Source organism: Micromonospora humi (assembly GCF_900090105.1).
In the GTDB taxonomy this organism is placed as follows: domain Bacteria; phylum Actinomycetota; class Actinomycetes; order Mycobacteriales; family Micromonosporaceae; genus Micromonospora; species Micromonospora humi.
This window is the reverse complement of the sequence record NZ_FMDM01000005.1, coordinates 1-55,891: the sequence shown is the minus strand read 5'-3', so window position 1 is coordinate 55,891 and position 55,891 is coordinate 1. Positions and strand designations below refer to the sequence as shown.

The following is a 55,891-nucleotide window of genomic DNA, read 5'->3' as shown; positions in this document are numbered from 1 at the left end:
CAGCTCGACGAGTTCGCGCTGGCCAGCCACGAGAAGGCGGCCGCCGCGCAGGACGCCGGGGCGTTCGACCCGGAGCTGGCCCCGGTGGCGCTCGCCGACGGCGGCAAGTTCGCCGCCGACGAGGGCATCCGCCGGGACACGTCGCTGGCCAAGCTGGGCGAGCTGGCCACCCCGTTCCGCGCCGACGGCGTGGTCACCGCCGGGTCCGCGTCGCAGATCTCCGACGGTGCCGCCGCGCTGGCGGTGACCACCGCCGAGTGGGCGAGCCGGCACGGCCTGCGCCCGCTGGCGCGGGTGCACACCGCCGTGGTCGCCGCCGACGACCCGGTGGCCATGCTCACCGCACCCATCCCGGCCACCGCGAAGGCGCTGCGCCGCGCGGGGCTGGGCATCGAGGAGATCGGGGTGTACGAGGTGAACGAGGCGTTCGCCCCGGTGCCGCTGGCCTGGCTGGCCGAGACGGAGGCGGACCCGGAGCGGCTCAATCCGCGGGGCGGGGCGATCGCGCTCGGTCACCCGCTGGGCGGTTCCGGCGCCCGGATCATGACGACGATGCTCCAGCACATGCGGGACAACGGCATCCGCTACGGGCTGCAGACCATGTGCGAGGGCGGCGGGATGGCCAACGCGACGATCGTCGAGCTGCTCTGAGCGCAGCCGGACGTCGCACCCCGGGTGCGATTTGCACGGATGGAAGTTCCAGAAATCGGGCGTGACCCATATCACTCCAGGTCAGACGCTCGTTGCACCGGGCATGGACGTGTTCTCGCGAACGTTCCTCCCGGCCGCCGCCGAGACCGGCCTGGCTACCCAGACCGCCACCCGGCACATGCCCGTCTTCCGTCGGTGCGTCGGCTCCGGAGACGCCACCATCCTGGTCACCCGGTGCAGCCGACCGGACCACCCGGTCGGCGGCGAATACCTGATGCTCCTCACCCACCGCCGGCTGGTGGTGACCCGGCAGACCCGGGTGCTGCACCGGCTGCGCCTGCACCTCAACACCGAGCTGCGCGAGCTGAGCAACGTCACCTGGAGCCCGGATCCGCGAACGCACAGCCTGGAGCTGGCGGCCACCGCCATCGACGGGGCCCGTGAGCGCTTCCTCATCCGGACCCACCACCCCAAGCAGGTGTGGCAGCTCGACGCGTTGCTCAACCACGCCTTCCGGACCCGGCTGCGGACGCCGGCGGAACGGCTGGTCGCCACCATCGGTGACCCGCCGGCCGTGACCCGTCCCGCCGTGTTCCGCCCGGCCGCGGCGCACTGACGTCCTCCTTACCGAACCCGAACATCGCCCGGACCGTCCCCGGCGCCGCCGGTCGGTCATCATGGGCCGGTGACCGCCGACGCCGCGCAGCGCGGGCTCGTCCTCGTCGTCGAGGACGAACCGGCCATCGCCGACCTGGTCCGGCTCTACCTGACCCGGGACGGCTTCGGCGTACACCTGGAACGGGACGGCACGGCCGGCCTGGCCGCCGCGCGGCGCCTGCGCCCGGTGGCCTGCGTGCTCGACATCGCGCTGCCCGGCCTGGCCGGCACCGAGATCTGCCGGCGGCTGCGCGCGGCGGACGACTGGACGCCCGTCATCTTCCTCACCGCGCGCGACGACGAGGTGGACCGCGTGGTCGGCCTGGAGTTGGGCGCGGACGACTACGTCACCAAGCCGTTCAGCCCGCGTGAGCTGGTCGCCCGGGTGCGGGCGGTGCTGCGCCGCAGCGCCGGCACGCCGGTCGAGCAGCCACGGGTGCTGGGCGCGGTGACGCTGGACCCGGTCCGGCGCGCGGTGACCGCCGGCGGAGCGCCGGTGCAGCTCACCTCCACCGAGTTCGACCTGCTCGCCCACCTGATGGCGCGGCCCGGCCGGGTGTTCACCCGGGAGGAGTTGCTGGCCGCGGTCTGGGGCTACGCGGCACACGGCGGCACCCGGACCGTCGACGTGCACGTGGCGCAGGTCCGGGCCAAGCTCGGCCCGGCCGGCGTGATCCGCACCCACCGGGGCGTCGGGTACGCGGCCGATGCCTGAGCCGCCCACCATGGCGCTGCCGGTCGTCGGCCCCGGCGCGCCGCCCGCCGGCCGCCGGCCCGGCCACACCCTGACCGCCCGCGCGGTGCTCGTCACCTGCGCGGTGGCGCTGGTGTCGGTGCTGGTCACCGCGCTGGTCGCGGTGCCGCTCGCGGTGCGCGGCGCGGAACGGCGGGACCAGGACGCGCTGGCCGCCCAGGCCCGGCTCGCCGCCGACGTGCTGCGGATCCGGCCGGCGCGCCAGCGCGACAACGCCGGGGACCGGCTCATCCGGCAGCTCCGCCAGCAGCGGATCGACGTGTACGTGGTCCGGGGCGGTCAGGTCGACAGGCGCGGATTGCCCGCGCCGCTCGTCGCCCGGGTCGCCGCCGGCGGGAACGTGTCCGGCCGGCGGCTCGTCGACGGGGAACGCCGGCTGGTCGAGGCGCGGGCGCTGCCCGGCGGCGACGGGGTGGTGCTCACCCGGGCGGTCACCACCGGCCCGTGGCGGCAGGTGCTGCGCGGGCTGTGGCTGCCGCTGCTGGCCGGCCTCGCCGCCGGGGCCGCCGCCGGGCTGTTCCTCGCCCGCCGGCTGGCCCGGCCGATCCGCACCGCGGCCGACGCCGCCGCCCGACTCCGCGCCGGTGACCGGGCGGTCCGGGTGCCGGTCGAGCCGCCCGACGAGGTCGCCGACCTGGCGTACGCGCTGAACGGGCTGGCCGCCGCGCTGGCCACCAGTGAGGGCCGGCAACGGGAGTTCCTGCTCTCGGTCTCGCACGAGCTGCGTACCCCGCTCACCGCCATCCGCGGCTACGCCGAGGCGCTCGCCGACGGCGTCCTCGACGCGGATGCGGTCCCGGCGACCGGCCGTACCGTGCTCGCCGAGGCGGAACACCTGGACCGGCTGGTCAGTGACCTGCTGGCGCTGGCCCGTCTGGAGGCCGCCGACTTCCCGCTGGAGCCGGGGCCGGTGGACCTGACCCGACTCGCCGCCGACGCCGAGCGCACCTGGTCGGACCGGTGCGCGGCGGTGGGGGTGCCGTTCCGGGTCGAGACGCCGGGCGTGCCGGTGCCGGCGTACACCGATCCGGGGCGGATCCGGCAGGTGGTGGACGGGCTGCTGGAGAACGCGCTGCGGGTCGTACCCCCGGGCGCGCCGGTGGTGCTCGCGGTGCGGCCGGCCGGCGCGGGCCCGGCCGCCGGCGGTGTCCTGGAGGTCCGGGACGGCGGGCCCGGCTTCACCGACGACGACCTGGCGGTGGCGTTCGAGCGGGGTGCGCTGCACCAGCGGTACCGGGGGGTGCGCAAGGTGGGCAGCGGGCTCGGGCTGGCGCTCGCCGCCGGCCTGGTCCGCCGGCTGGGCGGGGACATCGCCGCCGGGCACGCCCCGGAGGGCGGCGCGGCGTTCGCCGTCCGGCTGCCCGGAGACCCTTACCTGACTCGAACCTCGGCCTGACGGTCCGCTCGTGCCGGTGCGGAACGCTGACGTCACCACCGGACGAGAGGAACCCACGTGACACGTCAGCGGATCGTCACCGGCGCCACCGCACTGCTCGCCGCCGCGGCGCTCGGCCTCGCCGGGTGCGGGGCGGCACAGGTCGGCACGGACCAGGCCCGGGAGAGCGCGGTCGAGGTGGCCGCCGCGATGGGCGTGGACGGGCAGGCCCTCGCCGCGCTCGGCGTCGACGCCGAAGACCTCGACGTCGACCCGGTCGCCGCGCCCGCCCCGTCTGTCTCCGGCACGCCGGGCCCGCAGGCCGGCGAACGCAAGGGCGACCGGGCCCGGCACCGGGCCCGGGTGCTGCTGCGCCGGAACACGCTGCACGGCGAGGTGGTGGTGCAGACCAAGGAGAACGGGACGAGGACGGTCGCGGTCCAACGCGGGCAGGTCACCGCGGTCGACGCGAAGTCGATGACCGTCAAGTCCACCGACGGGTTCACCATGACCTGGACGTTCGACGAGAAGCTGCGGGTGGTCGAGCGGCGCGCCACGCTCCGGGCGACCGACGTGAAGGTCGGCACCACGGTCGGCGTGGCGGGCGCCAAGGACGGCGACCAGGGGATCGCCCGGCTCGTCGTGGTGCCCCGCAAGCAGCAGTAAGGTGGACGGGCCGTCATGACCTGCCGGATCTGCCAGGCTACGCTATGCCCCGACCTGCCATCGCCTCCGTGGAGAACCCGTGAAGCTCTCGATCCTCATGCCGGTCTACAACGAGGAAGATCGTGTCGCGGACGCGCTCAAGCAGGCACTGGCGGTCGACTACCCGTGCGAGATCGAGCTGGTCGTGGTGGACGACGGCAGCCGCGACGGCACCGGTGAGGTGCTCGGCCGGGTCGACGACGCCCGCCTTCGGGTGATCACCCACCAGCGCAACGCCGGCAAGGGCGCGGCCATCAAGACCGCCGTCGACAACGCCGAGGGTGAATACATGGTCATCCTCGACGCCGACCTCGAATACGACCCGCAGGACATTCCGCGCCTGCTGGAGCCGGTGCTCGACGGCCGGGCCACGGTGGTCTACGGCAATCGCACCTTCGGCAGCCACAGCTCCTACAGCTTCTGGTACGTGGTGGGCAACAAGGGCGTCACGCTGGCGGCCAACGTGCTCTACAACTCCTACATCGGCGACCTGGAGACCTGCTTCAAGCTGATGCCGCTGGAGCTCTACCGCTCGCTCCAGGTGCGGTCGCGGGGCTTCGGCATGGAGGCCGAGGTCACCGGCAAGCTGCTGCGCCAGCGCATCCGCCCCTACGAGGTGCCGATCAGCTACCGGGCCCGGGGCCGCGAGGAGGGCAAGAAGATCACCTGGAAGGACGGCGTCGAGGCGATCTGGATCCTGGCCCGCGAGCGCACCCGGCGCCGCCCGGTCGGTGCCGCCGCGCGCTGACCCTGCACGACCCGAGGACCCCGCACCCGGCACCGGCCGGGTCGCGGGGTCCCGTCGCCTCCGGTCAGGCCGGGTCGAGGAAAGCGTCGACCGAGCGGCGCAGCCCGGCCGCGTCCAACCCGTGCCAGCGGTCATGGTCCTCGGGGCCGCCGTAGCGGCGCAGTTCCGCCCGGCCCACGCCGAGCGCGAGCAGCCGGTGCGGCCGGTCGGCCAGCGCCTCGGCCACCACCCGGGTCGAGGTGCCGGCCAGGTACGGCTCGACCAGGATCACCTCGGTCCCGGCCAGCGCCCGCAGCCCGGCGGTGTCGAACGGCCGCGGCCGGTGGGTGAACGCCACCGTCACCGGCCGGTCGGCCACCGCGGCCAGCGCCGCGTCCAGCACCGGCCCGACCGCCACCAGCAGCGGTGCGCCCGGCCCGGCGTCGCGCACCACCCGCAGGTCACCGGCCTCCGGGTACGCCTCCGCGTTGCTCCGGGTGGACAGCCGCAGGTAGGCCGAGCCGGTGCCGCACACCACGTCGCGCAGCAGCGGTCGCACCTCGTCGGGGTGACCCGGCACGTGCACGGTCCACCCGTCGAGCGTGTCGAGCAGGGCCACGTCGGCGGGGGCCAGGTGGGTGCGACCGGCCGACGCCCGGTCGTACGAGGCGCCGATGCCGACCAGCACCGCGCCGACGCCCTGGTGGCCGAGGTCCAGCTTGATCTGCTCGTACGCCCGTTCGACGAGGAACGGGGCGTAGCTGTGCACGATCGGCCGCTGCCCGGTCAACGCCAGCCCGCCGGCCACACCGATCATGAGTTGCTCCCGGATCCCGACGTTGACCACCCGGTCCGGGTGGCGGGCGGCGGCCGGGGCGAACGCGTCCGCGGAGATGTCCGCCAGCACGATCACGCTCCGGGGATCCGCCAGCACCTCGCCGGCGCTGGTCACGAACCTGTCCCGCATGGTCATGGCGTCACTCCCCGTCGGCGACGGCCGCGACGACGACGTGCGGCCGGTGGTGGTCGTGCCCGGTGAGGGCGGTGTGCAGGGCGTCGTGGTCGCGGCCGTCGACGGTGTCGGCGGTCCACCCGTTGACGGTGAACCGGCTCGCCGCGCCGCCCGGCCAGCCGTGCGTGGCGGAACCGTTGTCCACCACGATCGCGGTCAGGTTGCCCAGCCCGGTCGCGCCCGCGTACGCGATCGCCTCGTGGTTGGATCCCTCGTCCAGTTCCGCGTCGCCGAGGAGCACGTACACCCGGGGGTCGGCGCGGCCCTGGGCCCGCAGGCCGAGTGCGGTGCCCACGCCCAGCCCGAGGCCGTGGCCGAGCGACCCGGAGCCGATCTCGACGCCCGGCACGAGCAGCCGGTCCGGGTGGTCGCCGAGCCGGCTCCCCGGACCGCCCTGGTCGTCCAGCCAGTCGACCGGGATGAAGCCACGGGCGGCGAGCAGCGCGTAGTAGCCGGCGACCGCGTGGCCCTTGGAGAGCAGGAACCGGTCCCGGTCCGGATCGTCCACGGTCGCCGGGGTGACCCGCAGCACCCGGTCGTAGAGGACCTGGAGCACGTCGAGCGTCGAGTACACGTTCGCGCCGAAGTCGCGGCCGGCGCGCACCCGGTCCAGCAGCGCGGCCAGTTCGGTGGCGGTGGTCGTCGTCATGCCGATAGCCTCGAACCTCAAGCGAACTTCACCTCAAGGTCGTGTGATGCACGAGGCAACCCTCACCATCGGCCAGCTCGCCGACCGCAGCGGCGTGGCCCCCTCCGCGCTGCGCTACTACGAGCGGCTCGGACTGATCTCCGCCGCCCGCACCGGCGGCAACCAGCGCCGCTACGCCCGCACCGAGCTGCGCCGGGTCGCCTTCGTCCGGATCTCCCAGCAGGTCGGCGTGTCCTTGGACGAGATCCGGGAGGCGCTCGACTCACTGCCCGCCGGGCGCACGCCGACCCCGGAGGACTGGGCCGCGCTCTCCCGGGCCTGGCGGGACCGGCTGGACGAGCGGATCCGACTGCTCGGCAAGCTCCGCGACGACCTGGACGGCTGCATCGGCTGCGGCTGCCTGTCCTTGCAGCGCTGCACGCTCTACAACCCCGGCGACTCGCTGGCCGCCGAGGGCCCCGGCGCGCGCCTGGTGCTCCCCCGCGACTGAGGCGTCACCGCACCAGCAGCACCTTGCCCAGATGGTCGTTGGTCTCCACCAGCCGGTGCGCGTCGGCGGCGTCCGCCATGTCCACCCGCGCGTGCACCACCGGCCGGACCCTGCCGGCCGCCACCAGCGGCCACACCTGCTCGCGCACCCCCCGGGTGATCGCCGCCTTCTCGTCGACCGGGCGGGACCGCAGCGCCGTCGCGTGCACCGAGGCGCGCTTCGCCAGCAGCGTCCCGAGGTCGAGTTCGCCCTTGCGGCCACCCTGCATGCCGATCACCACGAGCCGGCCGCCGGTGGCCAGCGCCGCCACGTTCCGGGGCAGGTAGGACGCGCCCATGATGTCGAGGATCACGTCCGCGCCGCGCCCGTCGGTCACCCGGCGCACCTCCTCGACGAAGTCCTGCTCCCGGTAGTCGATCGCGTGCGCGGCGCCCAGCTCGCGCAGCCGCTCGTGCTTGGCCCCGCGCGCGGTGACCACCACGGTCGCGCCCAGCGCCACCCCGAGCTGGATCGCGAACGTGCCGATGCCGCTGCCGCCGCCGTGCACCAGCAGCGTGTCCCCCTCGGCCAGCCGGGCCAGGTCCACCACGTTGGACCAGACCGTGCACGCCACCTCCGGCAGTGCGGCGGCGTCCACCAGGTCCACCCCGGCCGGCACCGGCAGCAACTGCCCGGCCGGCACGGCGACCTGCTCGGCGTAGCCGCCGCCGGCCAGCAGCGCGCAGACCTCCTGGCCCACCGACCAGCCGGTCACGCCCGCGCCGAGCGCGCGGACCGTCCCCGAGCACTCCAACCCGGGGTACGCGGGCGCGCCCGGCGGTGGCGGATAGTGGCCCTGCCGTTGCAGCAGGTCGGCCCGGTTGACCGCGCTGGCGGCCACCTCGACGACCACCTCGCCGGGGCCGGGCTCGGGGTCGGGGACCTCCGCCCAGACGAGTGCCTCGGGTCCGCCGGGTTCCGTGATCGTGATCGCGCGCATGGCTCAGTCTTACCCGATCGCGTGTTCGTGGCAGACTATGCGCGGTCGGGTTCCCCGTCGGGGAGCGCGTCGGGAGGGTTCGCCTAGTGGCCGATGGCGCTGGTCTTGAAAACCGGTAAGGCAGCGATGTCTTCGTGGGTTCGAATCCCACACCCTCCGCCCGCAACGCCGGGGAGGCCCAGGTGACGGACGCGTCGGTGGCCGAGCTGACGGCCGAGCTGGCCGCGCTCGACGACCCGAGGACCCGCGCGGTCAACGAGCGGCACGGCGACGACCACGGGGTCAACCTGGGCGGCCTGCGCGCGATCGCGAAGCGGCTGAAGACGCAGCATGAGCTGGCCCGGGAGCTGTGGGCGACCGGCGACAGCGCGGCGCGGCTGCTGGCGCTGCTGGTCTGCCGGCCCAAGGCGTACGCGGCGGACGAGCTGGACGCGATGCTGCGCGAGGCCCGCACGCCCAAGGTGCACGACTGGCTGGTCAGCTACGTGGTGAAGAAGAGCCCGCACGCCGAACCGCTGCGGGTGGCCTGGCTCGCCGACCCGGACCCGGTGGTCGCGAGCGCCGGCTGGGCGCTGACCACGGAACGGGTGGCCCGCACGCCGGACGGGCTCGACCTGCCCGGCCTGCTCGACGTGATCGAGGCGGAGATGCGGGACGCGCCGGACCGCCTCCAGTGGGCGATGAACCACTGCCTGGCCCAGATCGGGATCGCGCACGCCGGGCTGCGTGACCGGGCGATCGCCGTCGGCGAGCGCCTGGCGGTGCTGAAGGATTATCCGACGCCGCCGGGCTGCACGTCGCCGTACGCGCCGGTCTGGATCACCGAGATGGTGCGCCGGCAGCACGACAGCGGGGTATGAAGGGGCGCAGAACATTCGCGCACCCGGAAGGACCCGTTTCGATGACCCTGGAACGACCGATCGCCCCGGACCCGTACGAGCTGCTGCCCACCGTGCCGTCGTTCGACCTGACCAGCGACGACGTGCACAACGGCGAGCCGATGGATGCCAGGTACGCGCACGGCAGCGCCGGCGGCGAGAACGTGTCGCCACACCTGTCGTGGTCGGGCTTCCCGGCGGAGACGAAGAGCTTCGTGGTGACCTGCTTCGACCCGGACGCGCCGACCGGCAGCGGATTCTGGCACTGGGTCCTGGTGGACGTGCCCGCGTCGGTCACCGAGCTGCCCACCTCGGCGCGGGAGGCCGACCTCGGCGGTGCGTTCAGCATCCGTAACGACTACGGCGACACCGGCTACGGCGGCGCCGCGCCGCCACCGGGGGACCGCCCCCACCGGTACGTCTTCGCGGTGCACGCGGTCGACGTGGAGCGCCTGGACGTGGGCAAGGAGGCCAGCCCGGCCTTCGTCGGCTTCAACCTCGCGTTCCACACCCTGGCCCGGGCGGTGATCCGCCCCACCTACCAGCTCAAGGACTGACCCCGGTGTAAGGCGGGGGCCCTGCTTAACAGGTGGGTGTTAAGAAGGGCCCCCGCCTTACCGGAAGCGTTAAGCGGGGCCCCCGCCTTACACCCGGGCGACGGCGAAGACGGACTGCCCGAACGGGGGGCGGATGCGCTGCTCGGCGGCCTTGGTGGCGGGCAGCACCAGCGTGTCGTAGACCTTCACCATCGGGCCCTCCTTCGGCATCAGCCGGAAGACCTTGGTGGCCATGAAGTAGCCGATCAGGCCCAGCGCGTTCGCATAGTGGATCTTCTCGACGGTGAGCCCGGCCTCGGTCATCGCCGCGGCCAGCGTCTTCTTGGTGTAGCGCCGGACGTGGCCGGTCGCGATGTCCGCCGGGCCCATCGCGAACTGGAACGCCGGCACGATGATGATCACCGCACCGCCGGGCCGGACCAGGTCGCGCATGCTGCGCAGCGCGCCCACGTGGTCGTCGATGTGCTCCAGCACGTTGTAGGACACGGCGGCGCTGTAGTCACCGCGCTCGGTGTGCGGCAGCAGCATCTGCCGGACCTCGACGCCGGGGTGCTGGCTGAGCCGTTCCTTGAGCTTGACCAGCCGGTCGGGGTCGGCCTCGGTGGCGGTGATCCGGGGGATGTGCTCGGCCCACTCGAGGGCGTAGTCACCCAGGCCGCTGCCGATCTCGATGGGGTTGTCACCGAGGTAGGGCACGGCCAGCTCGACGAACCACCGCCGGTGGTTGACCGCCGTGGCCAGGCCTTCGAGCACCTCCGCCTGGACGCGCTGATCCCCAGTGATTTCTGCCATGCGTCGATTCCTCACGATATTACTGACCCGCGCCTGGACCGTCAGAGTCAACCATCTGGATGGCTGGCGGGAAAATCGGGGCACCGGAGTGGCCGAATTGCGGTCGGGTGGGGCACGTGATCGGCGGTCGGCGAACTCGGCACATAGTACGTGAGCCCTCGAAAAATGTCACGGGGCCGTCATACTCCGACTACGCTCTGAAATGTCATGACTACTCCGCAATTGGACGCGGACCCGCGGCGAGGCCGGCGGATCGACGCCCTCGCCGTGCTCAGCTTCGTGCTGCTGGCGTTCTGGGTGACCGCCCGACTGTGGGCAAATCCGGCGAACGGCGTACGGGACAATCGCACCGATCAGGCGCAGTTCGAATGGATGATGGCGCACGGTGCGCGCGTCGTGACGGATTTCGCCTATCCGTTCACCTCGGACCGGATGAATGTGCCGGATGCTGTCAATTTGATGGCTAATACCTCCGTATTATCCATTTCGGTGCCGCTCGCGCCGGTCACGGTGTGCTTCGGGCCGCGCTGGTCATTCCTCATTTTCCTCACGCTCGGGCTGGCCGCCACCGGAGCGGCCTGGTATTTCCTGCTCTCCCGGGTGGTCGTCGGCGCCCGGGGGCCGGCCTGGCTGGGCGCCGGCTTCTGCGCGTTCGCGCCGGCCATGGTGTCGCATGCCAACGCCCACCCCAACATCGTCAGCCAGTTCGTGGTGCCGCTGATCGTCTGGCGGACACTGCGGCTGGCGCAGCCCGGCCGCTGGGCGCGCAACGGGCTGCTGCTCGGTCTGGTGATCGTCTGGCAGGCGTTCCTCAACCTGGAGATCCTGCTGATGACCGCCATCGGCCTGGGCGTGGTGGTGCTGGCGCTCGCGCTCGGCCGGCCGGCGCTGCGCTCGGCGGCCCGGCCCTTCGCCGCCGGGCTCGCCGTCGCCACCGTGGTGGCCGGGGCGCTGCTCGCGTACCCGCTGTACGTGCAGTTCGCCGGTCCCGGCGCGTACTCCGGGCTCTCCACGCTGATCCGGGGCTACTCCACCGACCTCGCCGCCTACCTGGCGTGGTCCCGGGAGTCGGTGGCCGGCGACGCCCGGGGCAGCGCGCCGCTGGTCAAGAACGCCACCGAGGAGAACGCGTTCTTCGGCTGGCCGCTCGTGGTGCTGGTGGTCGCGTTGGTCTGGTGGCTGCGCCGCAACGTGGTGGTGCTCGGGCTGGCCGCGGTCGGTGTGGTGTTCGGCCTCTTCTCCCTCGGCCGGGAGATCCGGTTCGACGGGCGCGACACCGGCGTGCCCGGCCCCTGGGCCGCACTGGAGAACCTGCCGATCCTGCACTCGGTGGTGCCGACCCGCTGGTCGCTGGCGCTCACCCCGATCATCGGCGTGCTGCTGGCGCTCGGCGCCGACCGGGCGCGACGGCTGGCGCGGCGGCACCCGGCGGCCCGGGGGCAGATCCGGTTCGCCGCCGGCACCGTGCTCGCCATGGCCTTGCTCCCGATCCTGCCCACCCCGCTGCCGGCCACCCGCCTGGACCCGACCCCGGCGTTCGTCACCTCCGGGGCGTGGCGGCCGTACGTGGCGGGCGGGCGGAGCATCGTCACGCTCCCGCTGCCCGACACCACCTACGCGGTGCCGCTGCGCTGGTCCGCCGAGACGCGGCTGGACATGCCGCTGGCCCGGGGCTACTTCCTCTATCCGGACACCCGGCCGGGCGCCGGCCGGATCGCGCTCTTCACCGCGCCGCCGCGCCCCACCAGCACGTTCTTCGAGACGGTGCGCCAGGCCGACGCGGTTCCGCCGATCACCCCGCAGGACCGGGTGGCCGCCGTCGACGACCTGCGTCACTGGCGGGCCGGCGCGGTGATCCTCGACCCCCGGCTGCGGCCGGCCGAGTCGCTGCGCCGGGCGATGACCGAGCTGACCGGGATCACGCCGACCCGCGTCGGCGGGGTGTGGCTCTGGGACGTGCGCCCGCTGGTCGCTTGACCTGGTGGTCAGCGGACGCAGCAGCCCTGGCAGACCTTCGGTCGGGGCAGCGTGAAGGCGAGGCAGCAGGTGCGCCGCTGCACGGTCGGCTCACCGGCCGGGCCGGGCACCAGCTCGACCAGGTCGGCCAGGTCGAGCGCGTCGAGCAGCGTGCCGACGGTCGCGGTGGTCGGGCCGGGCAGCGCGTCCGCCGCGCGCAGGATGCCGTGGGCGATGCCGGAGGCCACCGAGCCGAGCAGGGTACGGGTGCCGATCCGGACCTCGCCCTGGATGGCGGCGATCAGCGGGGCGAAGTGGGCGTCGAGCAGCGTCGCGCGGAGCGCGCCGAGCAGGGCGGCCGCGTCGGCGACCACCCGCACGCCGGGCGCGCCGGCCAGCGCCAGCGGGTCGCCGGGCAGCACCGCCACGCCGGTGGAGGCGCGCAGGCCCAGGGTGAGCAGTTGGTGGTGGTCCTCGAAGTGCACCAGCACGTCGGTGGGGTCGAGCAGCGGCACCCGCCGCGCCGACGCCCAGCCGAGCACGGCCGGCAGCGCCGTCCAGTAGCTGTAGGACTTCCAGGCGAGCGCGGCGCAGGCGTGCGGGGTGCCGCCCCAGCGTCGCCCGGCGGCGGTCAGGAACCGCGGGAGCAGCGTGCCGTCGATCAGGCGGGTGGCCGGGGCCCAGCGGTCCAACTCGTCGCGGACCAGCAGGCCGGGCGCGAGCCCGGGCAGGTCGTCGGTGCCGAACATGGCGCGCAGGGTCGCGGTCACCGGGGCGAACGGGGTGGCGGCGTCGCGCCCCGGCATCACCGCAGTCACCTGGCCGTCCCCTGTCTGGTCGCCCGTCGGCCGGCGCGTGCCGTCGACCGAAGCTAAGGCTAGCCTAACCACACTCCCCGGCGGAGGGGAAGTGGTGCCACGGGTTCGAGGGGGAGGTCCCGGTCACTCCGTCGCCGTCGCGTACTACCCGGCGGGGTGGGCGGAAAACGCCGCCGGGAACGCCGGCGGACGGCGCAAGCATCGACGTACGCCGCTGAATTGTCAAGGCGAGTGTCGAATACGAGGCAGTTTCCGTACACGGTCGGACACGAAACGTGAAGATGGTCTTCCCGCGTACGAGGATGCTGATGACCTCACCGATCGAGCGTGCCGCCGACTCGTTCGCGGCCGAACTCGCCCGGCACCGGACCGGCCGAGGGCTGTCCAAGAAGCAGTTGGCGACGCTGATGGGCTTCGACCCGTCCTATGTCAGCCACGTCGAAGGGCGCCGGCACCGGCCCACCGAGGACTTCGCCCGCCGGGCCGAGGCCGTGCTGGAGGCCAGCGGCGCGATCTGGCAGCGCTTCCGGGAGTACGACGAACTGCGGCACAGCCGGGCCACCGGAGCGCACCGGGAGCCGCCCGTCCCCGGCCAGTGGCTGCCCCCCGGCACCGGCCTGGTGGTGGAACGCGAGGTCGCCACGCTCACCCACACCGGCGACGGCTACCACTGCGCGATCCGCCGCGAGCTCTACAACGCCGGCACCGAGCCGGTCACCCGCTACCTGGTCCGGGTCGCCGTCGACCGCTACCCGAACGACCCGGGCCGCTCCAACCGGCACCACCGGGAACACCCGCTCACCTTCGCCGAGCTGCAACTCACCGCCTACCGGGACGACGGCGGCGGGCGCGAGCCGATGCACTGGCGGGCCAAGCACGACCGGGACGCGTTCAAGGAGATCTGGCTGCTCTTCGAGAACGACGAGGGCCGCTTCCCGCTCTACCCGGGCGACCGGGTCACCATCGAGTACGCGTACCGCGTCGGCCGGGACAAGTGGGGTCCCTGGTTCCAGCGGGCCGTACGCCTGCCCACCCGGCACCTGGCGGTGCGGCTCGACCTGCCCGCGGACCTCGACCCGAAGGTGTGGGGCGCGGAGACCTCGCTGTCGGCGGAGGAGGGCCCGCTGCGCACCCCGATCCAGCGCGCCGAGGCGGGCGACCGGGTGATCTACGACTGGGGGACCGACGACCCGCCGCTGAACGCCCGCTACCGGATGCAGTGGCGGTTCCGCAGCCAGGCGTCGGACGCCGAACCCGACACCCCGCCCGCCGGTGACGCCCGGGTGCGCGCCAGCGACCGGATGCGCGCGGTGGGCATCGTGCAGCGCGGCGACGACGTGCTCCGGCAACCCGCCCGCCAGTTCGACCTGCCGGCCGAGGAGCCGCACGCCCGGCAGGTGGTGGACCGGCTCGCCGGGATGCTGACCCGCCTCGACGAGCTGCACCCGTTCAGCAAGGGCGTCGGCCTCGCCGCGCCGCAGCTCGGCCTGGGCTGGGCCGCCGCGCTGGTTCGCCCCGCCGACCGGGCCGCCGAGCCGGTCGTGCTGCTCAACCCCCGGGTGGTCGACGCCGCCGCGGAGACCGACGAGCAGTACGAGGGCTGCCTCTCCTTCTTCGACCACCGCGGCCTGGTGCCCCGGCCGCTGCGGATCGACGTGGAACACGCCCAGTGGGACGGCAGCCGGGTCATCACGTCCTTCGAGTACGCGATGGCGCGGCTGGTCGCGCACGAGATCGACCACCTGGAGGGGCGGCTCTACGTCGACCGGATGGCGCCCAACGTGCCGCTGGTGCCGGTGGAGGAATACCGCGAGACCGGCACCCCCTGGCGCTACTGACGCGAACGGGGGGCCGGGTCGCGTGCCCCAGGGGGCGGGGGCACGCGACCCGGCTCGGGGGGAGTAAGGCTCTAGAGGGCGCCGAACGTGTCGAAGCGGATGTGGTCCGGCGGGACGTCGTCGGCGGCGAGCGCCCGCAGGGTCGCCCGGACCATGGCGGCGGAGCCGGAGACGTAGCAGTCGTGCGCGGTCCACGGCCCGTACCGGGTGACCACCTCGGAGACGTCACCGGCCTCGCCGGCGAAGTCCGGGTCGTCGCTGCACGCCGGCGTCACCGACAGCCAGGGGTGGGTCGCCACCAGCTCCTCCAGCCCGGGCAGCCCGTACAGCTCGTCCGGGTGGCGGGCGCCGTAGAAGACGTGCACCCAGCGGGTCCGGTTGACCCGGGTCAGCTCCTCCACCAGCGCCTTGATCGGGGCCAGCCCGACCCCGCCCGCCACGCAGAGGATGTCCCGGGTGGAGTCCGGGTCCAGCGTCATCGACCCCATCGGCGCGGCCAGCCGCAGCAGGTCACCCGGCCTGGTCCGGCGCACCAGCGCGCCGGACACCCAACCGGCGCCCCCGTCCGGCGTACGGACGTGGAACTCCAGCACGTTCTCCTCGTTCGGCGCGTTCGCCACCGAGTACGTCCGCCAGGTGCGCGGCAGGTACCGGGGCGCCTCGACGCTGACGTACTGGCCGGCCTGCCAGGGCAGCGGGTGCTGCAACGCCCGCACGGTCAGCACCGCCGTGTCCGGGCCGTGCCGCTCGTGGGTCAGCACCTCGGCGTGCCAGAACGGGGGGTTCCCGTCGGCCTCCGCGCCGGCCTGCATCCGCTCGCTGATCCCGGCGTACGCGTCCCGCCACGCCTGGTCGTACTCCAGGTTCCAGCCGTCCCCGGCGACGCTGCGCAGCCCGTCCAGCAGGGCGACGCCGAGCGTCTCGTAGTGCTCCGGCGTCACGTGGTACTTGCGGTGGTCCCGGCCCAGCCCGCGCAGGTAGTCGTCGAACGTCTCCGGGTCGTCCATCGTCTGGGCGGCCGTGACGATCGCCTCCAGCAGGCGGTCGCGCTGCCCGCTCATCTGCACCGGGAAGAGCTTGCGCAGCTCCGGGTCGAGCAGGAACAGCCGGGCGTAGAAGTGGCCGCAGAGGCGCTCCCCGTGCTCCTCGACCAGGGCCCAGCTCTCCTTCAGCAGCCGCGCGACGTTCTCCACAGGGCACGCTCCTTCTCCGGGACGGGCGGATCGGCCCTCATAGAATGTCCACGGAGCGTGTCCACCGGTCGCACACAATGTGCGACCGGCTCATCCGCCGTCGGAAGTGGTTTCATGGTCCGGTGACGGTCGACGAGCTGGCCCGCCCGGTCTCCCGCCGGGTGCTGGGCACCGAGACGCTGCTGGTGCTCGGTCTCTCCCTCGGCCAGTCGGCCGTGTACGCGCTGGTCTCGCTGATCGCCAAGCTGACCGCGTCGGGCGGGTTGTCCAAGCAGACGGCCGCGCTGAACACGTCCACCTCGGCCCGGCCGTACCTCGACCTCACCTACCAGCTGCTCGGGATCGTCTTCGCGCTGCTGCCGGTGCTGCTCGCCGTACACCTGCTGGCGCGCGACCCCGGCGACCCGACGCGGACGCTCGGCGTCGACCTCACCCGGCCCGGCTCGGACCTGGCCCGCGGCGCCGGCCTGGCCGCGCTCATCGGCCTGCCGGGGCTGGCGCTGTTCTGGGTGGCCGCCCAGCTCGGCGTGAACGCCACGCTGGTCCCGGCCGCCCTGCCGGACCTCTGGTGGGCGGTGCCGGTGCTGATCCTCGCCGCCGTGCAGAACGCGGTGCTGGAGGAGGTGATCGTGGTCGGCTACCTGGTCACCCGGCTGCGGCAGCTCAACTGGCGACTCGGCGCGGTGCTCGCGACCAGCGCCGTGCTGCGCGGCTCCTACCACCTCTACCAGGGCTTCGGCGCGTTCGTCGGCAACGCCGTGATGAGCGTGATCTTCGGGCTGGTCTACCTGCGCACCCGCCGGGTGGCCCCGCTGATCGTCGCGCACACGCTGCTCGACGTGGTCGCCTTCGTCGGCTACGCGCTGCTGCCGAGGTCCTGGTTCGGCTGGCTCTGACCCGCGCGCCGATACCGGCCCACCGCCCGGGCGGCGACCCGCCCGGCGGCAGCCGTCCCGCCGGTCACTGCGGCCAGCACCGCCGCACCCGGCAGTAGCCGTGCCGCCAGCCGCAACCCGAGCCAGCCGCCCGCCTGCGCGGCCACCGGTGTGGCCAGCCGCCAGGCCGCCTCGGCCGCCCGACCCCACGGTACGTCCGCCGGCTCGCCGGCCGCCCCGGCCGCCGCCAACGCCGCCCGCGCGGCACCCTCGTCCGGATGCACCGAGGTCAGCACCAGCAACTCCGCCGCCCGCTCCGGATCCGCCGGGTCGTGGCCGTAGGCGGCGGCCACGTGCAGCACCAGGTTCGCCTGCGTCCAGAGCACCGCCGCCAGCTCGGCCGCCGGCGCGAACAGCCCGGCCCCCGCCGCGAGCGCGCCGCCCGTGCCGGCCATCCGGACGAACCGCCGGGTCGCCAACCGCGCCACCCCGTCGGCGTCCGCCTGCGGGTAGGCGTCGCGGACCTGCTCCACCCAGTGCCGGGCCCGTGGCCCGAGCGCGTCCACCGCGGCCAGGGCCAGCAGCTCCGGCGCGAAGCCCGGGTGGTCGCGCAGGCGCGGCCCCACCGCCCGCCAGCCCGCCACCGGGGTACGCGCCACCGCCGCTCCCGTCAGCTCGACGCCGGCCTGCTCGTGCCCGGCCTGCTCGTGTCCGGCCTGCTCGTGTCCGGCCTGCTCGTGTCCGGCCTGCTCGTGTCCGGCCTGCTCGTGTCCGGCCTGCTTGTGCCCGGTCTGCTCCTGGTCGGGCTGCGTCCGTGCCGGCTGCTCGTGCTCGGGGGTGGTGGTGGCGCGGCTCGTCGCGGCGGGTCGGATCGTCGGCTGGTCGCCGACCGTCTCGACCGACGTGGGTTCGACGGGAGCCCGCCTGGGCGTGCGCTTCGCCGGGCTGGTCTTCGCCGCCGGGGCGGCCTTGGTGCTCCGGCGGGCCCGCGGCGCCCGGGGGGCTGCGCCCGCCTCCTCCGCTGCGCCACCCGGCGCGTCCGTCGGGGCCGGGTCCGCCCCGGCCGGTGCGGTGAACTCGGGCGCGACGGCAGTCTCCCGGGGCGCGGCGGGCGCCTTCCGCGCGGCCTTCCTGACCGCCTTCTTCTCGGCGGGGGCGCGGTGCGTCCGCCCCCCGGCGGCCGAGGTATCCGCGGCCGGCGTCGGGGAGGCGGCCACCGTCTCCGCGGCGGGCTTCCGGGGGACCGGTGCGCCCGTGGGCGCGTTCCCGACGGGTGCTCCGCCGGGAGACGTGATCGGCACGGACGCCGGCGTCGAGTCGCCGGGGCTCGGGCGCGGCGCGGTGGTGCCCGCCGCGTCAGCCTGCTCGGCCACCGGCGGCGGCGTGGTGACCGGTCGACCGGGGCCGGTCGGCGACGGCGCGACGACAGGCGTACCGGGATCGTTCGGGGAGGCCTCGGCGGTCGGCGTACCCGGAAGGGGCGCGGCGGCCGGGCGTGGGCGCGGAGCCGACGGGGCGTCGGCGGCCGGCTCGGGCGGCGGCTGGAACAGGACGGTCGGCGCGGCCCGGCGCGCCCGCCTGCGCGGCGGCGTGTCGTCGGTCGCGTCCGTCGGCGGCGGCTCGGGGGCCGGCGGCGGGCTGAAGGTCGGTCGGGGGGAGCGGCTCCGCCGGGCCTTGGCGGCGGGCTCGCGACGGGGGGGATCGCTCGGCGGCTGCTCCTGCATATCGATGGAGCGTAGTCGGGGACGTGACCTGGCACACGGCGACGACACGGCGACCCGGCGGGTGCCAGGTAGTCGCTTTGCCCCCGGCGGGTGTGGACCTGTATCCTCGGGCGCGGTGGCCTCACGGGTCACCGGGGAGACTTCGCCTAGTCTGGTCTATGGCGCCGCACTGCTAATGCGGTTGGGGTTTTAAAGCCCCTCCCGGGTTCGAATCCCGGAGTCTCCGCGCGAAAGCCGGTTGTGTAGACTGGCCGAGCAGCAAGCGCCCGTAGCTCAATGGATAGAGCATCTGACTACGGATCAGAAGGTTAGGGGTTCGAGTCCCTTCGGGCGCACCACGGCACAGAGGGCCTGATCCGCAGGAATGCGGGCCGGGCCCTTTCTGCTGTCCGGCTCCTGTGGACGGTGGGTGGCGCGCCGCCGCGCGACACCCCGCCGACTCGCCCGTCACGAAACAGACTAGTTCCCTATATTCTCACTTAGAGCACGTAAGCGGCGAGAGGGCCTAAAATGAGAGAAAATCGGAGAAGTGCCGCGCCGGTCGAGGACGAATACCAGCCGCCGAGGCTCCGGCAGCTCGGCACCCTGCCCGAGTTGACCAGGCGCGCCGCCGGCACCCAGCCGGAGCCCAGCGGGCTGCCCGGCAAATCCTCCGGCTGACCGGTCACCGGCCGATGACCGTCGAGGTGCGGGCGGCCACCCACGGGTTCGACGGCCGTACCGCCTTCGCCGATCCCGCCGGGGACGGCCCCGGCCGAGCAGCTCTGGCTCACCGCCCACCCGTTGTCGACCCCGCCGGCACCGCCCGGCCGGTCGCGTCCCGCAGCAGCCGGAGGACCGCCGGCATCGCCCGCCAGTCACGCGGGCGGACCACCTCCCACGCCGGCAGGGTCGCCAAGCTGAACAGCACCGCCGGATCCGAGGGCAGCTCCGGCCACGCGCGGCGCGCGGCGAGCCGGCCGAGCAGGTCGGTCGCCGGCACCGGGCGCAGCGCCGGTTCGTCCCCCCAGCGCAGGAAACACCAGCCGCCGACCGGCAGCCGGTCGGGGACCGGGGGCAGCGCGACCCGCAGCCGGGTGCCGTAGCGGACCGGAACGGTGGCGAGGTCGCTGCCGGGCACCGGCTCGCGCAGGTCCAGGCAACGCGGCCCGGCGTAGCCGTACCGGCCGTCGGTGACGAGCACGTCGTCGGAGAGCACCGGGATGCCGTCGGCCGCCAGCGCCGCGAGCAGGCTGCTCTTGCCGGCGGTACGCACCCCGAGCACCGCCCACACCCGACCGTCGGCGGCGAACGAGCCCGCGTGGAAGCTCTCCCGCCCCGCCCACCGGTTGACGACGGTGGCCGCCGCCGTCAGGTAGGGGTGCGGCAGCAGGTCGGGCGTCGGCGGCGACCCGTGCAGGGTGGCGGCGCCCGCCCGCCGGTCCAGGCTCAGCACCCGGCCGTCGGCGAGCGACCGGACACACCGCCACTCGTCCGGCCCGCCGGTCGGTGCCGGCGGGTGCGTGCTGTCGTCGTACCGGAAGCGCACGAGCGGATGGTCGGCGGCCGGATCGGCCAAGGGCAGCTCGGCCACCGGGCCGAGGCTGCGGATCCGCAGCCCGTAGCCGTACCGGTCGGTGTCCCGCATCTCGTGACTCCGGGCGAGGATCGGTGGAATGGTCAGCGGCGGCGCAGCGTGCCGCCGTCCCCGTTCAACGAGCGGATCCGCGACGCGGATGCGTGCTTCCCGCCGTCCGTGCCCGGAGCCGTGGCGGCCGAGCGGCCGGTCGCCGGCGTGACCGGGGGAATGATCACCCCGAGCCCGACAATCACCCAGGCCAACCCTGGACCGAAGATCCCGTCCCGCTAGTCCCCGATGTAGTGGTAGTTCGCGTTCAGGCTGCCCGGTGCGGCCGGCGGCGGTGACAGCGCGTCCGACGGGTCGACGGTGAGATAGCGCACCAGTTCGGGCGGGTCGGTGGCGGTGATGGTGGGCACGTCGATCGCGTCGGGCGTCTCGCCCCGCTCCACCCAGGCCATCAGCGGCGTCAGGAACTCGGGTACGCCGATCTCGCTCGGCCGGTCCACCTCCGGCCCGAACAGGCAGTGGTAGCCGCCGGGGATCAGGTAGAGCCGGGAGAACCGCTGGCTCGCCGCGAACCCGCCCGCGTGCCGCTCGACCGCGGCGTACCAGTCCAGGGTGGAGAACGGCGAGATCTGCGCGTCGGCCCAGCCGTGGAAGACGATCAGCTTGCCGCCGTGCGCGCGGAACGCGGACAGGTCGGGTGACGTCGCGTTGTAGATGGCGTCGCCGAGGATCTGGAGCCGGTCGAAGGTGGCCTCGGTGAAGGTGACGTCGTCCAGGGTGAAGTCGGCCGGCGGGTTCCTCGGGTAGGCCAGGTTCGTGAAGTACGCCAGCCCGATCCTCGCCGCGAACGGGTCCGGCCCGACGAACCAGCCGTTCCAGCTCAGTTCCGACCCGTACGCGAAGCCGCCGTTGTAGAGGTTGCGGCCCCGCGCGTCGGACGGCCCGCGATAGGCCGCCACCGCGACCGCGACCTGGGCCCTGGTCAGGCAGTCGGGCCGGTCGACGCCCGCGCACTGGATGGACGAGGGCTGGAAGCCGCAGGTCCGGGGGTCCTCGATCAGCTCGCCGCAGGCCCGCTGGACGGCGGCGTGCAGCACCGGCAGCTTCGCCGGCGGAAGGATGTCACCCTTGTTCTTCTGCGCCAGCCAGGCGTTGGACAGGGCGAGTGGCGCCAGATTGTGCGCGGGCGCGCCGGCCAGGATGCCGTCGAAGTCGGCCGGGAAGCGTTCGGCGAGGTTCAGCCCCTGCCGGCCGCCGGTGGAGCAACCGTCGAAGTACCGGTAGGTCGGTCCGCGACCGTAGAACGCCCTCGTCACGACGTCGACGACCACCTTGAGCTTGTGTTCCGAGGTCAGCCCGAAGTCGACCCGGGCGGCGGGGTCGTCCGCCCCCCAGTTGCCGTCGCCGGGATCGGTGCCGGTGTGCCCGCTGTCGGACGCGGCCAGCACGACCCGCTTGTCGACCGCCGGTGCGCACCGGAAACCGAACAGCGGCAGAGTCAGTTCGGGCACGGCGCCGCACAGGCCGCTGCAGCCCTGCTGGACGTACTGCCCGGTCCAGTTCCGCAGCGGCAGCCTGATCTCGTACCGCTCGTGCGGCGGCAGCGTGCCCCTGACGTCGCAGTAGTCGGCGCCCGCCACCGCGGACTCGACAGCGGGCAGGCGGGTCAGTGCGGCGCATCCGCCGGGCGCGGCCTGGGCGGCCGGCGCCGGCAGGGCCATGATCGGTACGGCGACCAGCACGGCCGTCAATGTTCGCCTCATGCCTGCCGACGCTACGGATGCCCCGCGCCCGGCGGATCCCGCCACGGAACGGCTTCCGCCTCGGTCTGCCGACGGAGCCGCCGTCGGAGCCGCCGTCGGAGCCGCCGACGGAGCCGCCGACGGAGCCGTCGTCGGTGAGAAGGGGCCCCTTCTCTACCGGAGGCGTTAAGAAGGGGCCCCGCCTTGCACCCGGCGCGGCGCGGGCGGCGCCTGCAACAAACCTGCACATCCAATCCCTTGCCTCGCCGGTAAGCGCTTTCTTAGCCTGTGTTTCATCGATGTTTCGATCCCTGGCCGGGCTGAACGTGCGCACCCGAAACCCTGTCCTACTCCTGAGGAGTAACTGTGCGAATCGACGTGCGACGCAAGTTTCTCGCCGGCGGGACCGCCGTGGCGGCGGTGACCGCGGTCGTCGCGGCGCTGCCGGTGACGCAGGCGTCCGGCGCATTCGGCAAGCCCGCAGATCAATCGGTCAACGTCAATGCAACGAACCTCAGTATCGGTGCCGGCGCTGACGGTTCCAGCAAGGCCGGCGGCACCAGCTACGGCAATGTGGCCGACGGCGACATGGGCACCTGGTGGTCGCCGGCCGGCTCGACCGGCCGCATCTCGATCAAGTGGGGCGCCGCCACCACGGTGGCCTCGATCGCCATCCGGGAGGCGGCCGGCGCGGTCGGCGCCATCGGTTCCTGGCGGGTGGTCAACAACGACACCGGCGCCACGCTGGCCACCGGCACCGGCGCGGGGGTCATCACCTTCGCCGCCACCTCGCTGAAGAAGATCAACTTCGAGATCACCAGCTCGACCGGCACCCCCAGGGTCGCCGAGTTCGAGACGTACGCCTCGGGTTCGACCACGCCGCCGCCGACCACGCCGCCGCCCACCAGCGGGCCGACCACGCCGCCGCCGACCACGCCCCCACCGTCGAGCGGCACGCTGTACGTCGCGCCGAGCGGCACCGACGGCGCGGCCGGCACGCAGGCGAACCCGACGACGCTCGCCTCGGCGATCACCCGGGTCGCCGCTGGCGGCACCATCTACCTGCGCGGCGGCACCTACCGATACACCCAGACCGTCACCATCGGCCAGGGCGACAACGGCACGTCGAGCGCGCGCAAGAACATCTTCGCCTACCCGGGTGAGACCCCGGTCCTAAACTTCTCGGCGCAGAGCGAGGACCCGGCGAACCGCGGCCTCCAGGTGGGCGGGTCGTGGTGGCACATCCGCGGCATCGTCGTCGAGCGGGCCGGGGACAACGGCATCCTGCTGGCCGGCAACGACAACATCATCGAGCGGGTGGTGACCCGTCACAACCGGGACTCCGGGCTCCAACTCTCCCGGCTGGTCGCCAACGCGCCCCGCGACCAGTGGCCCGCCAACAACCTCATCGTGAGCACCGAGTCGCACGACAACGTCGACTCCGACGGCGAGGACGCCGACGGGTTCGCCCCGAAGCTCACCGTCGGCGCGGGCAACGTCTTCCGCTGGACCGTGTCCCACAACAACATCGACGACGGCTACGACCTCTACACCAAGAGCGACACCGGGGCGATCGGCGCGGTGACCATCGAGTCGTCCCTGGCCTACGACAACGGCACGCTGAGCAACGGCGGCCAGGCCGGCAACGGCGACCGCAACGGGTTCAAGCTCGGCGGCGAGGACATCGGGGTGAACCACGTCGTCCGGGGCAACATCGCCTACCACAACGGCCAGCACGGTTTCACCTACAACCGCAACGTCGGCGCGATGACGGTGTCGAACAACGCCGGCATCGGCAACACCGAGCGGAACTTCAACTTCGACGGCGGCTCCTCGGTGTTCCGGAACAACACCTCGTGCAGCGGCGGCTCGAACGACCGGATCGTCGGCAACTCCGACAGCTCCAACCAGTTCTTCTCCGGCAGCAACGGGTCCCGGTGCGCCCAGTACTCCGGCGCCCTCGGCTGGTCCTTCGCCTCCGACGGTCGCCTCGTGGTGACCTTCGGCGGCCGGGTGGTCACGCCGTAACGAGCGGGCGGCGCCGGTGTCACCGCGACGGTGACGCCGGCGTCCGCCGGCCGCGGACCGGGTACGCGCTCAGGCGTTCACGGCGCCCGGTCGTGCGGGGACTCGGTGGGTGGCACGCCGTAGCGTCGCCGGTAGGCGGCGACGAACCGGTCGGTGCCGGTCCACCCCCAGCGTCGGGCGACCTCGGCGACGGTGACACCGTCGGCCCGCTCCGCTCGGCGCAGTTCCTGATCGGCGCGCTCGAGTCGCGTCCACCGCAGGTAGGCGGTCGGGGTCGTGTCGAGATGCCGGCGGAACGCCAGCCGCACAGCGCGGATGGTCACGCGGGCCGCGGCGGCGATCTCGGCGACGGTGATGTCCCGGTGCCCGTTCCCCTCGATGAAGGTGATCGCGCGACGCAGCATCTGAGGGTGGGCGTCGTGGCGGTCCTCGATCGTGGGGTCGCTGAGGGTGTTGTTCGGGAAGACGGTCAATGCGGTGGCGACCAGCAGCCGGGCGATGCTCCCGGCCAGCAGCGGCTGCCCGGTCACCCCGATCTCGACCGCCTCGCGGGCGTACGTGTAGACGGTGTCCCAGGTCTGGGCGGCGTCCATGGAGGCGGGCTGGTGGCTGGTGAACCGGACGGCTTCGGAACGACGGCCGGGTGCGGTCTCCGCGACGCCGATGAGGAGCGCCGGGTCCAGGACCGCCGTGTGGAATTCGGCTTCCGCGCAGGTGGCGGTGAAGCCGCGATCCGGCTGAATCGGGATGAACGCGTCGCCGGTGCCATAGGTGGTCTCCTCGTCACCGGCCGGGTGGTAGGCCAGCCGACCAGTGTCGAGCCGGCAGATGACCAGCGCACCGATCGCGTCGGCCCGCACATGGAAGTGGAGGCCGAAGGTGATCCGGTCGAGCCGCGCCGACGGAGGGATCGCGACGGCCTCCAGCCGCAAGCTGTGGAAGGAGTCGGCGGCATCGATGCGGGCGTCCCCGCCGTAGTTGTCGGAGAGGATCTGTTCGGCGAACTCGACATCCGTCGTCTCGAAGACCTGGGCCATGCATGCTCCTCGGGTGCACCCAGCATGGGGCGCTTAGTCACGACGGCGCGTCTGTCTCCCCCGTCGCTACCGATCACCAGTCTGTGGCACCCGGGAGATGCCACTGAGCAGGCACGTTCCGTCGGCGTGGCGGCATCCGGCCGCACGAGGCGTCAGGACGGGCCGGGCAGCCGCACCGTGACGGCGAGCCCGCCGTCCGGGCCGGGGGCCAGGTCGAGTGTTCCGTGGTGGGCGTGGACGACGCTCCGCACGATGGCCAGGCCGAGGCCGGCCCCGGCGTGTCCGTCGGCGCGTACCCGTTCCGTGCCGCGCCGGAACGGCTCGGTGAGCGTCGGCACCAGGTCCGGTGGGAGCGTCGGTCCGGTGTTCGCCACCCGCAGCACGCTCGTGCCACCGGACGTCGCGGTGTGGACCGTGACCGCGCCGCCGTCGGGGAGGTTGTGGACGACGGCGTTCTGGACGAGGTTCGTCACCATCCGCAGCAGCAGCTCGGCGGAGCCGCCGGTCGGGGCCGCGTCGCCGGTGACGTCAAGCGTGACGCCTCGCTGTTCGGCGACCGGGAGCAGCGTCTCGGCGGCCTCCTCCGCGAGGAGCGAGAGGTCGACCCGCTCGCGGGTCACCACCCCGCGATCGCCGCGGCCGAGCAGCAACAGCGCCTCGGTGAGGTCGATCGCCCGCCGGTTGACCTCGTGCAGGCGCTCGACGAGTTCGTCCCGACCCCGCGCCGGGTCGTCGCGCGCCACGTCGAGCAGCGCCCGCGAGATCGCCAGCGGGGTACGCAGCTCGTGCGAGGCGTTCGCGGCGAACCGCTGCTGCTCGGCGACGTGCGACTCGAGTTGGTCGAGCATCGTGTCGAACGCGTCGGAGAGTTCCCGGAACTCGTCCCGTCGACCCGGCATCCGGATCCGGCGCGACAACGACCCGGTCCCGGCCGTTCGGGCCGCCTCGGTGATCCGGGTCAGCGGCGCGAGCATCCGGCCGGCGAGGATCCACCCGCCGAGCAGGCCGAACGCCAGCAGGAACGCCAGCGTCTCGGCCGCTCTCGGCGCGAAGACGCGCAGCAGGTTGGACCGGACGGGGAAGACGCCCGGGGTGAGCGTGTCGGCGGAGCCGGGGACGATGAGCATGGCCCGGTCCGGGACGTAGCGCAGGAGGAACACCCACACCGCGGTGAGCAGCAGGGTGCCGGCCAGCACGAGGAACCCGGCGTAGCTGAGGGTGAGCTTGGCGCGCACGCTCAACCCCGGCCGCCTAGCCACGCTCGTCCCCGGTCGCCGGTGCCTCGATGCGGTAGCCGACCCCGGGCACGGTGGTGATCACCCACGGTTCGCCGAGCCGTTTGCGCAACGCGGAGACGGTGATGCGCACCGCGTTGGTGAACGGGTCCGCGTGGGCGTCCCAGGCCCGTTCCAGCAGTTCCTCGGCGCTGACCACGCCGCCCTCCGCGGCGACCAGGACCTCCAGCACGGCGAACTGCTTGCGGGTGAGCGCGACGTGGCGCCCGTCGCGGAACACCTCCCGGCGGAAGGGGTCGAGCCGCAGGCCCGCGATCCGGCGTACCGGAGGCCGGGCGTGCCCGCGCCGGCGGTCCAGCGCCCGCAGGCGCAGGACGAGTTCGCGCAGCTCGAACGGCTTGGTGAGATAGTCGTCGGCGCCCAGCTCGAACCCGGAGGCCTTGTCGTCGATCCGGTCGGCGGCGGTGAGCATGAGGATCGGCATGCCGCTGCCGGAGGCGACGATGTGCCGGGCGACCTCGTCGCCGGAGGGGCCGGGGATGTCCCGGTCGAGCACCGCCAGGTCGTACGCGTTGACGCCGAGCAGTTCCAGGGCGGAGTCGCCGTCGCCGGCGATGTCGGCCGCGATCGCCTCCCGCCGCAGCCCGTCCCGGACCGCCTCGGCCAGGTAGGGCTCGTCCTCCACGATGAGTACGCGCATGTGACTCAGTCTGCCCGGGCCGGCACCGGTCGAGGCCGATCCGTTGCCGGCGTCGAGGTCCGCCACCAGCGACGTGAGGCCAACCCGAACAGCGCGGCGCCGACCGCGTTGACCAGCACGTCGTCCACGGACGACACCCGGTCCAGCCGCAGGACGTACTGCGCCGTCTCGATCGCCGCCGAGCAGGCCGCGCCGAGCGCGAGCAGTCGCGGCACGGACGCCGACGCGGCGAACCGCAGCGGCGCGAAGAACCCCAGCGCCGCGAGGACCAGCAGGTTCCCGCCGATCCCGAGCGGCCCCATGGTGACCAGGTCGCGCAGCGGGACCAGGCTCACCCGGCCCGGAACGACACCGGCTCCGGGACCCGGCATCAGCGTCATCCAGACGAACGGCACCGTGCCGTAGACCATCCCCACCTCGGCCAGCGACGACCGCCACGCCCAGCCGGCGCCGGCGGCGCGCCGCCACCGCGCCAGGGCCGTCACCGCGAGCGCGGCCAGCGGCAGCCCGACCAGCGTCATGAGCACGACGCCGTTCTCGGTGTCGAAGCAGCCGTGCCACCGCCCGGCCCGGCAGGCCGGAGCGGCCATCAACAGCGGTCGGCGCACGGCGAGCACCGCGGCGGCCACGCCGAGGACCGCGAGCACGACGAGCGCCGTCCTCGGCGTGCGGCGGGGGCCGCCCCCCTCAGCCACCGGCCCCGCCACCGCCCCAGCCGACGAACCGACGCCGGCTGTCGGATGCCTGCCCATGCTCGTGCTCCTTCCGGTCGACGGTCGTCGCGGTCGCCTCTCCCTCAGCCAAGACGCCGGGACGTTGCGCGGGCGTATGCGTTCTCCGGTACGGGCACGAGATCGTCCGCCGCCGGTGTTTCAGGACACGACGTTCGAGACATTTGCCGTGCGGGGTTCGTTGCCTAGGCTGGACTGCACACGGGGCCCAGCCAGGAGTCACGTCGCCGAGGAGGGCTGATGGCGGGATCCGTGACCGACCCGGCCGGGCCTCCCCCACAGATCCGGTTCGTGTCGTCGGAGCCGGACGAGGCGCGCGAGTTCATCGGCCGGCTGTACGGCGCGCACCTGCGGGTCGGCGACGCGGCGGGCGGCGGCATGTGGGTCGGCTTCGACCGTCTGGAGTTCGGCGACGTCAACCTGAGCGCGGTGCGGATCGCGGCGGACCTCGACTTCCGGATGGAGGGCGGCGACCAGGTGCTCATCAGCACCGTCAAGGCCGGCCGGGTCGACTATGCGCGGGGTCGGGACAGTGCCCGCTACGGGCCCGGCGACACCTACCTCGGCAGTCGTGCGGGGGTGCGGTGGGACGCCCGGCTGCACGGGCCGGACCTCGACGTCGTCGGCCTGCCCGAAGCCCTGTTGGACGAGGTCGCCGGCACCGCGCCGGACGGGCCGGGCGGACGGTGGCGGCCACGATCGTGGGAACCGTCGCCGGGTTGTGCCGGGCAGTGGCACGCCACCGCGCGCTACGTCCGGGAGCTGCTCGAACAGCCGCGTGCCGGGACCGAGCCGCTCATCCTCGGGGCTGCGGTGCGGCTGCTGGCCGCGACCGCGCTCACCATCTTTCCCGGCGACGTGCCGGCGGGGCCGAGCGCCGGGGACCGGCGGGACGCCCACCCGGCCACGCTGCGCCGCGCGATCGCGTTCATCGAGGCCAACCCGGAGGTCGACCTGGGCGTGGCCGACATCGCCCGCGCCGCCGCGGTCACCGTCCGCGCGCTCCGGCTCGCCTTCCGCCGCCATCTCGGCATCACCCCGCTGGCCTACCTGCACCGGGTCCGTCTCGACAAGGCGCGGGAGGACCTGAGTCGGGCCACGTCCGGCGACGACGGGACCGTCACGTCGATCGCGAACCGCTGGGGCTTCGCCGACCCCGTGCGCTTCGCCGAGCGCTACCGCGACGAGTACGGCGAGACACCCGGCCGGACGCTGCGGCGTTGATCCCGTCGACTGCCGACGTGTTGACGCGGCGGGGGAATCGGGGCAGGCTGTGGCAGCGCTCCCAACGGCGAGCTTCGATTTCCTCAGGAAGGAAGAGCTCGTGCGTCCCACCACAGCACTGCTCCCGGTCGTGCTTGCCGCCACCCTCGGCGGCCTGGCCCTGCCGGCGCCCGCCCAGGCCGCGGCCGGTCCGGCGCTGGCCGTCGACGTCACCGCCGGCCGCCACGCGATCAGCCCGTACGTCTACGGCATGAACTTCGCCGACGAGGCCCTCGCCCGGGAGCTGCGGCTGCCGGTGCACCGGTACGGCGGCAACGCCACCACCCGCTACAACTTCCGCAACGACACCACCAACCGGGCCTCGGACTGGTACTTCGAGAACATCCCGAACGACAACCCGGATCCGGCCGGCCTGCCCGACGGCTCGGAGAGTGACCGCTTCGTGCAGCGGAACAAGGCCACCGGCACCGACACGATCATGACGGTGCCGATGATCGGCTGGGTCGCCAAGGACCGGGCCAAGGCGTGCGGCTTCAGCGTCGCCAAGTACGGCCCGCAGGAGTCCACCGACCAGTGGGCGCCGGACTGCGGCAACGGGAAGAAGCCGGACGGCACCCTGATCACCGGCAACGACCCGGAGGACACCAGCGTGGCGGCCGGGCCGGAGTACGTCACCGACTTCGTCACCCACCTGAAGGGCCGGTTCGGCGCCGCCGGTGCCGGCGGGGTCCGGTTCTACAACCTGGACAACGAGCCGGACCTGTGGCACTCCACCCACCGCGACGTCCGCCCGGTCGGGTTGGGCTACGACGAGCTGCGTGACCGCACCTACGAGTACGCCGCGGCGATCAAGGCGGCCGACCCGGGCGCGAAGACGCTCGGCCCGGTCGGCTGGGGCCTTAACTCGATCTTCTACTCCGGGCTGGACCAGGACACCTGCTCACGCACCGGCTGCTGGTCGAACCCGCCGGACAAGGCCGCGCACGGCGGCCAGGACCTCGGCCCGTGGTACCTGGACCGGATGCGCGAGTACGAGCAGCAGCACGGCACCCGGATCCTCGACTACTTCGACGTCCACCTCTACCCGCAGCAGTCCGGCGTCAGCGGGTCGGCCGCGGGGGACGCCACCACCCAGGCACTGCGGCTGCGTTCCACGCGCCAGCTGTGGGACCCGACGTACATCGACGAGAGCTGGATCAACCAGCCGGTCCGGTTCATCCCGCGGATGCGCGAGCTGGCCGACCAGCACTACCCGGACACGAAGATCGCGATGACCGAGTACAGCTGGGGCGGGTACGGCTCGCTCAACGGCGCGCTCGCCCAGGCCGACGTGCTCGGCATCTTCGGGCGGGAAGGGCTCGACCTGGCCAGCCTCTGGACCGCGCCGACCGCCGACCAGCCGGTGGCCGACGCCTTCCGGATCTACCGCAACTACGACGGCGCCGGCGGCGCGTTCGGCGAGACCTCCGTCCGGGCCACCAGCGCCGACCAGGACAAGCTGGCCGTGTACGCGGCCGAACGCACCGCCGACAAGGCGCTGACCCTGGTCGTGGTCAACAAGAGCGGCGACGACCTGACCAGCCCGGTGGCCCTCACCGGCGCCTCCGCCGGCACCGCCCAGGTCTACCGCTACAGCGGGGCCGACCTCACCGGGATCGTCCGGGCGGCCGACCAGCCGGTGACCGCCGGCGGCTTCACCGCCACCTTCCCGGCCAACTCCATCACCCACCTGGTGCTGCCGCGCGGGACCACCCCCGGTGACACGAAGCCGCCGACCGCGCCGGGCAAGCCGACCGCCGGCACGATCACCGCCGACAGCGTCGCGCTGAGCTGGGCGCCGTCCACCGACGACACCGGCGTCACCGGGTACGACGTGCACCGGGTCGACGCCGCCGGCACCGTGAAGGTGGGCAGCGCCACCGGCACCACGTACACGGTGACCGGGTTGACGCCGGACACCCCGTACACCTTCGTGGTGACCGCCCGGGACGCGGCGGGCAACGTCTCGGCGGCCTCGCCCGGGCTGGCGGTGCGGACCGCGCCGGCCGCCTCGACCGGCGGTTGCGCGATCGGCTGGACGGCGAACAGTTGGCCGGGCGGCTTCACCGCGACCGTGACGATCAAGAACACCGGCACCACCGCCGTCGACGGCTGGAAACTCGCCTTCGACTTCCCCACCACCGGCCAGAAGGTCGGTCAGGGCTGGTCGGCCACCTGGAAGCAGAGCGGGGTGGGCGTGACCGCGGAGAGCCTGAGCTGGAACGGCACGCTGGCTCCCGGCGCGTCCACGAGCATCGGCTTCAACGGCACGTGGAGCGGCACCAACCCGGCACCCACCGCGTTCACCCTCAACGGCCGACGCTGCGGCTGACCGCCGCGCGGTCACATCCGTACCGGGCGTCACACCTCGCCTCCGCGGTGCCGCGCGTGGCTACGCTTCTGGTGTGGCCGGGGACGGGGCGACGCGATGGAGATGACCGATCTTCGACTGGTCGTCGCCACCGGGGCGCTGGCCGCCGTCGCGGCGGCCGGCGCGGTGGCGGTGTGGCGGCGCCGACCCCGGCCCGGGGTGCCTCTCCGGGCCGGGGCGGTGCTGCTGGCCGAACTCCTGCTGGTGACCGCGGTGGCCCTGGTCGTCAACCGGGCCGAGGGGTTCTATCCCACCTGGGCGGCCTTGGCGCAGGACGGCACGACCGCGCACCGGCCGCCCGCGACGCCGGGCCGGCTCGACGCGACGATCCGGCGTCTGGCCGCCGATCCGGACCTGCCGATCGCGGTGCCCTGGCGGCCACCCTCCCTGGCGGCGTCTCCGGGAGGCGGCGCGACGGTGGCGGTGCCCGCCGGCTACCTGCGTCATCCCTCGTGGCGCTATCCCGCCGTGCTGGTGCTGTCGTCGCCGGCGGACGGGTGGACGGACGCCCGGATGCTGACCGCAGCCCGGCAGGACGCGCCGACCGCGGTGGTGGTGGCGGTGCGGGCCGCGCCCGACCTGGACCCGGGCGTCCTGGCCACAGGGATGCCCCTGGACCTGCAACGTGACCTGCGGGTCACCGGGCACCGGTGGGGCCTCGTCGCCTCCGATCACGTGCGGCGATCGGCGCGGGACGTCGCCGGGCGCGATCCCGGGCGCTTCCCGGCGCCGGTGATCGCCGCCGGGCCCGGGCCGTCCGGGCTGGCGACCGGCCTGCGCGCGGTGGCCGGGCAACTGCCCGCGCCGCTCGCGGCGCCCGCGCCGGTGCTCGCGCCGTCGGCCGCCGCGCACCAGGTGGGACGACACCGCCCACCGGCCCACGGGCCGGTCTCCGGGATCGGACTCCGGCATGGCCCCTGACAGTCCCACCCTCCTCGGCCTGTGCGCCGTCCTGACCGTGCTCGCGCCCGTGCTGGCGGCCGTGGTCTGGGACCGTGGGGACCGGTGGCTGCGCCTGGCGGGACGGACCGCCGTCGCGGCGCTGTGCCTGGTGACGCTGGTGTCGACGGTGCTCGTCGCGGCGAACCGGCAGGCCGAGACGTACCCGTCCTGGGCGGAACTGCTCGGCACGGCCGGTGAAGCCCCGGCGGTGCCGGTCGGACCGCGCTCGGCGCAGGACCGGTCGCCGGGCCGCTTCACCACCGTCGACGTGGCCGGGACCGCCAGCGGGGTGTCCCGGCCCATGCTCGTCTACGTCCCGGCCGCCTACGACACGAGTCCGGGAACGCGGTTTCCGGTGATCGAGGCGTTCGACGGCTTCCCCGGCTCACCCACCACCTGGGTGCGTGGCCTGGACGTGGCCGGTTACCTCGACTCGGAGATCAGCGCCGGCCGGATGGCGCCCACCGTCGTGCTGTTCCCTCCGCAGACCACCGACCCGGCGCTGGACACGGAGTGCACGGACCTCGCCGACGGCCCGCGGATGGAGACGTTCCTGACCGTGGACGTGCCGGCCGCGGCACGGGCGCACCTGCGGATCCGGGGCGACCGCGCGGGCTGGGGCCTGATCGGCTACTCGGCGGGCGGCTACTGCGCGACGAACCTGCTGCTGCGCCATCCCGACCGCTACCTCGCCGGCGCGAGCCTGTCCGGATACGCCGACCCGGGCATCCGGGTCGGGGACGGCAGCGAGCACACCACCAACGACGACCGCTGGCGGCTGCGTCACCTGCCGTTGCCGCCCGTCGCCCTCTACCTCGCCTGCGCACGCACGGATCTGCCGGCCACCCGGGACACCACGGCCCTGACCGGGCTGTCCCACGCGCCGATCGACCTCACCACCACCTACCTGGCCGTGGGCGGGCACAACCTGCAGACGTGGCGGGCGTTGGAGCCGTCCGCGTTCGACTGGCTGTCCAGCTGGCTCGCCGCTCCCTCGACCCGTTAGGACGCCCGGCGCGGGACGGGCGCGACGACCGGCAGCCGGATGGTGAAGGTGCTGCCCCGGGGATCACCGGGGGTCGGCAGGAAGATGTGTGGCGGTGACGTCGACCAGATGATGGGCAGACATCGATGTTAACGCCATCATCAACCGGCCACCCCGCCACGTGCGGCGCTACCCGCTGGCGAGGGGCCCGCCTGGCGGGTGCGGGACGGGCGACGGTCGATGGTTCGAAAAAGTTACGACTTGACGAACGACATGTTATCGCCCACATTCGATGGTCAAGGGCGAGGCAGGGACTCACCGGGCAGGTCTCTCTCGTCGATATTCCGTGTGCGCACGAGTGCGTGACGTCTTGTGAGCGCTAACAACCGGACGGTCGTCCGTTCGGATTGAACCATCGAGGAGGATCATGTTCGGCTTCGGTAGGTCCCCATCGGTCACCTCGCCGCCGACGCGGCGGCGGGGGTGGCTGCCGCGGGTCGTCGCGACCGGCGTGACGGCGCTGCTGGCCGGCGTCGGCGCCACGGCGGTGCTGTCGTCCCCGGCCGCCGCGGCCACTGTCGACACCAGCGCCTGGTACGTGCTGGTCAACCGCAACAGCGGCAAGGCCCTGGACGTCTACAACCTGGCCACCACCGACGGCGCGCGGATCGTGCAGTGGGCGCGCAACAACGGCAACCAGCAGCAGTGGCAGTTCGTCGACTCGGGCGGCGGCTACTACCGGCTGCGGTCCCGGCTCTCCGGCAAGGTGCTGGACGTCTACAACTTCTCCACCGCCAACGGCGGCAACATCGTCCAGTGGGCCGACGCCAACGGGACCAACCAGCAGTTCCGGCTGGCCGACTCCGACAGCGGCTACGTCCGGCTGATCAACCGGAACAGCAACAAGGTGGTGGAGGTGCAGGGCGCGTCGACCGCCGACGGCGGCAGCATCGTCCAGTACGACGACTGGAACGGCAGCAACCAGCAGTGGCAGCTCGTCCGCGTCGACGGCGGGGGCAACCCCACCACGCCGCCGCCCACCACGCCCCCGCCGGGCGGCACCTGCAACCTGCCCTCGTCCTACCGGTGGTCGTCGACCGGCCCGCTGGCGCAGCCCAAGTCCGGCTGGGCGTCGCTCAAGGACTTCACCGTCGCGCCCTACAACGGCAAGCACCTGGTGTACGCCACCACGCACGACTTCGGCTCGTCCTGGGGCTCGATGAACTTCAGCCCGTTCACCAACTGGTCGGAGATGGCCTCGGCCAGCCAGAACACCATGAACCAGGGCACCGTCGCGCCGACGCTGTTCTACTTCGCCCCGCGCAACATCTGGGTCCTCGCGTACCAGTGGGGCGGCACCGCGTTCTCCTACAAGACCTCGACCGACCCGACCAACCCGAACGGCTGGTCGTCGGCGCAGCCGCTGTTCACCGGCAGCATCTCCGGTTCCGGCACCGGCCCGATCGACCAGACGCTGATCGCCGACAGCCAGAACATGTACCTGTTCTTCGCCGGTGACAACGGCAAGATCTACCGGGCCAGCATGCCGATCGGGAACTTCCCCGGCAGCTTCGGCTCGAACTACACCACCATCATGAGCGACAGCACGAACAACCTCTTCGAGGCTGTGCAGGTCTACAAGCTCCAGGGCCAGACCCGCTACCTCATGATCGTCGAGGCCATCGGCGCCCAGGGCCGCTACTTCCGGTCGTTCACCGCCACCAGCCTCAGCGGCTCGTGGACGCCGAACGCGGCGACCGAGAGCAACCCGTTCGCCGGCAAGGCCAACAGCGGCGCCACCTGGACCAACGACATCAGCCACGGTGAGCTGATCCGCACCAGCGCGGACCAGACCTTCACCGTCGACCCGTGCAACCTGCAACTGCTCTACCAGGGCCGCGCCACCAACTCCGGCGGCGACTACGGCCTGCTGCCCTACCGCCCGGGCCTGCTCACCCTCCAACGCTGACACCCGGCGGATCGGATCGGGGGCCGGTCTCCCCACCTCGGGGAGGCCGGCCCCTCAGGCCGGGTAGGCCCGGGTCTCGGCGGCCTTCACGGCGGCCCACACCGGCCGGCCCGGGGCCAGGTCCAGGTGGCTGGCGGCGGCCGGCGTGACGTCGGCGGCGACCGCGACCGGGCCGTCCAGTTGCACGCGCAGGTTGTCGCCGTGCCGTTGCAGTCCGGCGATGACAGCCGGCCAGGTGTTGCGCGGGCTGCCGTCCGGTCGGCGCGGGTGCAGGGCGACGGCCGAGGGTGGGAACGCGACGAACGCGTCGCCGTGCAGGGGATCGGCGACGGCGAGGGTGAGCCGGTCGTCGACGCGTACGGCGTGGCCGTCGGCGACGCCACGGTAGAGGTTGAGACCGACGAGGCGGGCCACGTAGTCGGTGCGCGGCCGGGCGGTGATGGTGGCGGCGTCACCCTCCTGCACGACCCGACCGTCCTCGACGATGACCAGCCGGTCCGCCAGCACCAGGGCGTCCAGCGGATCGTGGGTGACCAGCAGGGCGGCGCCGGGGTGGGCGTCGAGGTGCCCGTGGAGTTCGGCGCGGGTGTCGAGCCGGGTGCGCGCGTCGAGCGCGGCGAGCGGCTCGTCGAGCAGCAGCAGCACCGGGTCGACGGCCAGGGCCCGGGCGAGCGCGACCCGCTGGGCCTGCCCGCCGGAGAGCTGCCTCGGCCGGCTGCGCGCCTGGACGCCCAGCCCGACCCGGTCCAGCCACTCGGCCGCCCGGCGGCGGGCGCTACGGCGGTCGGCACCGTGCCGCCGCAGACCGAAGGCGACATTGTCCAGCGCGTTCAGGTGCGGAAAGAGCAGGTAGTCCTGGAAGACCACGCCGATCGGCCGATGCTCCGGCGGCGTCCAGTGGCGCTGCCCGGGCCGGTCCACGTCCCGCCCGGCGAGGACCAGATGGCCGGCGGTCAGCGGTTGCAGGCCGGCGAGCGCGCGCAGGGCGGTGGTCTTGCCGGCGCCGTTGGGGCCGAGCAGCGCGACCACCTCACCGGGGGCGACGCACAGCGGCACGTCCAGGCGGAAGGCGCCCCGGTCGACGACCAGGTGGGCATCCACGACCGGGCTCATGCGCTGGTGATCCACTTGTCACGCAGGCCGGCGAGGATGGCCACCGACACGGTCAGCAGGACCAGGCTGAGCACCACCGCGCCGTCCAGGTCGCCGCCCTCGATGGTCTGGTAGACCGCCAGCGGCATGGTCTGGGTGATGCCGGGATAGTTGCCGGCGAAGGTGATCGTGGCGCCGAACTCGCCCAACGCCCGCGCCCAGCACAGCACCGCCCCGGCGGCCACGCCCGGTGCCACCAGGGGCAGGGTGACGTGCGTGAACGTGGTCCAGCGTCCGGCGCCGAGGGTGGCGGCCGCCTCCTCGTAGCGGGCGTCGGCGCCGCGCAGCGCGCCCTCCACCGCGATGACCAGGAACGGCATCGCGACGAACGCCTCCGCGACGACGACCCCGGTGGTGGTGAACGGCAGCGTGAAGCCGAACGTCGAGTCCAGCCACTCGCCGAGCAGCCCCCGGCGTCCGAACACCAGCAGCAGCGCCACCCCGCCGACCACCGGCGGCAGCACCAGCGGGACCGTGACCAGGGCCCGGACCAACCGGCGGCCGGGGAACCGGGCGCGGGCCAGCAACCAGGCCAGGGGTACGCCCAGCAGCAGGCACACGACGGTGGCGGCGGTGGCGGTCTGCAACGACAGCCGTAACGCGGTCAACGCCCCGGGCTCGGTGAGCCGTTGCGGCAGGCTGCTCCACGGTGCCCGGACCACCAGACCGGCCAGTGGCAGCACCAGGAACAGCAGCCCCAGCAGCGCCGGCCCCAGCAGGGCCGCCGGCACCCGTTGCGCCCGACGGCGACGCGGCGACACGCCCGGTTCGGGGCGCGCCGCCGTGTCGTGGGCGTCGGTCGAGGTCATCGCCGGTCAGGGGGCCTGGAAGCCGGCGGCGGTCAGGACGGAGGTGCCCTGGTCCGAGCGGACGTAGGCGACGAAGGCTCGGGCGGCGGTCCGGTTGGGGGCGTTGTTCAGCACCACGATGGGGTAGTCGTTGATCGCCTCGGCGGATTCGGGGAACTCCACGCCGTCGACGTCCGCGACGGCCGCCCGGGCGTCGGTGCGGTAGACCAGCGCGGCGTCCACCTCGCCGAGCTTCACCTTGGACAGCGCACCCTTGACGTCCTGCTCCAGGGTGACCGGGGTGAGCGTGACCCGCGCGGCGGCCAGGGCCTTGGTCGCGGCCGCGCCGCAGGGCACCTGCTCGGCGCAGAGCGCCACCTTCAGGCCGGGTCGGGTGAGGTCGGCCAGCGCCCGGACGCCCTTCGGGTTGCCCTTGGCCACGGCGATGACGAGCTGGTTCCGGACGAACGTGGTGGGGCTGCCGTCGGCGTCGCCGGCGTCGACGACCGACTGCATGTTCTTCGGCGCGGCGGAGGCGAACACGTCCGCGGGGGCGCCCTGGTCGATCTGGTTGGCCAGCGCGGAACTGCCGGCGAAGTTGAACGTGACGGTCGTGCCGGGGTTCGCGGCCTCGAAGTCCCTGCCGATGGTGGTGAACGACTCGGTCAGGGACGCCGCCGCGAACACCGTCACCTTGCCGGTCACCCCGGAGGCCGAACCGCTCGGCGCGGAGCCCGCCTCGTCGGTGCCGCAGCCCGCCAGCCCTGCCATCGCCAGGGCGGTCACCCCGGCCAGCGCGGCGCGCGCGAGACGTCTACCCACCACGTGCTCCTCCTCGGGAATCCGGGTGCCCCGGCTCATCCGCCGGCCCGTGTCCGGTGGGCCGGGGCGGACCGCTCCACCACCACCGTTGTCGACTTGATCACCGCGACCGCGACCGACCCGACCCGCAGTCCCAACTCCTCGACCGCCTCCCGGCTCATCAACGAGACGATCCGGAACGGCCCGGCCTGGATGTCCACCTGGGCCATCACGGTGTCCTTGGCGACCGCGGTCACGATCCCCCGCAGCCGGTTGCGCGCCGAGGACTCCTCGGACCGGCCGTTCGCCTCGCCGGCCTGGTCGCGGACGAACCCGGCCAGCTCGACGCCGTCGATCACCCGGTGGCCCTGCTCGTCGCGGGTCGCCGGCAGCCGGCCCGCGTCGACCCAGCGACGCACCGTGTCGGCGCTCACGCCGAGCAGTTCCGCGGCCTCCCCGATCCGAAAACCCGTCACCCCGGGCACCCTACCCGCACGCGCCTGCTGGTGTGAATACCGAATGAGGCTGGCGTCTGCGGCCCGGAGCGCGTTGCGGGGCTCTCAGCTGCCGACCTGTCGACGGCTCGTCGGCGGACCTGGTGTGCGGCGACGGAACGGGTCGCGCCCTCGTTGGGAGCGGCGACGGGGCGGTCCCGCCCGAGCCGAGGGAAGGGGAACAGGATGACGCAGGAAGCCAAGCCGGCCTTCCGCTACTCGTACGCCACCCACGAGGCCGCGGAGGCGCACGACGTGCTGCGCCGGCTCTACGTCGGCCACGAGTTCCGACTCCACCGGGTGGCCCGCCGGTTCAACTACCGCCAGGAGGCGGCCGGCACCGGGCCGATCGTGGTGGGACGGGTCCGGTACGGCATGGACGCCGACGTCCGGCTCGAACCACTGGACCACCTGTTGATCGTCGCGCTGCGGGCCGGACGGCTCGAGACGCGCGACGGTCGGGACGTGACACGGACCGGTCCCGGCGACGTGCTCCTGCACCAGGTCGGCCGTCCCCTGACCAACATCTGCCTGCACTTCGACCTGGACAGCGTCAACCTGGAACTTCCGGCGGTGACCGAGGTGGCCGCGGCGCGTACGGGCATCGACCCCGCGCACTTCCGGTTCGAGGCGATGACGCCGGTGTCGGCGTCGATGAGCCGACTCTGGCAGGACACGACCGCGTACCTGAACCGGCTCTTCACCGGGCCCGAGGAACACTGGGCCGGCCCGCTGGCGGCGCGCGCCGCCGCCGACCTGGCCGCCTCGGTCGCGCTGGCCACATTCCCGAACACGGCGATGGCGGTGTCCCGCGGCAGCGGCGGTGCCCGGCTCACCGCCGGTCCGGTACGCCGTGCCGTGTCGTTCATCGAGACGCACGTCGGCGAGCCGATCACCGCCACCCGGATCGCCGAGGCCGCCCGCGTCACGCCCCGGGCCCTGCAGGCGGCGTTCCGGCGGCACCTCGGCACCACCCCGACGGCGTACCTGCGGCAGGCCCGCCTGGACCGGGCCCACCGCGACCTGCTGGCCGCCGACCCGGCCCGCGGGGACACCGTGACGGCGATCGCGCGTCGCTGGGGTTTCCTGCACTCGGGCCGGTTCGCGGCTGACTACCGGGCGGCGCACGGACGGTCCCCGGGAGAGACGCTGCGCGCGTGAGCCGACGGTCAGGAGGTTTTTCCGGTCCGCCTGTTTCCGGCGCGCCTGAGGGGAAAGCTCAGGGGAGAAGCCAAGCCCCCAGAGTCGGGAAGCGCGCCCATGAAGATCGGTTACAAGCTGGCCAGCGAGGGATTCGGGCCCAACGAACTCGTCCGGCAGGCCGTCCGGGCCGAGGAGGCGGGCTTCGACTTCGTCGAGATGAGCGACCACTTCCACCCGTGGCTCGACGGGCAGGGGCACTCGTCGTTCACCTGGACCGTCTTCGGCGTGATCGCCGCGAAGACCGAGCGGATCGGTCTGGCCACCGGGGTGACCTGCCCGACCGTGCGCTACCACCCGGCGATCATCGCGCAGGCCGCGGCCACCCTGGCCATCGTCTCCGACGGCCGGTTCACGCTCGGCGTGGGCGCCGGGGAGCGGCTCAACGAGCACGTCGTCGGGCAGGGTTTCCCGAGCGTACGGGGGCGGCACGAGCGGCTGCGCGAGGCGCTGGAGATCATCCGGCTGCTCTGGCGCGGCGGCTACCGGTCGTACGAGGGCAAGTACCTCCAGTTGGAGGACGCGCGCGTGTTCGACCTGCCCGACGAGCCGCCGGTGATCGCGGTGGCCGCGAGCGGTCCGGTGTCCGCGGGGATCGCCGCGGAGTACGGCGACGGGCTGTTCGCCACCGAGCCGAAGCCCGACCTGGTCGAGGCGTACCGGTCCGGCGGCGGTGACGGCCCGCGCTACGCCGAGGTGCCGGTGGCCTGGGCGCCCGACGAGCAGCAGGCGGTACGGGCGGCCTGGGAGACCAGCCGGTGGGCGGTGACCGGCTGGAAGGTGATGGCCGAACTGCCGAACCCGGTGAACTTCGAGGCCGCCTCCCGCACCGTCACCGAGGGCGACATCCGGCAGCAGTTCGCGGTCGGCCCCGACCCGGACACCCACGTGGCGGCGGTGCGCACGTACGTCGACGCCGGCTTCGACCATCTCGTGCTGCAGAACGCCGGCCCGGACCCGGACGGCTTCATCGACTTCTACCGCGACACCCTCGCCGAGCGCCTCCGCGCCCTCGGCTGACCCGTCCTCGACCGATCTGGAGATCCACTGTGAAGGCTCTTGTCTACCGCGGCCCCCGCGACGTCGTCGTCGAGGACCGGCCCGACCCGACCATCCAGGCGCCCACCGACGCGATCATCCGCATCACCACCACCAACATCTGCGGGTCCGACCTGCACATGTACGAGGGACGCACCTCGGTCGAGGAAGGCAAGATCCTCGGCCACGAGAACATGGGCGTCGTCGAGGCGGTCGGCGACGCGCTCACCCGGATCAAGGTCGGCGACCGGGTCTCCGTGCCGTTCAACATCGCCTGCGGCACCTGCCGCAACTGCCTGCACGGCTGGACCAGCTTCTGCCTGCGCACCAACCCGACCGAGGGGATGGACGGCGCGGCCTACGGCTACGCCAACATGGGCCCGTACGACGGTGGGCAGGCCCAGTTCCTGCGGGTGCCGTACGCCGACTTCAACCTGCTGCGCCTGCCGTCCGGCACCGAGCACGAGAACGACTTCACCATGCTGTCGGACATCTTCCCGACCGGCTGGCACGGCACCGAACTCGCCGGGCAGGCCCCGGGCGACACGGTCGCCGTGTTCGGCGCCGGCCCGGTCGGGCTGATGGCCGCCCACAGCGCGATGATCAAGGGCGCCGACCGGGTGTTCGTGGTGGACAAGGAGACCGACCGCCTGGCCATGGCCGGCAAGCTCGGCGCGATCCCGGTCAACTTCGCCGAGGGCGACCCGGTCCAGCAGATCATGGACGCCACCGACGGCGTGGGCGCCGACTGCGGCGTGGAGGCCGTCGGCTACCAGGCCCACGACCCGTCCGGCGACGAGCACCCGGAGCTGGTGCTGGACAACCTGGTCGACGTGGTCCGCTCGACCGGCGGGATCGGTGTGGTCGGGGTCTACGTGCCGCAGGACCCGAACGGCCCGGACAAGCAGGCGCGGGAGGGTCGCATCGGCTGGCAGTACGGCACCTTCTTCACGAAGGGCCAGCGGATGGGCACCGGCCAGGCCCCGGTGATGCGCTACAACCGGCAGCTCCGCGACCTGATCATCGCCGGCCGCGCCCAGCCGTCGTTCCTCGTCTCGCACGAGCTGCCGCTGGCCGAGGCGCCGGAGGCGTACGGGCACTTCGACCGGCGCGAGCACGGCTGGACGAAGGTGCTGCTGCACCCCAACGACTGAGTACGCGTACGGATGGCGGGAGCGCTCGGGGCGACCAGAATTCTCCCCATGCGAACCCGAATCTCGATCGCCCTGGCCGCGGTCGGCCTGAGCGCGCTGATGCTCACCGCCGGCTGCTCGTTCGAGGAGTCCATCTGCGGCAGCGGCGAATACCCGGCCATCGCGGTCGGCGCCCAGGGCGGCAGCGCCTGCTTCCCGGACGGTCAGGAGCCGACCCCGCCCTACGTCCGCTATCCGGAGGGCAAGGTGCCGCAGCACGTCGACGACGAGTGGGACGTCTACTGGCGCACCCACGGCATCGACGAGAACAACACCATCGTGGAGCGCTGAGCGCACCGGCCCGGCGAGCGGATCGCCGGGCCGGTGCGCCGGTCCCCTACGCCGTCGGCGCGCCGGGCGCGGCGCCGAGGTGGATGTCGACGTCGGCCGGCTCGGTGAACTGGTCGTACGCCTTGGTCCGCAGCCGGTTGGTCTGCACCTCGCCGTCGAGCAACGCCGCCCGCAGCGCCTCCGCGTCGGTGATCTCCTGGCTGGTGACCGCGTCGGCGGCGGTGGTGGCGCCCTGCACCACCTCCAGGTGGGTGCCGTCGGTGGGCATCAGCTCGCTCCACTTCGCCAGGCAGTAGACCTTCTCCGGCACCTCCTGGCACTCGGTGGTCAGCTCCGGCATCTCGTCGGCGGTGCCGAGGTGGTCGGTGCGGAACGCGGCCAGCTCGCCGACGAAGTCGGCCAGGATCCGCTCCACCTCACCGGACAGCCGGGTGGCCACCGCCTTGCCGAAGATCCACCGCAGCGCGGCCAGTTCCATGCCCGCCCGTACCGGCAGGTAGAGCTTCGCCCAGCTGGCGTTGAGGAAGTCGTCGGGGTCGCGCTCCGGGGCGCGGGCGTCGCCACCGGACCACCAGCCGGGGTACGTGACGAACGAGGCCCGCTCCCAGTCGAAGACCCGGTGCCAGAAGTCGATCTCCCACGCCTCGTCCCGCACGCTGGCCGGGAAGTGGGTGTCGACGATCTGCGAGACCATCTCGTTGACCGGCGAGAACCCGGCGCGCAGCCGGGCCTCGAACTCGTCCCCGGCCGTCTCGGCGTCCGCCAGCGCCTCGTCGCGCCGGTCCTGCCACTCCTTCAGGTCGGTGAGGTAACCCGCGACCAGCGCGTTGTACGCGGCGTCGTCGGCGTTCTGGTTCACCACCGACGGGGTGCGCCGGAACATGGCGGCGAGCTGCACGTCCGCGCCGGGGCCGCCGAGCCAGCTGGCGGCGCCGACGTGGACGCGGACCCGCAGCGCCGGGCGGCCGTCGGCGTCGGTGACGAGCGGCACGCCGACCACCCGGGCGGCGATGCCGGACGGCGGCCGACGGGTGATCAGGTTGAGGTTCTGCCTGATGGTCTCGATGTCGCCGTCCCACTCCCAGCCGCTGTCGAACGCGATGTCGATGTCGTAGTCGGCGCTCATGTCGCCGGTGAAGCCCCACTTGTCGAGCGTCACCACCGGCGAGTAGATGGTGCGGGTCTCCACCGCGGCCGGCGCGCCGGGCGCCGGCCGCTCCGGCTTGACCGGCATCGGGGGCAGTGCGGTGAGCGCGTTCTCGCGGATCCGCTGCCGCCCGTCGGTGATCTTCCGGGCGAAGGCGAGGGCCGGGTCCTTGACCGTCGGCGCCCAGCACACCCGCGCGCCGTACCGCTCGTGGGCCAGTTCGAGCCGCTGCAGCACCTTGAAGTAGTGCAGCGTGATCGGGGTGACCCGGTTCGGGTTGCGGACGGTCCGCTTCGACGTCGACTCCATGCCGGTCTCGCTCACCAGCTTGAAGTCGGTCTTGTGCTGGGTGCGGTAGCGGGCGGCGACCTTCGAGGTGGCGCTCTGGCTGTCCTTGACCGCGCGGCGGCTGGTCTCCTGGCTCGCCGCCGTGACGCTGCGGGTGTAGCCGATGGTGTGGCTGGCGTTGAACGTGCCCCACACCCCGGTCGGGCTGGTGTACTGCCCGGTGTGGCTGGCGTTGAGCCCCCAGGTGTCGGTCAGCGACTTCTGCCGCTCGAAGCCCTCCTGGAGTTCGGTGGTGAGCGCGCTGGTCAGCTCGATGTCGGTCTGCTGCTCCGTCTCGTTCTGCTCCTCCAGGGTCAGCTCACGCTTGGTGTAGGTGCGCTGTTCCAGCACGGCCTCCTCGCCGGGGGCGAGCGCCAGCGCGTAGACGTGCTCGCCGAGTGCGAAGCCCACCGGGCGGATCCGGGTCCGGTCGAGGAACGCGATGCCGACGTCGGACTGGAGCAGCCCGGCGACGAACTCCGCCTCCTGGTCGCCGAGCACCGTCTGGCGGCGGGCCGGCGGCTCGCGGTACGCCATGCCCGAGTCGGTCCCGGGCAGCGCGTCCTCGGCGGCGTCCATCCCGTTGGCCTTCCACACCTCGGACAGGCCGAGTTCCTTCAGCAGGTGCGGCAGCCGGTCCCGGGAGAGCCCGCCGTAGCGGGTGGCCTCGATCAACGCCTGCTTCACGTAGAACGGCAGCACCGGCGTCTCGCCGTCACCGAAGGTGAGCTGCACGGGCACGAAGTAGTTCGAGTAGACGTAGCGGTCGGAGGGTGCGCTGCTGAACCCCAGCGTCGCCGGATCGGCCTCGGCGACGACGACTCTTCCCATCGGTGCTCCTTCTACAGTGGAATCTTGAACAGCGAGTGCAGGCCCTGGTACGTCATCTCGTGCGACGTGACGAAGAACCCGGGGAACAACTGGCTGAGGGCGGCCTGCCGGACGACCGTCTCCCGCACGGCGTGCGCGGTCAGCTCCTCCAGGCCGGCGACGACCTGCTCCGGCACCCCGCCCTTGGCGGCCCGCCCGTACGCCTCGGCGAGCGCCTCCCACCGGCCGTCGAACGTCTCGCCCAGGTCGTCGGCGACCGTGCCCCAGGTCTTCTCGAAGCGCTCCAGCTTCGTCGACGAGGTCCAGTCGACGTTCGTCACCCGGGCCGCCTCCGGGTCGACCAGCAGCAGGTCGGAGCGGAGTTCGCCGACGGTGGTGGACGCCTTCCACCCGAACCGCTCGGCGAGGTGGGAGGCGAGCGCCTTCTCCGCGCCCTTGGCGGACGGGCTGCCGGTGAAGCCGACGAGACGCAGCAGCAGGTCCCGGTCCGGGTGGCCGAGCAGCATCTGCGCCACCGTCTGCCGCAGCACCGTCTCCGAGCCCCGCATCGCCGCGCCCAGCTCCGGGTTGGCCTTGGCGATCGTCTCGACCACGGTGGCTAGCGACTTCTCCGCGAACGGCTGAAGCCCGGGCGAACCGCCGAGGAGCTGGGTGATCTCGGCGGCCATCCGCCGGTGCACCGCCTGGCCGAGCCGCCAGGGCTGTGCCTGCCCGGCCTTGCGCAGCGCGCGGAACTCCTCGTACGCCACGGTCTGCAGGACCCGGTTGAACACGGTGGTCAGGCGCTGTTCCAGTTGCTTGGCGATGGCGGCGCGCACCGCGGCGGCCCGGATGTCGCGGGGCGCCTTGGGCGGCTTCAGTTCGCGCAGGTCCTCGATCCGCTTGATGATCTCGTCGAGTGCCTCGTTCAGCTCGGCCCGGCTGGCCGAGCGGCCGGCCGACGACACCGTCTCCGACATGCACGCCATCAGCAGCGGCTTGCCGTCCGCGCTGACCATCGCGCTGAGCCGGGCGCCGGCGCCGGCCCCGGCGAACGCCTCGGCGTGCGCCGCCTGGTTGAACACGGTCAGGGTCAGTTCGGCGTCGGCGAGCAGCGCCCGGCCCTGCCGGAACAGCGCCTCCAGCACCTTCGGCGGGAAGAGCGTGCGCAGCACCGCCAGCCCGACCTGCGGGGTGGCGAGGATCGCCGCCCGCCCGACCGCGACGAGCAGCGCGGCGATCCGGCCGGTCAGCAGCCGGATGTCGGCGGCGGCCTGGCGGGCGCCGACGATCAGCAACGGCACGTAGCGGACCGCGGCGCGCACCGCCACGCCGCCGAGCAGCCGAACCAGGTGCACCAGGCTGGTCAGGAGCTGGTAGAGGTCGCCGGCGATGCGACCGAGCAGCTTGCCGGCGGAGAACGGGTCGAGGTTCTCCAGGTGCCGGGCGAACTCGGCGACCCAGCCGCGCCACAGCGCCAGGAGCCGCTCGGGCACGGTGGTCGGGTCCAGCGCGGTGACGATCCCGGCCAGCGCCTCGCGGAGCACCGTGGCCTGGTCGGCGAGCCGGGCCAGCCCGGCCTCCGGGTCGACGGTCAGCACGATCAGCGTCTTCATCTGCTCCTGCTGGAGGTGGCCGATCAGCTGCACGAGCTTGCCCAGGTCGACCACGACCGTGGCGACGGACTCCCCGACACCCACGAAGAAGCCGTCCAGGAACACCTTCGGGTTGATCCCGCTCCACGCGTCGTAGTGGCGGATCGCGTCGATCAGCACCGGGTCCAGCCCGAGCAGGAAGCGGCGGAACGCGCCGTCGTTGTCGACGTCGGAGGCGGCCAGGTCGAAGAACTCGTCGGCCAACCCCAGCCGGGCCAGCATCCGGACCAGGTCCCAGACGTTGTCGGCGGTGATCCGGCCGGCCATCGCCTGGAGCACGCGCTCGCGGGTCATCGACCGGGTGGCGTGCGCGTCGATCCAGTACCTGACGGTCAGCGCGACGAACTCCACCCGGGGATCCTGGGTGCGCTCGCCGTAGATCGCGGCCCGGTCCCCGGCGGACACCCGTGGCACGCTGAACCAGTCCCGGATCATGACGGACTCGCCGGTCGGCTGCCCCAATTCCCCCACCCCCTCCAGCCGTGTGCACTGTCGGGCCCGGGAATCCCAGGCGGTAGTGCTGGGTCGCGATCCCGACATCCGGGCGGCGACAGACCGGTCAGATCCGGACAGCTGATCGTTGACTCAGGGGCAACGCTTGTGTCACGGCCAGGCGTTGATCATCGCCGGGCGGGGAAGCAGGCTGTGGGCATGTCCTTTCAGGCGTACCTCGACGCGATCGAGAACCGGACCGGCAAGACCCCACGCGCGCTCGTCCAGGAGGCGGAGCGACGCGGTTACGCGGAGGCAGGTGTGAAGGCGGGTGTCATCGTGGACTGGCTGAAGAACGACTACGGGCTGGGACGCGGGCACGCCATGGCCCTGGTCCACGTGATCAAGAACGGACCACGGATCAGCGCCAAGCATGTCGGCTCCACCGGCACGCACCGCGACGCCGGTGACACGCTCTGGCTGGACGGCCAGGCCACCCGGCCGGCCTAACCGGCCGCGAACTCCTCGACGGCGGTGCAGACCCGGCCGAGGGCCTCGGCGGAGCGGGCCAGCGGACCCGGCACCATCATCGAGTGGTCGGCGTCCGCCACCTCGACCACGTACGGGCTGAGCCGGCGGGCCACCTCACCGTTCCACATCGAGTCGGCGGTGCCGCCGGCCAGCAGGAACGGCGCGGTGGCGCGGCCGACCGGCTCGCGGACGGCCGGGTCGTCCAGCAACGGTGTCAGCCAGACCGACCGGATGCCCCGGTCGGCGGCGAGCGGGGCGGCGAAGCTGCCCAGCGACTTGCCGACCAGCAGGTCGACACCGTCGTCCAGGACCGGCGTGAGCTGCTCGGCCACGAAGCCGGACGCCGCCTCCGGCCGCAGCTCGTCCAGCCGCTGCCAGGTGACCTCGTGCACCTCGAAGCCGAGCCGGCGCAACGCCTCACCGAGATAGACGAAGAGCGGGCCCCGGGTGTCGTAGCCGCGCCCGGGTGCGAGCACCGCCCGTCGATCCGCCATGGTCGCCTCCCTCGCGTCGGTCGATGGTCACGCTAGCCGCTCACCGGGTGACACGGGCCCCCGAAACGGCGTCGGGCCGGGGGCACGACGACCCCGGCCCGACACCCGTGGTCACCTCGCGTACGCGCCCAGGGAGTCCAGGCGCAGGCTGCTCGGACCGGTCGCGCCGCCGGGGTAGAGCGACAACTGCGTGACCGCTCCCAGGTCGAGCGGGCCGGGCGTGGCCCACGGCGGCGGGGCGAAGTCGGCGAACGGCACCTCCACCACGCGCGGCTCGGTCCCGGTGAACGTCAGCGTCTTCTCCCAGTAGAAGCCGGACGCGACGAACTGGACGGTCAGCTGCTGCCCGTCCGCGCCCGGCTCGACCCACATCCGCAGCCCGGTGGTGCCGCGCCAGTCCTGCGCCGCGGGCAGGTTGTGGATGACGCCCGCGTAGCCGCTGGCACCGGGGGTCCAGCTCAGCCGCATGCTGTGCCCGCTGCCCTCGCCGGCCGGGGCCAGCGTGGTGGTGATCGGGTCGCCGCCGGTGTTGCGCGGGTAGGCGGCGGTCAGCGCCTCGTCCGACGGGTAGGTGTCGAAGTCGTCGACCACCACCCCGGGCAGGTCGGCGCGGGTGGTGAACGCGGCGTTCGCGCTGGTCGAGCCGTACCCGTTGGTGGCGGTGACCCGCACGTGCAGGGTGACCCCGGCGGGCCACGCCGTGGTCGGCGTGAAACCGGGGGTACGCAGGCCGGACACCGCCACCAGCGGGGCGCTGAGGTCGGCGTGCTCGGACACGGTCAGCGAGTAGTAGGCGGCGCCCGGCGCGGCGGACCAGTCCAGCGCCGCCAGCCGGCTCACCCCGGTCGCGTCCGGTGCCGGCGCGGTCAGCGCGAACGCGCCCGGCGCGCTGCTCGTCACCGAGTCCGACCGGGCGGACAACGCGACCGAGGCGACCGCGAACCGGGCGTCCCGTCGCCACACCACCCGGATGCCGTCGACGTCGCGCAGGCCGGTGACGGAGAGCGTGTACCGCCCGTGGCCGGCCTTGTCGATCCGGGGCCGCACCGCGCGCCACCCGGTCGTGCCGTCGGCGGACACCTCGACCACGGCCTTCGGCCGCCCGGCCGAGGCGACCGTGATCGTGGCGGCGGTCAGGTCGTCCCGCTGGTAACGCAGTTCACCCGGCCGGCCTCGTGCCGGCGCGACCAGCACCCCGCCGGCGGTCGGCGTGCGGCGCAGCGAGTCGCTGTGCCCGGCGGTGACGAACCAGTCCTCGAGCGGGTCGAACGTCTGGTCGGCGGTGGGGTCGGTGCCGACCGGCGGGGAGACGGCCACGGCGGCGCCGGTGCCGTCGACCGCCACCACCCGGTAGGTGACCCGGCCGACGGGCGTGGTCAGGTCGTACCAGGGCGCGTCGTCGGCGCTCAGCGGCCGGGTGCCGCTGACGGTGGCCCAGGCCCCGCCGGGGCCCCGTCGCTGCACCAGGTAGCCGGCGGCGCCCGCGGTGCCCCGCCAGCGCAGCGTGGTGATGCCGTAGTCGGCGTCGATCGCGGTCAGCAGCGGGCGGTCACCGGTCACCGCCGGCGCCGGGCGACCGGACATCTTCCCGGCGAAGCGGGTCAGCGCGGAGACGGCCTCCCGCATCGCCGGGGTGTCGCCCGGGTAGTGCACGGTGAAGCCGTCGCCGTGCGGCACGAAGCCGGAGTGGTCGTGGTGGCCGAAGAGCGACCAGAACAGCGCGCCGCTCACGTCCGGGTTGGCCGCGACCTGGTCCAGCAGGTCGTCGGTGGCCTGGCCGGAGCCGAACTCGCCGGCGAGGTAGACCTTGCCGGCGGCGGTGGCCGCGGCGGCGTCGGCCGCGATGCCGGCGGCGGTGGGCGGATAGTAGTGCGAGTCGCTGATGTCGACGTGCGGCGAGGCCAGGACCGCGGGGTCGGTGCCGTGCTGGCTGCCGGCGGCGACGAGTTGCCGGGGGGCGAGCGCCTTGACGTGCCCGGCGACGTCGTCGACCCAGTCGGCGGTCATCCCGTTGAGTTCGTTGCCCAGTTCCCACGCCATGATCGTCGGATCGTCGGTGTACCGCTTGCCGGTGTAGCGGTTGACGTGCGTGAGCAGCGTGTGGACGTACTGCTTGAACGCGGCCCGGGCGCCGGGATCGGTGTAGAACAGCGCCCCGTCGTCGTCGGTGCTCAGGCCGAGCCAGCGCAGGAAGTCGTAGCGGCCCCCGTGGTAGTACTGCCAGTTGTCGGTGAGCGGGACGATCAGCCGCAGCCCCTGCCGGCGCGCCTCGGCGACCGCGTAGTCGATGCGGTCGAACGCCTCCGGGTTGAACTGGCCGAGCGCGGGTTCGAGCGACTTCGGGTTCCCGGTGGAGACGCCGAGCGTGTGGGCGCGGACCACGGTGGCACCCATCCGCCGGGCGGTGGTGAGCCCGTCCCGAATCCGGAAGTAGGTGGGGTGGTCGACGGCCGGCGGGTCGGCCGGATCGGTGCCGCCGACGTTCTCGTCCAGGCCCAGCCAGTACATGTTGGGCCCGGCGAACCGGAACGGCCGGCCGGCGACGCTCAGCCGGGTGCCGTCGCGGACCACGAACGCCGCCTCGGCGCGTCGGGACGGTGGTTCGGGTGCCGCCGTTCGGCCGCCGGCGACCGCCGGCGGGGCGGACAGCGCGCCGGCCGCCAGCACGGCGACGAGCGCGACGGCGGTCCGGCGGATGCGCAGTGTCATGGGAACCTCCCCAGCTGTGCCGCCGGGGCCGGCGGCGACCGAGCGGCGACGGCATCCGTCGATGTCCGGCCGTCGCCAGGAGCCACTGAACCGGTTAAGGTAACGAGCGTCAAGCGCCGGAAACATCGCGTTATTCGAACGTTATCGATGACGTCACAAGTCCGACGGTGTCGACGGCCTTGCCTGAAACGGTTAATGGCCGGCGGCGGCCGCTAGGGTCCGACCATGAGCGTGCATCCCCGCGTCGTCACCGACGACTTCCCGGCCACCCTCGCCTTCTACACCGCGCTGCTCGGCGATCCGGAGAAGGTGGTCGGCGAGTTCGAGTACGCCAGCTTCGACGCCGGAGGCGAGACCGTGCTCGCGCTGCTCGGCCGGCGGGCCGCCGAGGCCGTGCTGCCGATCGGTCGCGGCGACGGTGGCGTGCTCGTCGTGGTGCCGGTGCCCGACGTGGACGCCGCCGTCGCCGCGCTGCCCGCCGGGACGGTCCTGGCCGAACCGGCCGACCGTCCCGGCTGGGGCGTCCGCTCCGCCTACCTGCGCGACCCCGAGGGCAACGTGGTCGAGGTGCAGTCCTGGCTGCCCCGCTGACCCGGCCCGCTCACAACCGCTCCGGGGTGCGGATGCCGAGCAGGTGCAGGCCCTGGTGGAGCACCCGACCGGTCACCTCGCACAGCGCCAGCCGGCTCCGGAGCACCGGCCCCTCGGACCGCAGCACCGGGCAGCGCTCATAGAACGCGCTGAACGCGGACGCCAGCCGGTGCAGGTAGGTGGCCAGGTGGTGGAACTCCAGGCTGCCGGCCACCTCGTCGACCACCGCCGGGAACCCGAGCAGCTCGATCGCGAGCGCCCGCTCCGCCGGCTCGGTCGGCACGACGGCCGCGTCCGGCCGGGCCGCCACCCCGGCCCGCCGAAAGATCGACCGAATCCGGGAGTACGCGTACTGGAGGTACGGCGCGGTGTTCCCGTCCAGCGCCAACATCCGTTCCCAGTCCAGCACGTAGTCCTTGTGCCGGTCACCGGACAGGTCGGCGTACTTGATCGCCCCGATGCCGACCGCGCGCCCGACCTCGGCCGCCTCCGCCTCGCCCAGCTCCGGGTTGCGCTCGCGGGCCAGCGCCGTGGCCCGCTGGACCGCCTCGGTCAGCAACCCGACCAGCTTCACCGCCCCGCCGGCCCGGCTGCGCAGCATCCGCCCGTCCGGCCCCAGGATGGACCCGAACCCGACGTGCTCGGCCCGGGCCGGCGGGGCCAGCCAACCCGCCTGCCCGGCGGAAGCGAAGACCATCTCGAAGTGCCGCCGCTGCGGCAGCCCGACCACGTAGAGCAGCCGGGTCGCGCCCAGCGTGCCGGTCCGGTGCCGCAACGCGGCCAGGTCGGTCGCCGGGTAGCCGTAGCCGCCGTCCGACTTGCGCACGATCAGCGGCAGCGGCTCGCCGTCCCGGCCCACCGACCCGGGCGGGAACACGCAGTCCGCGCCGTCGCTGCGCCGCAGCAGGCCCAGCCGGTCCAACTCGGCGACCGTCGGCGCGAGCAGGTCGTGGTAGCTGCTCTCGCCCCGGAAGTCCGCCCGGGAGAGGGTGACGTCGAGCAGGTCGTAGACGGTCAGGAAGTAGCTCTCGGACTGCGCCACCAGCAGCCGCCACAGCCGCACCGTCGCCGGGTCGCCGCCCTGCAACGCCACCACCCGCAGCCGCGACCGCTCCCGGAACGCCTCGTCGTCGTCGAACTTCGCCCGCGCCGCCGTGTAGAACGCGTCCAGGTCACCCATCGACAGCTCCTGCGCGGCCTCCGCCTCACCCCTGTCGACCAGGTGCTCGATCAGCATGCCGAACGGCGTTCCCCAGTCGCCGAGGTGGTTGGCCCGCCGCACCCTGTGGCCCAGCCACTCCAGCAACCGCGCCGCCGCGTCCCCGATCACGGTCGAGCGCAGGTGGCCGACGTGCATCTCCTTGGCCACGTTCGGCGCCGAGTAGTCGACCACCACGGTCTCCGGCTCGTCGGCCACCGGCACCCCGAGCCGGGGGTCCACGGCCAGCGCCGAGACCAGGTCGCCGAGCGCCCGGTCGGCAACGGTCAGGTTGAGGAAGCCCGGCCCGGAGACCTCCACCGCCGCGCAGAGGTCGGCCAGCTCCGCGCGGTCCCGTACCTCCGCGGCGATCGCCCGCGGCGACCGGTCGAGCCGACGGGCCAGCGCGAGCGCCGCGTCGGACTGGAAGTCCGCGTGCTGCGAGCGCCGCACCACCGGGTCCACCGGCCCGCCGGCCACCGCCGCGAACGCCGGCGCCAGCCGGTCGGACAACACCTTTTCAAGATCCATGGGTACGCCGATCTCGCTCGATCCGCCGCGCGGATCACCGGATGGGAAGGCTGCGGAGCGAGGACGATCGACGACGACCGGCGGCTCGATCCGCCGGTCGCAGGAGAGGAAGGCTCAGCGCAGGCGGTCGCGGGACCGCCGGCGTCGCAGCGCGCCGAGCCGGACGTCGGGGGACGCCGTCGGGTACGCCTGCGAGCTGCTCATGCCGGCAGCGTAACCGGCCGGCCCGGGGGTGGCGCAAGCGCGTAACCCGGACCGGCCGGTCGGTGTACCCGGCTGGTCAGGCCGGCGTGGCGGCGGCCTTGCGGTAGCGCTCGGCCCGCCGCCGCACCTGGGTGTACGCGCTGGTCAGGCCCATCGCCCGGCGGACCTCGACGAGCGTGGCGTGCACCTGCGCCCGGGTCCGTTCGGTGCCGGCGACGATCAGCTCGTCGACCAGGCCGGACTGTGCCTCGAACCGGGCCCGGCGCTCCCGGATCGGATCGAGGAAGCGGTTGAGCGCGGCGGCGAGCGCCTCCTTGACCTCGACGTCACCGACCCGCCCCGCCCGGTATCGCGTCTTGAGGTCCTCGACCTGCGCCCGGTCGGGGTTGAACACGTCGTGGTACGCGAAGACCGGGTTCCCCTCGACCGTGCCCGGCACGTCGGCGCGCACCCGGTTCGGGTCGGTGTACATCCCCGTCACCTTGCGCCGCACGGTCGCCGCGTCGTCGGCGAGCGCGATCGCGTTCCCCTTGCTCTTGCCCATCTTCCCGGCCCCGTCGGTGCCGACGAGCGTGGGCGTCTCGGACATGATCATGTCGGGCACCGGGAAGACCTCGCCGTAGAGGTGGTTGAAGCGGCGGGCGATCTCCCGGGTCACCTCGACGTGCGCGGCGTTGTCCTTCCCCACCGGCACGACCTGCCCCTTCACGCAGAGGATGTCGGCCGCCTGGAGGACGGGATAGCCGAGCAGCCCGTACGGCATCTCGTCCTTGCCGGCGTCCCGGGTCATCTCCTTGAGCGACGGCACCCGCTCCAGGCGCGGCACCGTGACCAGGTTCTGGAACAGCGTGTTCAGGTCGCCGACCTCGGGGATCGCCGACTGGAGGTAGAACGTGGCGCGCTCCGGCTCGACGCCGGCGGCGAGGACGTCGGTGACCATCTCGCGGGCGTTGCGGGCCACCTGCTCGATGTCGGCGCGGGTGTTCCTCGTGGTGAGCATGTGCAGGTCGGCGATGATGAAGAAGCTCTCGTAGCGCTGGTGCAACCGCACCCGGTTGGCGATGCTGCCGACGTAGTGGCCGAGGTGCAGCCGCCCGGTCGGACGGTCGCCGGTGAGCATGCGTGCTGAGGACATGGTGGTAGGGCCTTTCGTGCCGGTCGTTGGCGGGACGCGCGGACGCGCGGAACGACCCGGGTGACCCGGATCGGTGGAACGGGCTCGTCAGAACGAGCGCCGCCATCGCCCGCCGGCGCGGAACCGCAGTCCACCGGCACGAAGAACGTCGAGGATCTGATCCCGGCCGTCGACGGCGCGGCCCGGGAGACCGGCGGGGGTCTCCGGGGCACACCTGCGCGACCGGCCCATGCCTGACACGGTAACCGTTCGGGCCGCCACCCGGCGGCCCGTCTCCCGGCTCTCGGCTCAGCCCTGCCGGTAGGTCTCCGAGTAGTAGGAGCCGACCCGCTCCCGGTAGTCGGGGCGCGCGAAGTCGTCCGGGTCGAACGCCGGGGAGTCCTTCACCTGGTCCCGGGTGCGGTCCACGTGCACGACACGCTCCAGGTGGTCGACCCGGGCCACCGTCCCGGCCGGCAGCAGCACCTTCTTGCCGAAGATCCACGGGCCGGTGTCGACCACCAGGTAGCGGGCGTCGGCCTCCTCGCTGGCCTCGTCGATCGAGCCGATCCGCCCGTCGGTCGCCTCCACCCGGTAGCCGGTGAGGTCGAGCGGCGTACCCGGACCGGGCGCGTCCACGAGGTCGTCGCCGCCCTCCGCGCGCTGCCGTGGCACGTCGTCCGGACCGGTCTGGTCGTAGCCTCCGGCGAGCGCGGCCGGGTCCCGCCAGGCCCAAGGATTGAACGGCTGCATGTCGGCACCTCCGCGATGTCGTCTCGGCATCGTCGACAGTGCCCTCGGGGCCCTGCGAGGAAACGCCTCGGCCTCCGACCCAGCTCAAGGCCCGGGTGGCGGTCGATCGGCACACCGGAGACCGGGTGGTGATGTGCCGCCGGCAGATTCGGCCCCGCGCGCCGCGCGCACCATCTCGATCCCGGTGCCGCTGGCATACTGGCCGACCATGGTTCTCTCGCGTGGTTGGTCGTTGTTCCTGGTCGGGGTCGGTGGGTGGACCTGGGTCATCTGGCCGAGGTTCGCGGTCGCCATCTGGAACGACACCCGGGCCTGGTCCGCCGGCGTCGTCGGCGAGGGCGGGCCGACGAGCTTCCTCTGGGTGCACGCGCTGCTCATCGCCGCGTCCCTGGCCATCGGTACGACCGCAGGCGTCCTCGGCGTGCGCGGTTGGCGTGCCGCCCGCCGCGCCACCGGGCCCCGCTAGTCGCCCGGCGGCACGGCCCGCGCGAAGGGAACGCACGCGTTCTGAACTGCGGATATAGGGTGTCGGTAATGATGTGACGCGGGACGCTACCCATGGATTTGACGATCAAACCCGCAGACGCGTAACTTTCTCTCTGCCAGCGCGGAACGGGGCAAACGGGACGAAAGCCCGGGAGTGCCGATCCGAGCGGGCGACCGGTTCCGGAGGGGATGTTCGCCCCCGAGGAGACGGTCCGGGCGGGGCCCGCCGAAACGCCGCAGGGCGGATTTGGCGGAGCGGAACCGACCGGGTAGTGTTGTCGACCGGCAGGGCACCGGGCGAGCTAGCGGGAAACCGCGGCGGCCGGTCTGCCAAATCCGATGATCAAGCGTAGCGGTTCGCTGCTGCGCGGGCTCAGCGGCGCCAACCCGTATGAAGCATGACAGACCGGGACACACGGTTTGACACGGCGGAGACGGTGCGGTAACGTAGTAAAAGTGCCCGGCGCGAGAGCGGCGGGGATGTGGACGAGATACCCCGGGTCGGGGGCCTCCTGGTGGGGTTTCCGGTGTGGTGTGTGGTTGTTCTTTGAGAACTCAACAGGGTGCTTGATAAGCCAGTGCCAATTGTTTTATACCCCGGACTGGTCAGGCTTTGGTCTGTCTGGTTGGGATTCCTTTGGCAACACTTTTGTTGCCAGGACATTGTGTCCGACAAAGTTTTTGTTGGAGAGTTTGATCCTGGCTCAGGACGAACGCTGGCGGCGTGCTTAACACATGCAAGTCGAGCGGAA

General features: G+C 73.2%; 50 protein-coding genes, 3 tRNA genes and 1 rRNA gene (1 of these 54 cut by a window edge). 30 read left to right on the top strand and 24 right to left on the bottom strand.

The features are described from left to right. The 6 genes from GA0070213_RS10960 to GA0070213_RS10935 form a co-directional block, all read left to right on the top strand. Positions 1–651, top strand: partial view of a thiolase family protein gene (locus GA0070213_RS10960; RefSeq protein WP_091061617.1) — the 3' portion only. Its footprint begins 522 nt before the window's first position; 651 of the gene's 1,173 nt are visible here — the last part of the coding sequence; its start codon lies beyond the left edge, outside the window; its stop codon occupies positions 649–651. Between the two features lie 103 nt (positions 652–754). After that, on the top strand, positions 755–1,267 hold the full coding sequence (locus tag GA0070213_RS10955) for a hypothetical protein (protein ID WP_091061615.1): 513 nt from the start codon (positions 755–757) through the stop codon (positions 1,265–1,267). A 69-nt stretch (positions 1,268–1,336) separates the two neighbouring features. Continuing rightward, on the top strand, positions 1,337–2,023 hold the full coding sequence (locus GA0070213_RS10950; protein WP_091061613.1) for a response regulator transcription factor: 687 nt from the start codon (positions 1,337–1,339) through the stop codon (positions 2,021–2,023). Beyond that, positions 2,016–3,458: a sensor histidine kinase gene (locus GA0070213_RS10945; RefSeq protein ID WP_091061612.1), complete on the top strand. Its 1,443-nt coding sequence runs from the start codon at positions 2,016–2,018 to the stop codon at positions 3,456–3,458. Before GA0070213_RS10950 ends, GA0070213_RS10945 begins: the two co-directional genes overlap by 8 nt. Before the next feature lie 57 nt (positions 3,459–3,515). Continuing rightward, the gene (locus tag GA0070213_RS10940; RefSeq protein ID WP_091061609.1) at positions 3,516–4,103 is read left to right on the top strand and encodes a hypothetical protein; all 588 of its coding nucleotides are present in this window, start codon (positions 3,516–3,518) and stop codon (positions 4,101–4,103) included. Positions 4,104–4,182: 79 nt separating this feature from the next. Further along, entirely contained in the window at positions 4,183–4,890 is a 708-nt protein-coding gene (locus tag GA0070213_RS10935; RefSeq protein WP_091061607.1) for a glycosyltransferase family 2 protein, read from the top strand. 64 nt (positions 4,891–4,954) lie between these two features. Here the strand turns inward: GA0070213_RS10935 and GA0070213_RS10930 are convergent, their stop codons facing one another. Both GA0070213_RS10930 and GA0070213_RS10925 read right to left on the bottom strand, forming a co-directional pair. Then, positions 4,955–5,836, bottom strand: a complete 882-nt coding sequence (locus tag GA0070213_RS10930; RefSeq protein WP_091062357.1) for a transketolase family protein — start codon at positions 5,834–5,836, stop codon at positions 4,955–4,957. Positions 5,837–5,846: 10 nt separating this feature from the next. Further along, positions 5,847–6,530 (bottom strand): transketolase, encoded by a 684-nt coding sequence (locus GA0070213_RS10925; RefSeq protein ID WP_091061605.1) that lies wholly within the window; start codon positions 6,528–6,530, stop codon positions 5,847–5,849. Positions 6,531–6,576: 46 nt separating this feature from the next. Between GA0070213_RS10925 and soxR the strand changes: the two genes are divergently transcribed. Then, the gene (gene soxR / locus GA0070213_RS10920) at positions 6,577–7,020 is read left to right on the top strand and encodes a redox-sensitive transcriptional activator SoxR (protein WP_091061603.1); all 444 of its coding nucleotides are present in this window, start codon (positions 6,577–6,579) and stop codon (positions 7,018–7,020) included. A 4-nt stretch (positions 7,021–7,024) separates the two neighbouring features. Here soxR and GA0070213_RS10915 read toward each other — a convergent pair whose 3' ends face one another. Next, positions 7,025–7,999, bottom strand: coding sequence for an NAD(P)H-quinone oxidoreductase (locus GA0070213_RS10915; protein ID WP_091061601.1), 975 nt, complete (start codon positions 7,997–7,999; stop codon positions 7,025–7,027). Positions 8,000–8,071: 72 nt separating this feature from the next. On the opposite strand from GA0070213_RS10915, the gene GA0070213_RS10910 reads away from it, so the two are divergent. The 3 genes from GA0070213_RS10910 to GA0070213_RS10900 all read left to right on the top strand — a co-directional run bounded on the left by GA0070213_RS10910 (position 8,072) and on the right by GA0070213_RS10900 (position 9,434). Continuing rightward, positions 8,072–8,158 (top strand) — tRNA-Ser (locus tag GA0070213_RS10910). Between the two features lie 23 nt (positions 8,159–8,181). Then, positions 8,182–8,859 (top strand): DNA alkylation repair protein, encoded by a 678-nt coding sequence (locus GA0070213_RS10905; RefSeq protein WP_091062355.1) that lies wholly within the window; start codon positions 8,182–8,184, stop codon positions 8,857–8,859. 41 nt (positions 8,860–8,900) lie between these two features. Beyond that, positions 8,901–9,434, top strand: a complete 534-nt coding sequence (locus GA0070213_RS10900) for a YbhB/YbcL family Raf kinase inhibitor-like protein (protein ID WP_091061599.1) — start codon at positions 8,901–8,903, stop codon at positions 9,432–9,434. A gap of 87 nt (positions 9,435–9,521) precedes the next feature. Here the strand turns inward: GA0070213_RS10900 and GA0070213_RS10895 are convergent, their stop codons facing one another. Then, positions 9,522–10,226, bottom strand: a complete 705-nt coding sequence (locus tag GA0070213_RS10895) for a class I SAM-dependent methyltransferase (protein ID WP_091061597.1) — start codon at positions 10,224–10,226, stop codon at positions 9,522–9,524. Positions 10,227–10,433: 207 nt separating this feature from the next. Here GA0070213_RS10895 and GA0070213_RS10890 point away from each other — a divergent pair, with 207 nt between their 5' ends. Then, complete coding sequence (locus GA0070213_RS10890) at positions 10,434–12,203, top strand: DUF6311 domain-containing protein (RefSeq protein WP_091061595.1); 1,770 nt, start codon at positions 10,434–10,436, stop codon at positions 12,201–12,203. An 8-nt stretch (positions 12,204–12,211) separates the two neighbouring features. On the opposite strand, the gene GA0070213_RS10885 is transcribed toward GA0070213_RS10890, so the two are convergent. Beyond that, on the bottom strand, positions 12,212–12,988 hold the full coding sequence (locus tag GA0070213_RS10885; RefSeq protein ID WP_091062353.1) for an IucA/IucC family C-terminal-domain containing protein: 777 nt from the start codon (positions 12,986–12,988) through the stop codon (positions 12,212–12,214). Between the two features lie 317 nt (positions 12,989–13,305). Here GA0070213_RS10885 and GA0070213_RS10880 point away from each other — a divergent pair, with 317 nt between their 5' ends. Then, a complete protein-coding gene (locus GA0070213_RS10880) occupies positions 13,306–14,838 on the top strand; it encodes a peptide deformylase (RefSeq protein ID WP_091062351.1) in 1,533 nt (510 codons plus the stop codon). A 71-nt stretch (positions 14,839–14,909) separates the two neighbouring features. Here GA0070213_RS10880 and GA0070213_RS10875 read toward each other — a convergent pair whose 3' ends face one another. Then, on the bottom strand, positions 14,910–16,031 hold the full coding sequence (locus tag GA0070213_RS10875; RefSeq protein WP_091061592.1) for a globin domain-containing protein: 1,122 nt from the start codon (positions 16,029–16,031) through the stop codon (positions 14,910–14,912). A gap of 122 nt (positions 16,032–16,153) precedes the next feature. Here GA0070213_RS10875 and GA0070213_RS10870 point away from each other — a divergent pair, with 122 nt between their 5' ends. Then, on the top strand, positions 16,154–16,927 hold the full coding sequence (locus tag GA0070213_RS10870; RefSeq protein WP_091061590.1) for a CPBP family intramembrane glutamic endopeptidase: 774 nt from the start codon (positions 16,154–16,156) through the stop codon (positions 16,925–16,927). Here GA0070213_RS10870 and GA0070213_RS32165 read toward each other — a convergent pair. Beyond that, complete coding sequence (locus GA0070213_RS32165; protein WP_245716348.1) at positions 16,888–18,630, bottom strand: hypothetical protein; 1,743 nt, start codon at positions 18,628–18,630, stop codon at positions 16,888–16,890. The two genes, GA0070213_RS10870 and GA0070213_RS32165, sit on opposite strands and share 40 nt — an antisense overlap. 135 nt (positions 18,631–18,765) lie before the next feature. On the opposite strand from GA0070213_RS32165, the gene GA0070213_RS10860 reads away from it, so the two are divergent. The 3 genes from GA0070213_RS10860 (at position 18,766) to GA0070213_RS31070 (ending at position 19,290) form a co-directional block, all read left to right on the top strand. Next, positions 18,766–18,856 (top strand) — tRNA-Ser (locus GA0070213_RS10860). A 36-nt stretch (positions 18,857–18,892) separates the two neighbouring features. After that, positions 18,893–18,968, top strand: a tRNA-Arg gene (locus tag GA0070213_RS10855). A 172-nt stretch (positions 18,969–19,140) separates the two neighbouring features. Beyond that, complete coding sequence (locus GA0070213_RS31070; protein WP_139128658.1) at positions 19,141–19,290, top strand: lasso RiPP family leader peptide-containing protein; 150 nt, start codon at positions 19,141–19,143, stop codon at positions 19,288–19,290. Between the two features lie 109 nt (positions 19,291–19,399). On the opposite strand, the gene GA0070213_RS10850 is transcribed toward GA0070213_RS31070, so the two are convergent. Continuing rightward, positions 19,400–20,257 carry a hypothetical protein gene (locus GA0070213_RS10850; RefSeq protein WP_091061588.1) on the bottom strand — a complete coding sequence of 286 codons (858 nt, stop codon included), beginning with the start codon at positions 20,255–20,257 and terminating at the stop codon, positions 19,400–19,402. A 218-nt stretch (positions 20,258–20,475) separates the two neighbouring features. Then, positions 20,476–21,960: a tannase/feruloyl esterase family alpha/beta hydrolase gene (locus tag GA0070213_RS10845; RefSeq protein ID WP_091061585.1), complete on the bottom strand. Its 1,485-nt coding sequence runs from the start codon at positions 21,958–21,960 to the stop codon at positions 20,476–20,478. Positions 21,961–22,305: 345 nt separating this feature from the next. Here GA0070213_RS10845 and GA0070213_RS10840 point away from each other — a divergent pair, with 345 nt between their 5' ends. Then, positions 22,306–23,967, top strand: coding sequence for a cellulose-binding protein (locus GA0070213_RS10840; protein WP_245716347.1), 1,662 nt, complete (start codon positions 22,306–22,308; stop codon positions 23,965–23,967). 77 nt (positions 23,968–24,044) lie between these two features. Here GA0070213_RS10840 and GA0070213_RS10835 read toward each other — a convergent pair whose 3' ends face one another. From GA0070213_RS10835 to GA0070213_RS10820, 4 genes are all read right to left on the bottom strand, one after another. Continuing rightward, the gene (locus tag GA0070213_RS10835; RefSeq protein ID WP_091061583.1) at positions 24,045–25,004 is read right to left on the bottom strand and encodes a helix-turn-helix transcriptional regulator; all 960 of its coding nucleotides are present in this window, start codon (positions 25,002–25,004) and stop codon (positions 24,045–24,047) included. Between the two features lie 152 nt (positions 25,005–25,156). Continuing rightward, positions 25,157–26,263: a sensor histidine kinase gene (locus GA0070213_RS10830; RefSeq protein WP_091061581.1), complete on the bottom strand. Its 1,107-nt coding sequence runs from the start codon at positions 26,261–26,263 to the stop codon at positions 25,157–25,159. Next, positions 26,256–26,939: a response regulator transcription factor gene (locus tag GA0070213_RS10825; protein ID WP_091062349.1), complete on the bottom strand. Its 684-nt coding sequence runs from the start codon at positions 26,937–26,939 to the stop codon at positions 26,256–26,258. The genes GA0070213_RS10830 and GA0070213_RS10825 overlap by 8 nt, the downstream gene beginning before the upstream one ends. A gap of 5 nt (positions 26,940–26,944) precedes the next feature. Next, positions 26,945–27,634, bottom strand: coding sequence for a VanZ family protein (locus GA0070213_RS10820; RefSeq protein ID WP_245716346.1), 690 nt, complete (start codon positions 27,632–27,634; stop codon positions 26,945–26,947). 276 nt (positions 27,635–27,910) lie between these two features. On the opposite strand from GA0070213_RS10820, the gene GA0070213_RS10815 reads away from it, so the two are divergent. The 5 genes from GA0070213_RS10815 to GA0070213_RS10795 all read left to right on the top strand — a co-directional run bounded on the left by GA0070213_RS10815 (position 27,911) and on the right by GA0070213_RS10795 (position 35,200). Continuing rightward, positions 27,911–28,894, top strand: coding sequence for a helix-turn-helix domain-containing protein (locus GA0070213_RS10815; protein WP_217628607.1), 984 nt, complete (start codon positions 27,911–27,913; stop codon positions 28,892–28,894). Between the two features lie 100 nt (positions 28,895–28,994). Beyond that, complete coding sequence (locus GA0070213_RS10810) at positions 28,995–31,265, top strand: glycoside hydrolase family 44 protein (RefSeq protein ID WP_091061577.1); 2,271 nt, start codon at positions 28,995–28,997, stop codon at positions 31,263–31,265. 102 nt (positions 31,266–31,367) lie between these two features. Continuing rightward, entirely contained in the window at positions 31,368–32,225 is an 858-nt protein-coding gene (locus GA0070213_RS10805; protein ID WP_139128657.1) for a hypothetical protein, read from the top strand. Next, positions 32,215–33,252 carry an alpha/beta hydrolase gene (locus tag GA0070213_RS10800; protein ID WP_091061574.1) on the top strand — a complete coding sequence of 346 codons (1,038 nt, stop codon included), beginning with the start codon at positions 32,215–32,217 and terminating at the stop codon, positions 33,250–33,252. The genes GA0070213_RS10805 and GA0070213_RS10800 overlap by 11 nt, the downstream gene beginning before the upstream one ends. A gap of 406 nt (positions 33,253–33,658) precedes the next feature. Further along, positions 33,659–35,200: a non-reducing end alpha-L-arabinofuranosidase family hydrolase gene (locus GA0070213_RS10795; protein ID WP_091061572.1), complete on the top strand. Its 1,542-nt coding sequence runs from the start codon at positions 33,659–33,661 to the stop codon at positions 35,198–35,200. Between the two features lie 54 nt (positions 35,201–35,254). On the opposite strand, the gene GA0070213_RS10790 is transcribed toward GA0070213_RS10795, so the two are convergent. The 4 genes from GA0070213_RS10790 to GA0070213_RS10775 all read right to left on the bottom strand — a co-directional run bounded on the left by GA0070213_RS10790 (position 35,255) and on the right by GA0070213_RS10775 (position 38,417). Continuing rightward, entirely contained in the window at positions 35,255–36,313 is a 1,059-nt protein-coding gene (locus GA0070213_RS10790) for an ABC transporter ATP-binding protein (protein WP_091061570.1), read from the bottom strand. Further along, positions 36,310–37,161: an ABC transporter permease gene (locus GA0070213_RS10785; protein WP_091061568.1), complete on the bottom strand. Its 852-nt coding sequence runs from the start codon at positions 37,159–37,161 to the stop codon at positions 36,310–36,312. Before GA0070213_RS10785 ends, GA0070213_RS10790 begins: the two co-directional genes overlap by 4 nt. A gap of 6 nt (positions 37,162–37,167) precedes the next feature. Next, the gene (gene modA, locus GA0070213_RS10780) at positions 37,168–37,911 is read right to left on the bottom strand and encodes a molybdate ABC transporter substrate-binding protein (RefSeq protein ID WP_091062345.1); all 744 of its coding nucleotides are present in this window, start codon (positions 37,909–37,911) and stop codon (positions 37,168–37,170) included. An 86-nt stretch (positions 37,912–37,997) separates the two neighbouring features. Continuing rightward, positions 37,998–38,417 (bottom strand): TOBE domain-containing protein, encoded by a 420-nt coding sequence (locus GA0070213_RS10775; RefSeq protein WP_091061567.1) that lies wholly within the window; start codon positions 38,415–38,417, stop codon positions 37,998–38,000. A 204-nt stretch (positions 38,418–38,621) separates the two neighbouring features. Between GA0070213_RS10775 and GA0070213_RS10770 the strand changes: the two genes are divergently transcribed. The 4 genes from GA0070213_RS10770 (at position 38,622) to GA0070213_RS10755 (ending at position 42,157) form a co-directional block, all read left to right on the top strand. Continuing rightward, entirely contained in the window at positions 38,622–39,596 is a 975-nt protein-coding gene (locus GA0070213_RS10770) for an AraC family transcriptional regulator (protein ID WP_091061565.1), read from the top strand. A 99-nt stretch (positions 39,597–39,695) separates the two neighbouring features. Further along, positions 39,696–40,655 (top strand): TIGR03557 family F420-dependent LLM class oxidoreductase, encoded by a 960-nt coding sequence (locus GA0070213_RS10765; RefSeq protein WP_091061562.1) that lies wholly within the window; start codon positions 39,696–39,698, stop codon positions 40,653–40,655. Positions 40,656–40,684: 29 nt separating this feature from the next. After that, the gene (locus GA0070213_RS10760; RefSeq protein WP_091061560.1) at positions 40,685–41,827 is read left to right on the top strand and encodes a glutathione-independent formaldehyde dehydrogenase; all 1,143 of its coding nucleotides are present in this window, start codon (positions 40,685–40,687) and stop codon (positions 41,825–41,827) included. A gap of 48 nt (positions 41,828–41,875) precedes the next feature. Next, positions 41,876–42,157 carry an SCO0607 family lipoprotein gene (locus tag GA0070213_RS10755; protein WP_245716345.1) on the top strand — a complete coding sequence of 94 codons (282 nt, stop codon included), beginning with the start codon at positions 41,876–41,878 and terminating at the stop codon, positions 42,155–42,157. Positions 42,158–42,203: 46 nt separating this feature from the next. On the opposite strand, the gene GA0070213_RS10750 is transcribed toward GA0070213_RS10755, so the two are convergent. Continuing rightward, positions 42,204–44,462, bottom strand: coding sequence for a hypothetical protein (locus tag GA0070213_RS10750; protein ID WP_091061556.1), 2,259 nt, complete (start codon positions 44,460–44,462; stop codon positions 42,204–42,206). A gap of 11 nt (positions 44,463–44,473) precedes the next feature. Then, positions 44,474–46,567 carry a hypothetical protein gene (locus GA0070213_RS10745; protein ID WP_091061554.1) on the bottom strand — a complete coding sequence of 698 codons (2,094 nt, stop codon included), beginning with the start codon at positions 46,565–46,567 and terminating at the stop codon, positions 44,474–44,476. 180 nt (positions 46,568–46,747) lie between these two features. Here GA0070213_RS10745 and GA0070213_RS10740 point away from each other — a divergent pair, with 180 nt between their 5' ends. Beyond that, positions 46,748–47,038 (top strand): DUF4287 domain-containing protein, encoded by a 291-nt coding sequence (locus tag GA0070213_RS10740; RefSeq protein WP_091061552.1) that lies wholly within the window; start codon positions 46,748–46,750, stop codon positions 47,036–47,038. On the opposite strand, the gene GA0070213_RS10735 is transcribed toward GA0070213_RS10740, so the two are convergent. Both GA0070213_RS10735 and GA0070213_RS10730 read right to left on the bottom strand, forming a co-directional pair. Next, positions 47,035–47,553, bottom strand: coding sequence for an alpha/beta hydrolase (locus GA0070213_RS10735; RefSeq protein WP_091061550.1), 519 nt, complete (start codon positions 47,551–47,553; stop codon positions 47,035–47,037). The genes GA0070213_RS10740 and GA0070213_RS10735 overlap by 4 nt on opposite strands. Positions 47,554–47,664: 111 nt before the next feature. Further along, positions 47,665–50,262, bottom strand: coding sequence for a carbohydrate binding domain-containing protein (locus GA0070213_RS10730; protein ID WP_175441296.1), 2,598 nt, complete (start codon positions 50,260–50,262; stop codon positions 47,665–47,667). A 225-nt stretch (positions 50,263–50,487) separates the two neighbouring features. Between GA0070213_RS10730 and GA0070213_RS10725 the strand changes: the two genes are divergently transcribed. Further along, on the top strand, positions 50,488–50,853 hold the full coding sequence (locus tag GA0070213_RS10725; protein ID WP_091061545.1) for a VOC family protein: 366 nt from the start codon (positions 50,488–50,490) through the stop codon (positions 50,851–50,853). Between the two features lie 10 nt (positions 50,854–50,863). Here the strand turns inward: GA0070213_RS10725 and argS are convergent, their stop codons facing one another. The 3 genes from argS to GA0070213_RS10710 all read right to left on the bottom strand — a co-directional run bounded on the left by argS (position 50,864) and on the right by GA0070213_RS10710 (position 54,653). After that, positions 50,864–52,582, bottom strand: coding sequence for an arginine--tRNA ligase (argS, locus tag GA0070213_RS10720; RefSeq protein WP_091061543.1), 1,719 nt, complete (start codon positions 52,580–52,582; stop codon positions 50,864–50,866). 280 nt (positions 52,583–52,862) lie between these two features. Continuing rightward, positions 52,863–53,921: a tryptophan--tRNA ligase gene (gene trpS, locus GA0070213_RS10715; RefSeq protein ID WP_091061541.1), complete on the bottom strand. Its 1,059-nt coding sequence runs from the start codon at positions 53,919–53,921 to the stop codon at positions 52,863–52,865. A 288-nt stretch (positions 53,922–54,209) separates the two neighbouring features. Beyond that, positions 54,210–54,653, bottom strand: coding sequence for a PRC-barrel domain-containing protein (locus tag GA0070213_RS10710; RefSeq protein ID WP_091061539.1), 444 nt, complete (start codon positions 54,651–54,653; stop codon positions 54,210–54,212). Between the two features lie 208 nt (positions 54,654–54,861). Here GA0070213_RS10710 and GA0070213_RS10705 point away from each other — a divergent pair, with 208 nt between their 5' ends. Further along, positions 54,862–55,119 carry an SCO4848 family membrane protein gene (locus GA0070213_RS10705; RefSeq protein ID WP_091062342.1) on the top strand — a complete coding sequence of 86 codons (258 nt, stop codon included), beginning with the start codon at positions 54,862–54,864 and terminating at the stop codon, positions 55,117–55,119. Between the two features lie 701 nt (positions 55,120–55,820). Beyond that, positions 55,821–55,891: ribosomal RNA gene (locus GA0070213_RS10700) — 16S ribosomal RNA — on the top strand; the annotation flags it as partial.

Excerpts from the sequence above, each read along its gene's own strand:
- modA (WP_091062345.1), bottom strand. The coding sequence starts at position 37,911 with ATGGCAGGGCTGGCGGGCTGCGGCACCGACGAGGCGGGCTCCGCGCCG.
- GA0070213_RS10955 (WP_091061615.1), top strand. The coding sequence starts at position 755 with ATGGACGTGTTCTCGCGAACGTTCCTCCCGGCCGCCGCCGAGACCGGC.
- argS (WP_091061543.1), bottom strand. The coding sequence starts at position 52,582 with ATGGATCTTGAAAAGGTGTTGTCCGACCGGCTGGCGCCGGCGTTCGCG.
- GA0070213_RS10825 (WP_091062349.1), bottom strand. The coding sequence starts at position 26,939 with ATGCGCGTACTCATCGTGGAGGACGAGCCCTACCTGGCCGAGGCGGTC.
- GA0070213_RS10755 (WP_245716345.1), top strand. The coding sequence starts at position 41,876 with ATGCGAACCCGAATCTCGATCGCCCTGGCCGCGGTCGGCCTGAGCGCG.
- GA0070213_RS10895 (WP_091061597.1), bottom strand. The coding sequence starts at position 10,226 with ATGGCAGAAATCACTGGGGATCAGCGCGTCCAGGCGGAGGTGCTCGAA.
- GA0070213_RS10925 (WP_091061605.1), bottom strand. The coding sequence starts at position 6,530 with ATGACGACGACCACCGCCACCGAACTGGCCGCGCTGCTGGACCGGGTG.
- GA0070213_RS10800 (WP_091061574.1), top strand. The coding sequence starts at position 32,215 with ATGGCCCCTGACAGTCCCACCCTCCTCGGCCTGTGCGCCGTCCTGACC.
- GA0070213_RS10790 (WP_091061570.1), bottom strand. The coding sequence starts at position 36,313 with ATGAGCCCGGTCGTGGATGCCCACCTGGTCGTCGACCGGGGCGCCTTC.
- GA0070213_RS10785 (WP_091061568.1), bottom strand. The coding sequence starts at position 37,161 with ATGACCTCGACCGACGCCCACGACACGGCGGCGCGCCCCGAACCGGGC.
- GA0070213_RS10885 (WP_091062353.1), bottom strand. The coding sequence starts at position 12,988 with ATGCCGGGGCGCGACGCCGCCACCCCGTTCGCCCCGGTGACCGCGACC.
- GA0070213_RS10945 (WP_091061612.1), top strand. The coding sequence starts at position 2,016 with ATGCCTGAGCCGCCCACCATGGCGCTGCCGGTCGTCGGCCCCGGCGCG.
- GA0070213_RS10740 (WP_091061552.1), top strand. The coding sequence starts at position 46,748 with ATGTCCTTTCAGGCGTACCTCGACGCGATCGAGAACCGGACCGGCAAG.
- GA0070213_RS10900 (WP_091061599.1), top strand. The coding sequence starts at position 8,901 with ATGACCCTGGAACGACCGATCGCCCCGGACCCGTACGAGCTGCTGCCC.
- GA0070213_RS10845 (WP_091061585.1), bottom strand. The coding sequence starts at position 21,960 with ATGAGGCGAACATTGACGGCCGTGCTGGTCGCCGTACCGATCATGGCC.
- GA0070213_RS31070 (WP_139128658.1), top strand. The coding sequence starts at position 19,141 with ATGAGAGAAAATCGGAGAAGTGCCGCGCCGGTCGAGGACGAATACCAG.
- GA0070213_RS10705 (WP_091062342.1), top strand. The coding sequence starts at position 54,862 with ATGGTTCTCTCGCGTGGTTGGTCGTTGTTCCTGGTCGGGGTCGGTGGG.
- GA0070213_RS32165 (WP_245716348.1), bottom strand. The coding sequence starts at position 18,630 with ATGCAGGAGCAGCCGCCGAGCGATCCCCCCCGTCGCGAGCCCGCCGCC.
- GA0070213_RS10815 (WP_217628607.1), top strand. The coding sequence starts at position 27,911 with ATGGCGGGATCCGTGACCGACCCGGCCGGGCCTCCCCCACAGATCCGG.
- GA0070213_RS10725 (WP_091061545.1), top strand. The coding sequence starts at position 50,488 with ATGAGCGTGCATCCCCGCGTCGTCACCGACGACTTCCCGGCCACCCTC.
- GA0070213_RS10835 (WP_091061583.1), bottom strand. The coding sequence starts at position 25,004 with ATGGCCCAGGTCTTCGAGACGACGGATGTCGAGTTCGCCGAACAGATC.
- GA0070213_RS10735 (WP_091061550.1), bottom strand. The coding sequence starts at position 47,553 with ATGGCGGATCGACGGGCGGTGCTCGCACCCGGGCGCGGCTACGACACC.
- GA0070213_RS10805 (WP_139128657.1), top strand. The coding sequence starts at position 31,368 with ATGACCGATCTTCGACTGGTCGTCGCCACCGGGGCGCTGGCCGCCGTC.
- GA0070213_RS10710 (WP_091061539.1), bottom strand. The coding sequence starts at position 54,653 with ATGCAGCCGTTCAATCCTTGGGCCTGGCGGGACCCGGCCGCGCTCGCC.
- trpS (WP_091061541.1), bottom strand. The coding sequence starts at position 53,921 with ATGTCCTCAGCACGCATGCTCACCGGCGACCGTCCGACCGGGCGGCTG.
- GA0070213_RS10915 (WP_091061601.1), bottom strand. The coding sequence starts at position 7,999 with ATGCGCGCGATCACGATCACGGAACCCGGCGGACCCGAGGCACTCGTC.
- GA0070213_RS10890 (WP_091061595.1), top strand. The coding sequence starts at position 10,434 with ATGACTACTCCGCAATTGGACGCGGACCCGCGGCGAGGCCGGCGGATC.
- soxR (WP_091061603.1), top strand. The coding sequence starts at position 6,577 with ATGCACGAGGCAACCCTCACCATCGGCCAGCTCGCCGACCGCAGCGGC.
- GA0070213_RS10795 (WP_091061572.1), top strand. The coding sequence starts at position 33,659 with ATGTTCGGCTTCGGTAGGTCCCCATCGGTCACCTCGCCGCCGACGCGG.
- GA0070213_RS10850 (WP_091061588.1), bottom strand. The coding sequence starts at position 20,257 with ATGCGGGACACCGACCGGTACGGCTACGGGCTGCGGATCCGCAGCCTC.
- GA0070213_RS10770 (WP_091061565.1), top strand. The coding sequence starts at position 38,622 with ATGACGCAGGAAGCCAAGCCGGCCTTCCGCTACTCGTACGCCACCCAC.
- GA0070213_RS10750 (WP_091061556.1), bottom strand. The coding sequence starts at position 44,462 with ATGGGAAGAGTCGTCGTCGCCGAGGCCGATCCGGCGACGCTGGGGTTC.
- GA0070213_RS10930 (WP_091062357.1), bottom strand. The coding sequence starts at position 5,836 with ATGCGGGACAGGTTCGTGACCAGCGCCGGCGAGGTGCTGGCGGATCCC.
- GA0070213_RS10765 (WP_091061562.1), top strand. The coding sequence starts at position 39,696 with ATGAAGATCGGTTACAAGCTGGCCAGCGAGGGATTCGGGCCCAACGAA.
- GA0070213_RS10730 (WP_175441296.1), bottom strand. The coding sequence starts at position 50,262 with ATGACACTGCGCATCCGCCGGACCGCCGTCGCGCTCGTCGCCGTGCTG.